53 protein-coding genes (2 of these 53 cut by a window edge) are annotated in these 57,671 nt (G+C 46.2%); 35 read left to right on the top strand and 18 right to left on the bottom strand.

The features are described 5' to 3' along the window. Positions 1-471, top strand: partial view of a sensor histidine kinase gene (locus H8K32_RS15040; RefSeq protein ID WP_222613132.1) — the 3' end only. It extends 3,624 nt beyond the left edge of the window; 471 of the gene's 4,095 nt are visible here — the last part of the coding sequence; the start codon falls outside the window, past its left edge; the stop codon is at positions 469-471. A 33-nt stretch (positions 472-504) separates the two neighbouring features. Here H8K32_RS15040 and H8K32_RS15035 read toward each other — a convergent pair whose 3' ends face one another. Further along, entirely contained in the window at positions 505-1,455 is a 951-nt protein-coding gene (locus tag H8K32_RS15035) for a LysR family transcriptional regulator (protein ID WP_186913359.1), read from the bottom strand. 97 nt (positions 1,456-1,552) lie between these two features. Between H8K32_RS15035 and H8K32_RS15030 the strand changes: the two genes are divergently transcribed. The 12 genes from H8K32_RS15030 (at position 1,553) to H8K32_RS14975 (ending at position 19,685) form a co-directional block, all read left to right on the top strand. Then, positions 1,553-3,196 (top strand): NADH-quinone oxidoreductase subunit L, encoded by a 1,644-nt coding sequence (locus H8K32_RS15030; RefSeq protein WP_186913358.1) that lies wholly within the window; start codon positions 1,553-1,555, stop codon positions 3,194-3,196. Next, entirely contained in the window at positions 3,193-5,733 is a 2,541-nt protein-coding gene (locus H8K32_RS15025) for a YbcC family protein (protein ID WP_222613131.1), read from the top strand. The genes H8K32_RS15030 and H8K32_RS15025 overlap by 4 nt, the downstream gene beginning before the upstream one ends. Beyond that, the gene (locus H8K32_RS15020) at positions 5,730-6,545 is read left to right on the top strand and encodes a DUF6671 family protein (RefSeq protein ID WP_186913356.1); all 816 of its coding nucleotides are present in this window, start codon (positions 5,730-5,732) and stop codon (positions 6,543-6,545) included. The genes H8K32_RS15025 and H8K32_RS15020 overlap by 4 nt, the downstream gene beginning before the upstream one ends. Before the next feature lie 587 nt (positions 6,546-7,132). Continuing rightward, positions 7,133-8,122: an SMC-Scp complex subunit ScpB gene (scpB, locus tag H8K32_RS15015; protein ID WP_186913355.1), complete on the top strand. Its 990-nt coding sequence runs from the start codon at positions 7,133-7,135 to the stop codon at positions 8,120-8,122. Then, complete coding sequence (locus tag H8K32_RS15010) at positions 8,112-9,809, top strand: pseudouridine synthase (protein WP_246447385.1); 1,698 nt, start codon at positions 8,112-8,114, stop codon at positions 9,807-9,809. Before scpB ends, H8K32_RS15010 begins: the two co-directional genes overlap by 11 nt. A gap of 209 nt (positions 9,810-10,018) precedes the next feature. Beyond that, complete coding sequence (rimP, locus tag H8K32_RS15005; protein WP_186913353.1) at positions 10,019-10,504, top strand: ribosome maturation factor RimP; 486 nt, start codon at positions 10,019-10,021, stop codon at positions 10,502-10,504. Continuing rightward, positions 10,501-12,060: a transcription termination factor NusA gene (nusA, locus tag H8K32_RS15000; RefSeq protein ID WP_186913352.1), complete on the top strand. Its 1,560-nt coding sequence runs from the start codon at positions 10,501-10,503 to the stop codon at positions 12,058-12,060. The genes rimP and nusA overlap by 4 nt, the downstream gene beginning before the upstream one ends. Positions 12,061-12,107: 47 nt before the next feature. Next, positions 12,108-14,966, top strand: coding sequence for a translation initiation factor IF-2 (gene infB / locus H8K32_RS14995; RefSeq protein ID WP_186913351.1), 2,859 nt, complete (start codon positions 12,108-12,110; stop codon positions 14,964-14,966). Positions 14,967-15,045: 79 nt separating this feature from the next. Next, on the top strand, positions 15,046-15,471 hold the full coding sequence (gene rbfA / locus H8K32_RS14990; protein ID WP_186913350.1) for a 30S ribosome-binding factor RbfA: 426 nt from the start codon (positions 15,046-15,048) through the stop codon (positions 15,469-15,471). Between the two features lie 31 nt (positions 15,472-15,502). Beyond that, positions 15,503-16,432, top strand: coding sequence for a tRNA pseudouridine(55) synthase TruB (truB, locus tag H8K32_RS14985; RefSeq protein ID WP_186913349.1), 930 nt, complete (start codon positions 15,503-15,505; stop codon positions 16,430-16,432). A 364-nt stretch (positions 16,433-16,796) separates the two neighbouring features. Then, on the top strand, positions 16,797-18,632 hold the full coding sequence (gene typA / locus H8K32_RS14980; protein WP_186913348.1) for a translational GTPase TypA: 1,836 nt from the start codon (positions 16,797-16,799) through the stop codon (positions 18,630-18,632). Between the two features lie 180 nt (positions 18,633-18,812). Then, positions 18,813-19,685 (top strand): DMT family transporter, encoded by an 873-nt coding sequence (locus H8K32_RS14975; protein ID WP_186913347.1) that lies wholly within the window; start codon positions 18,813-18,815, stop codon positions 19,683-19,685. A gap of 12 nt (positions 19,686-19,697) precedes the next feature. On the opposite strand, the gene H8K32_RS14970 is transcribed toward H8K32_RS14975, so the two are convergent. Next, complete coding sequence (locus H8K32_RS14970) at positions 19,698-20,939, bottom strand: GRAS family protein (protein WP_186913346.1); 1,242 nt, start codon at positions 20,937-20,939, stop codon at positions 19,698-19,700. 370 nt (positions 20,940-21,309) lie between these two features. On the opposite strand from H8K32_RS14970, the gene trhP reads away from it, so the two are divergent. Next, positions 21,310-22,674, top strand: a complete 1,365-nt coding sequence (gene trhP / locus H8K32_RS14965) for a prephenate-dependent tRNA uridine(34) hydroxylase TrhP (RefSeq protein WP_186913345.1) — start codon at positions 21,310-21,312, stop codon at positions 22,672-22,674. A gap of 125 nt (positions 22,675-22,799) precedes the next feature. Continuing rightward, positions 22,800-23,114: a DUF1294 domain-containing protein gene (locus tag H8K32_RS14960; RefSeq protein WP_222613130.1), complete on the top strand. Its 315-nt coding sequence runs from the start codon at positions 22,800-22,802 to the stop codon at positions 23,112-23,114. A gap of 208 nt (positions 23,115-23,322) precedes the next feature. On the opposite strand, the gene H8K32_RS14955 is transcribed toward H8K32_RS14960, so the two are convergent. The 5 genes from H8K32_RS14955 to H8K32_RS14935 form a co-directional block, all read right to left on the bottom strand. Next, a complete protein-coding gene (locus H8K32_RS14955; protein WP_186913344.1) occupies positions 23,323-24,036 on the bottom strand; it encodes an ABC transporter ATP-binding protein in 714 nt (237 codons plus the stop codon). Continuing rightward, positions 24,033-24,794: an ABC transporter ATP-binding protein gene (locus H8K32_RS14950; RefSeq protein WP_186913343.1), complete on the bottom strand. Its 762-nt coding sequence runs from the start codon at positions 24,792-24,794 to the stop codon at positions 24,033-24,035. The genes H8K32_RS14955 and H8K32_RS14950 overlap by 4 nt, the downstream gene beginning before the upstream one ends. Next, on the bottom strand, positions 24,795-25,673 hold the full coding sequence (locus tag H8K32_RS14945) for a branched-chain amino acid ABC transporter permease (RefSeq protein WP_186913342.1): 879 nt from the start codon (positions 25,671-25,673) through the stop codon (positions 24,795-24,797). It abuts the gene before it with no gap. Positions 25,674-25,676: 3 nt separating this feature from the next. Next, complete coding sequence (locus tag H8K32_RS14940; protein ID WP_186913404.1) at positions 25,677-26,558, bottom strand: branched-chain amino acid ABC transporter permease; 882 nt, start codon at positions 26,556-26,558, stop codon at positions 25,677-25,679. 176 nt (positions 26,559-26,734) lie between these two features. Then, positions 26,735-27,883: an ABC transporter substrate-binding protein gene (locus tag H8K32_RS14935; protein ID WP_186913341.1), complete on the bottom strand. Its 1,149-nt coding sequence runs from the start codon at positions 27,881-27,883 to the stop codon at positions 26,735-26,737. Positions 27,884-28,266: 383 nt separating this feature from the next. Between H8K32_RS14935 and H8K32_RS14930 the strand changes: the two genes are divergently transcribed. Beyond that, entirely contained in the window at positions 28,267-31,299 is a 3,033-nt protein-coding gene (locus H8K32_RS14930; protein ID WP_186913340.1) for a diguanylate cyclase, read from the top strand. An 89-nt stretch (positions 31,300-31,388) separates the two neighbouring features. Here the strand turns inward: H8K32_RS14930 and argH are convergent, their stop codons facing one another. Together argH and H8K32_RS14920 are read right to left on the bottom strand one after the other, a co-directional pair. Next, positions 31,389-32,786: an argininosuccinate lyase gene (argH, locus tag H8K32_RS14925; protein WP_186913339.1), complete on the bottom strand. Its 1,398-nt coding sequence runs from the start codon at positions 32,784-32,786 to the stop codon at positions 31,389-31,391. Between the two features lie 221 nt (positions 32,787-33,007). Beyond that, entirely contained in the window at positions 33,008-33,235 is a 228-nt protein-coding gene (locus H8K32_RS14920; protein ID WP_186913338.1) for a hypothetical protein, read from the bottom strand. A gap of 707 nt (positions 33,236-33,942) precedes the next feature. Between H8K32_RS14920 and H8K32_RS14915 the strand changes: the two genes are divergently transcribed. The 13 genes from H8K32_RS14915 (at position 33,943) to H8K32_RS14855 (ending at position 47,582) form a co-directional block, all read left to right on the top strand. Next, complete coding sequence (locus H8K32_RS14915; protein WP_186913337.1) at positions 33,943-34,398, top strand: hypothetical protein; 456 nt, start codon at positions 33,943-33,945, stop codon at positions 34,396-34,398. 94 nt (positions 34,399-34,492) lie between these two features. Continuing rightward, positions 34,493-34,897 carry a hypothetical protein gene (locus H8K32_RS14910; RefSeq protein ID WP_186913336.1) on the top strand — a complete coding sequence of 135 codons (405 nt, stop codon included), beginning with the start codon at positions 34,493-34,495 and terminating at the stop codon, positions 34,895-34,897. 90 nt (positions 34,898-34,987) lie between these two features. Beyond that, entirely contained in the window at positions 34,988-35,539 is a 552-nt protein-coding gene (locus tag H8K32_RS14905) for a hypothetical protein (RefSeq protein ID WP_186913335.1), read from the top strand. 43 nt (positions 35,540-35,582) lie between these two features. Beyond that, entirely contained in the window at positions 35,583-36,104 is a 522-nt protein-coding gene (locus tag H8K32_RS14900; RefSeq protein ID WP_186913334.1) for a hypothetical protein, read from the top strand. Between the two features lie 583 nt (positions 36,105-36,687). Further along, positions 36,688-37,761, top strand: a complete 1,074-nt coding sequence (locus H8K32_RS14895; RefSeq protein WP_186913333.1) for a hypothetical protein — start codon at positions 36,688-36,690, stop codon at positions 37,759-37,761. Positions 37,762-37,927: 166 nt separating this feature from the next. After that, positions 37,928-38,596 (top strand): response regulator, encoded by a 669-nt coding sequence (locus H8K32_RS14890; protein ID WP_186913332.1) that lies wholly within the window; start codon positions 37,928-37,930, stop codon positions 38,594-38,596. Positions 38,597-38,738: 142 nt separating this feature from the next. Next, a complete protein-coding gene (locus tag H8K32_RS14885; protein ID WP_186913331.1) occupies positions 38,739-39,611 on the top strand; it encodes an ADP-polyphosphate phosphotransferase in 873 nt (290 codons plus the stop codon). A gap of 239 nt (positions 39,612-39,850) precedes the next feature. Beyond that, positions 39,851-41,494, top strand: coding sequence for a glucose-6-phosphate isomerase (gene pgi / locus H8K32_RS14880; protein WP_186913330.1), 1,644 nt, complete (start codon positions 39,851-39,853; stop codon positions 41,492-41,494). A 1-nt stretch (position 41,495) separates the two neighbouring features. Continuing rightward, a complete protein-coding gene (locus H8K32_RS14875; RefSeq protein WP_186913329.1) occupies positions 41,496-43,136 on the top strand; it encodes a phosphohexomutase domain-containing protein in 1,641 nt (546 codons plus the stop codon). A 125-nt stretch (positions 43,137-43,261) separates the two neighbouring features. Next, positions 43,262-45,655: a phosphoketolase family protein gene (locus H8K32_RS14870; RefSeq protein ID WP_186913328.1), complete on the top strand. Its 2,394-nt coding sequence runs from the start codon at positions 43,262-43,264 to the stop codon at positions 45,653-45,655. A gap of 31 nt (positions 45,656-45,686) precedes the next feature. Beyond that, positions 45,687-45,869: a hypothetical protein gene (locus H8K32_RS14865; protein ID WP_186913327.1), complete on the top strand. Its 183-nt coding sequence runs from the start codon at positions 45,687-45,689 to the stop codon at positions 45,867-45,869. A gap of 31 nt (positions 45,870-45,900) precedes the next feature. After that, positions 45,901-46,980, top strand: a complete 1,080-nt coding sequence (locus H8K32_RS14860; protein ID WP_246447383.1) for a class I fructose-bisphosphate aldolase — start codon at positions 45,901-45,903, stop codon at positions 46,978-46,980. Beyond that, positions 46,977-47,582, top strand: coding sequence for a histidine phosphatase family protein (locus tag H8K32_RS14855; RefSeq protein WP_186913326.1), 606 nt, complete (start codon positions 46,977-46,979; stop codon positions 47,580-47,582). The genes H8K32_RS14860 and H8K32_RS14855 overlap by 4 nt, the downstream gene beginning before the upstream one ends. A 75-nt stretch (positions 47,583-47,657) precedes the next feature. Here H8K32_RS14855 and H8K32_RS14850 read toward each other — a convergent pair whose 3' ends face one another. After that, positions 47,658-47,927, bottom strand: a complete 270-nt coding sequence (locus tag H8K32_RS14850) for a hypothetical protein (protein WP_186913325.1) — start codon at positions 47,925-47,927, stop codon at positions 47,658-47,660. 85 nt (positions 47,928-48,012) lie between these two features. Further along, positions 48,013-48,666 carry a BON domain-containing protein gene (locus H8K32_RS14845; RefSeq protein WP_186913324.1) on the bottom strand — a complete coding sequence of 218 codons (654 nt, stop codon included), beginning with the start codon at positions 48,664-48,666 and terminating at the stop codon, positions 48,013-48,015. A gap of 197 nt (positions 48,667-48,863) precedes the next feature. Between H8K32_RS14845 and H8K32_RS14840 the strand changes: the two genes are divergently transcribed. The 3 genes from H8K32_RS14840 (at position 48,864) to H8K32_RS14830 (ending at position 51,085) form a co-directional block, all read left to right on the top strand. Continuing rightward, on the top strand, positions 48,864-49,541 hold the full coding sequence (locus H8K32_RS14840) for a PRC-barrel domain-containing protein (RefSeq protein WP_186913323.1): 678 nt from the start codon (positions 48,864-48,866) through the stop codon (positions 49,539-49,541). Positions 49,542-49,615: 74 nt separating this feature from the next. Next, positions 49,616-50,443, top strand: a complete 828-nt coding sequence (locus H8K32_RS14835; RefSeq protein ID WP_186913322.1) for a universal stress protein — start codon at positions 49,616-49,618, stop codon at positions 50,441-50,443. Positions 50,444-50,557: 114 nt separating this feature from the next. Then, positions 50,558-51,085, top strand: coding sequence for a ferritin-like domain-containing protein (locus H8K32_RS14830; protein ID WP_186913321.1), 528 nt, complete (start codon positions 50,558-50,560; stop codon positions 51,083-51,085). A gap of 73 nt (positions 51,086-51,158) precedes the next feature. Here H8K32_RS14830 and H8K32_RS14825 read toward each other — a convergent pair whose 3' ends face one another. The 4 genes from H8K32_RS14825 to H8K32_RS14810 form a co-directional block, all read right to left on the bottom strand. Continuing rightward, a complete protein-coding gene (locus tag H8K32_RS14825) occupies positions 51,159-51,497 on the bottom strand; it encodes a hypothetical protein (protein WP_186913320.1) in 339 nt (112 codons plus the stop codon). A 20-nt stretch (positions 51,498-51,517) separates the two neighbouring features. After that, on the bottom strand, positions 51,518-51,670 hold the full coding sequence (locus tag H8K32_RS14820; RefSeq protein ID WP_186913319.1) for a DUF3309 family protein: 153 nt from the start codon (positions 51,668-51,670) through the stop codon (positions 51,518-51,520). Further along, positions 51,667-51,984: a WXG100 family type VII secretion target gene (locus H8K32_RS14815; protein WP_186913318.1), complete on the bottom strand. Its 318-nt coding sequence runs from the start codon at positions 51,982-51,984 to the stop codon at positions 51,667-51,669. The genes H8K32_RS14820 and H8K32_RS14815 overlap by 4 nt, the downstream gene beginning before the upstream one ends. Positions 51,985-52,048: 64 nt before the next feature. After that, positions 52,049-52,477, bottom strand: coding sequence for a hypothetical protein (locus H8K32_RS14810; RefSeq protein WP_186913317.1), 429 nt, complete (start codon positions 52,475-52,477; stop codon positions 52,049-52,051). Between the two features lie 484 nt (positions 52,478-52,961). Between H8K32_RS14810 and H8K32_RS14805 the strand changes: the two genes are divergently transcribed. The 3 genes from H8K32_RS14805 to H8K32_RS14795 all read left to right on the top strand — a co-directional run bounded on the left by H8K32_RS14805 (position 52,962) and on the right by H8K32_RS14795 (position 55,847). Next, positions 52,962-53,561, top strand: coding sequence for a sterol desaturase family protein (locus H8K32_RS14805; RefSeq protein WP_186913316.1), 600 nt, complete (start codon positions 52,962-52,964; stop codon positions 53,559-53,561). 86 nt (positions 53,562-53,647) lie between these two features. Continuing rightward, positions 53,648-54,847 (top strand): DUF3300 domain-containing protein, encoded by a 1,200-nt coding sequence (locus H8K32_RS14800; protein ID WP_186913315.1) that lies wholly within the window; start codon positions 53,648-53,650, stop codon positions 54,845-54,847. A gap of 25 nt (positions 54,848-54,872) precedes the next feature. Beyond that, positions 54,873-55,847, top strand: a complete 975-nt coding sequence (locus H8K32_RS14795; RefSeq protein WP_186913314.1) for a DUF2950 domain-containing protein — start codon at positions 54,873-54,875, stop codon at positions 55,845-55,847. 92 nt (positions 55,848-55,939) lie between these two features. Here H8K32_RS14795 and H8K32_RS14790 read toward each other — a convergent pair whose 3' ends face one another. The 3 genes from H8K32_RS14790 to nifJ all read right to left on the bottom strand — a co-directional run. Further along, positions 55,940-56,989 (bottom strand): OmpA family protein, encoded by a 1,050-nt coding sequence (locus H8K32_RS14790; RefSeq protein WP_186913313.1) that lies wholly within the window; start codon positions 56,987-56,989, stop codon positions 55,940-55,942. A 281-nt stretch (positions 56,990-57,270) separates the two neighbouring features. After that, on the bottom strand, positions 57,271-57,486 hold the full coding sequence (locus tag H8K32_RS14785) for a glycine zipper 2TM domain-containing protein (protein WP_186913312.1): 216 nt from the start codon (positions 57,484-57,486) through the stop codon (positions 57,271-57,273). 65 nt (positions 57,487-57,551) lie between these two features. Continuing rightward, positions 57,552-57,671: the end of a pyruvate:ferredoxin (flavodoxin) oxidoreductase gene (nifJ, locus tag H8K32_RS14780; RefSeq protein ID WP_222613128.1), read on the bottom strand. It continues 3,471 nt past the right edge of the window; 120 of the gene's 3,591 nt are visible here — the last part of the coding sequence; its start codon lies off the right edge, out of view — the gene reads right to left on this strand; it ends in the stop codon at positions 57,552-57,554.

The raw sequence follows: 57,671 nt of genomic DNA, 5'->3' as shown, positions 1-57,671 counted from the left end.
AATCTCGAATTAACGGTGAAAGAAATATTGACCACGATGAATAATCAAATTCGTCTGTCTGGTCATACTATTACTGCCGATATTCCTTCTGATATCGTCATGGATAGCTATCCTGGTCCTTTAGGTCAAGTTTTGATTAATTTACTTCAAAATGCGATCGTCCATGGGTTCGATGGAGTAAAAAATGGATCGATGCACATTTTAGCCAGAGTAAACGATCAACAGCACGTCGTCATTCAATTTAAAGACAATGGTCTCGGAATTCCGGAAAAAAATATTAAACATATCTTTGAACCATTTTTTACCACGAAACTAGGTCAGGGTGGTTCTGGATTGGGACTTAGTGTTACATACAATATTGTCAGTTCGATTCTCAACGGAAAAATCAGTGTGGAAAGTCATCCTGGCTTGGGCTCCACGTTTACCTTGGTTTTACCATTGAGTGCCAACAGCTCTGGCAGTGTTATTTGATGGTAAGGAGGGCACGCAACTGTGGTCTCCGTTTTAATTGAAATTTTCCGCCAGATTCGCGATATTAGGCGCAACCCATTGCGGTTCTACGCATTCTTGTAAATGTTCTGCCATAAACTGGATTAATTGCATGGCAGCGTGTGGCAGGCGACGGTCTTTTCTGCTGACCAGATACCAGTGACTTTCTAGTGGGAAGTTATGTACAGGCAGTACTGCCAGTTTTTCTTGTCCTTCGTATAAAGTATGAGCAGAAATAACTGACAAACCAAGGCCAGAAGCGGTGCTCAGGCGTATCGCCTCATTGCTTTCTATTTGCATGGTGTCGCCCAGCTCTATACCCTGACTACTAAGCCAGGATTCAAACATCATTCTGGTTGCTGATCCGGGTTCGCGAATCAGGAAGCGTTCGTTTCTGATCTCGGCAAATTCCAGACTTTCACGGCTGACTGCCCAGTGGTCGAACGGGGCGATAATTTGTAGCGGATTTTTAAGTATGCGGGTTGCTTGTACCGCATTACCGCTCGGCGGATGGCTGAAAACGTATAAATCATCCTCTTGCTTAGAAAAACGCTCCAGAATGTGTGCACGGTTGCCGATGTTTAAGGTGACGCCGATATGTGGGAATAGCTTGTAAAAAGCACCAAGTATCCTTGGTAGTACATATTTGGCAGTGGTTACAATACCAATATTGATATGTCCTGAGCTGCCGCCACGTGCTTGCTCCAGAAAGCCGTTAAAGTCATCAAAGCGCACCAGAACGTCGCAGGCTGCCCGGTATAGCTCCTCGCCGACATGGGTTAGTTCCATTTTTCCATCGCGATTAGCGAACAATGGCTCACCAACGGCTTCCCGCAATTTTTTTAGTTGGAGTGACACGGTGGGTTGGGTCAGATGTAAGGCTCTGGCTGCAGCTGAAATGTTGCCAATTCGGGCAACCTGTACATACACTTGTAATAGCCTGAAGCTCAAATGGCGGATGTTCATAGATGATTATCAATGCAATTCGTTGACATAATTTATTAGTCAATATACCGAAATGTTGGGACAATAGCTATCACGTACATCACCTGGAGTGCTTTTTATGCCGGATATTTCCACTGTTTTTCCTACTGCTGGTCCCTCATTGCAGGCGATGTTGGCGCTGTTGATACTTCTGTTGCCCGGGAGTTTATTGCTTGCAGCGTGGATGGCAAACCGTGGGTCGCAGCATTTGGCGCGGGCCTGGTCATTTGCAGAGGGAGGGGCTTTGCTGGCGATGTTGACCGCTTTGCTTTCCGCGATTGAGGTTGGGCTTAATGGTTCTGGTAGCGCAAGTTTTTCTGATTGGTGTCCTTCCGTCAGATTGGATGCTTTAAGCGTCATGATGTTATTACTGACCGCTTTTCTTGGTTGGGTCATTTTACGTTACTCACGTAATTACCTTGCCGGAGACAAGGGTCTTGCGCATTATCTGATCTGGTTATGCCTGACACTCGCTACAGTCTGGCTATTGGTTATCTTCAATAATTTGCTCTTGGTCTGTCTGGCGTGGAGTGCCAGCAGTCTGGCTTTGCATCAACTATTAATTTTTTACAAAGATCGGCCTGCTGCGTTAATGGCAGCACATAAGAAATTCTTTATCAGTCGGGCTGCCGATGTGCTGACGCTGGTCGCAACTTTGTTGCTTTATGTTCGTTTCGATACCTTGGAGTTGGATCGAATAGCAATTGCTTTGGTCAATGTTCACGAGGCCGATACCAACATAGAAATTGCCGCTTACTTGTTTGTGATCAGTGCGATTCTGAAATGCGCACAGCTCCCGTTGCACGGTTGGTTGCTGCAAGTGATGGAAGCACCAACGCCGGTATCTGCTTTGCTGCATGCAGGAATTGTGAATATCGGCGGATTTATTTTATTACGTGTCTCTGGTTTGCTTGAATTGGTACCGGCGGCACAACTGCTGTTGGTGATGGTTGGTAGTATTACCGCGACCTTGGCGGCGTTGGTAATGATGACGCGTATCAGTGTCAAGGTAATGTTGGCGTGGTCGACTTGTGCACAAATGGGCTTTATGCTGTTAGAGATTGGTTTGGGCGCATACTCCTTGGCCTTGCTGCATCTTTTGGCGCATTCTTTATATAAGGCTTATGCGTTTTTGGCAGCAGGTGAAACGGTATCGCGACAACGCATGTTGCATATTGCTCCGGCGACACATCCACTGAATTTTGCACAGCTTTGCCTGGCGTTTGCCGGACTTGGGTTGGCGTTGATGTTATCTGGCTGGTTGACCGGTTTGGATCCGCGTCATGATGCTGTCATCTGGTTGCTCGGTGGTGTGCTGGCGAGCGGACTGCTGCCATTGGTTAGTTCGCCGTCAGAGAATCGTGGCTGGTATCAGGTGATACTGTTGACGATTTACGCATTTGGCCTCTCTTTACTGTACGGCATCTGGCACTTTATTTTTGGTCGATTATTGCCAGCGTCAACGATGCCCCCTTCCATTTTTAGTATTATTTTTGCGGCGATTTGTTTGTTTGGCTTGTTAATTGTGCAGCAGATTGTTCTTGGCTCTCCTCGTGGTGCGCTGTCTCGCTGGCTCCACCCGCGGGCATTTGCCGGCTTTCATCTCGATGAAATGGTGACTTACCTGACGCTCCGTATCTGGCCTGCACGATTGACCGATAGTAAAAGAAATCGTCCCCTTAACGTTGCTGGCTCTCGTTTTAATAATAAGGAAAAATTATGATGTCTGCCGTTCCGTCAACTTTGCCGGTCGCGCCGGTCGCACCCGCAGCGCCGATTATTCCTAATGCATCGTGGCGCCAAGCTTCTGTCGAAGATCAGCAAGTTGCATTGGCACAAGCGATTCAGGTGGCGTGCAATCGGGTTGCACCAACATGGCCGCTAGACAGATTGATTGCCGTCAATCCTTGGTGGGGCTTTGTCGATCAATCTGTACAAAAAGTCTCTGACATGATGTCGCATTTGTGCGGCACACGTCTGACCATGCCTGCCGAATGGTATTTGGCTGAATTTAAGAGCAAACGTATTTCTGAAGCTGCGCTCGCAAAGGCAATAAAACAGCATGGCTTAACACTGGACATCGCGAGTTTCATTCAAGCTTGTTCTGCTAGTTCAAGTGAATCTGCCCGTTTTATGTTGTTGACAGATGCATTAGATGCGCAGCGTGATTTGGCGCACCAGCCAGCATGTCGCGATGTAGTGACGCACGCAATTGGGCAGCATTGTGCCTCATGGTTTGATGAGGGGCAGGCTCGATGGAAATTGACACACGCCACATCCCTATATGTGGCGTGGCGTGAAATTGCTTCTTATGACAATGGCCCATCCTTATTTACAGGCATTGATGGTATCGCCGACCGTATAGCAGCTTTGCCAGACACGCATGAAAAATTGATAGAAGTCGTCTGCGAAAAGTTAAGAATCAAACCAGAAGAATACGAAACTTACTTTACTGCTTTATTGTTGAGTATTAATGGCTGGGCAGCGTGGTGCGCTTATTTGAATTGGCAAGCGGGCTTGCAAGGAAAAACAGATAACCATTTGCAGCAATTGTTGGCGATACGGCTGGCGTGGGAATGGGTGCTTGCCGATAGCAGTCAGAATGAAGATGTGGTGGATGCTTGGCATGCCGGGCGCGGTTTGCCGGTGAAGGAGTCTGGCAATTCCTACGATTGGATATGGCAAGATGCATTGGAATTAACATGGCAAGCACAGGTGAATCAAGGTCTTGCACTGCAGGTTAAATCAACACCTGAATCTACAAAATCTGCGCGACCAGCAATGCAAGCGGTGTTTTGTATTGATGTGCGCTCAGAACGTATGCGTCGTGCGTTGGAAGCAAGTGACCCATCGATACGCACGCACGGTTTTGCGGGTTTTTTTGGTTTGCCGATCGAATACTTGCCGTTTGCTGGTCATGAGGCACGCCCACAATTGCCGGGCTTATTAGCGCCAAAAATGCGAGTCGTATCGGTCTCAAGTGATCGTGAAAAAACTCAAAATTTATTTGCACAACGTCGCTTGCGGCTAGGTGTGGCGCAGGCATGGGAACGTTTCCGTACCACCGCAAGCAGTGGCTTTGGTTTTGTTGAAACGACAGGCTTGAGTTATGCATGGAAGCTCGTTAAATCCAGTCTGCATAGTACAAAAGAGAAAGCCGCCGACACCGCAGCTTTAAGCGCGTCAGAGCGTGATCGCCTGGTTCCGGTTCTTGAAAACATCGGCGTGGATGAATCGATCGATCTGGTCGCGGGGATATTGCGTGCCATGTCGATGACATCTGACTTTGCGCCAGTGATTTTGTTAGTCGGACACGGCAGTCAGACTGCAAACAATCCGCATGCTGCAGGTCTTGATTGTGGAGCGTGTTGCGGTCAGACTGGTGAGGTGAATGCCCGGGTTCTGGCTCATTTGTTGAATCGCGTTGATATTCGTTATGGTCTGCGCGCAAAAGGCATCGATGTTCCTGAGGATACCCTGTTCGTCGCTGGGTTGCATAATACGACCACGGATGAAATTCGTTTGTTTGACGTGCAGGATGATGTGAAGAAAATTGCTGAGCTGGAGCAGGTACGCGCCTGGCTAGCACAAGCCGGGCAGCGCATACGCGAAGAGCGCGCTCCAACCATGGGTATGCCAGCGTCTAAACCGGAAGCATTGATGGAATCGATGCGCGAGAGAGCAGGCGACTGGTCGCAAGTTCGCCCTGAATGGGGTCTGGCAAATAACGCCGCTTTCATCGCCGCACCACGTCAGCGTACGCAGCATATGAATTTGCACGGCAGAAGTTTTCTGCATGATTATAACCATGCAGAAGATGCTGGTAACGCAGTCCTTGAGCAGATATTAACCGCGCCAGTGTTGGTGGCGCATTGGATTAACATGCAATATTTTGCATCGACCGTAGATAACCGTCGATGGGGTAGCGGCAATAAGGTTTTGCATAATGTCGTCGGCGGTCATATTGGGGTATTTGAAGGTAACGGTGGCGATCTGCGCATAGGCTTGCCGCTGCAATCTTTGCACGACGGGGATGACTGGGTGCATACGCCTTTGCGTCTTTCAGTGTGGATGGAAGCGCCGCGCGACATCATTTCTGGCATCGTACATAAGCATGAAAAATTATGGCAGTTGGTTGATGGCGGCTGGTTGCATTTGTTTAGTATTGATCCTGAATGCGGTGAGGTTTATCGTTACGTGAAGAGTACTGAAAATGGCGACGCTGCTCATCAATGGGTATTGGAGTCTGCGCAAGTATGAGTAATTTGTATCCCACGGCACTACTGACTTGTCATGGAAAGCAGGTGGCCCTCGAGGAGCCACTTGCGCAAGCTGGTTATGCTGTATTTACAGTGAGCGATTTTAATACTGATAGCTTGGGCACTTTTACTGGTGAAATCGCGCGTGAAGGCACTATGCTGGAAGCCGCCAGGCGTAAAGCGCAGCTCGCGTGTAGTCTTAGTGGTGCCAGATTTGGCATCGGCAGCGAAGGAAGTTTTGGCGGTGACCCATGGTTTGGCATTACCGGTTGGGGGCGAGAAGTTCTGGTTTGGTATGATGCTGAAGAGCAACTTGAAATCAGTGCTTTTGTACAAGGTCCAGAAACAAATTACGCAAATAAATGTGTGAGTGATCTGGAGGAGGCACTGACATTTGCCGCTGCCATCGGCTTTCCGCAGCACGGAATAGTGGTGGGGCAGCCGGATGGCATCATCTATGATAAGTCGTGTTCAGATATGCAGGCTTTGAGTATTTGTGTAAGTAAGGCGCTGGAATACGGGGCGGTGGATTTGGCTACCGATATGCGTGCGCATCGCAATCCTAAGCGTATGCAGATGATTGCGCGTTGTGCACAAGATTTGGCGACCAGACTTGCTACCCATTGTCCACAATGTCAGGCGCCGGGATTTGGCGCACACGCGCCGGTCTTGGGCGCACTGTGTGAGGAGTGTCATATGCCTACGCAGCAAGCACGAGCAGTGGTGTTTAAATGTGTTGCTTGTGGGTTTGAATCTGAAAAGCATTTACGTTCCGAAGTCACTGCAAATTACTGCGATTACTGCAATCCTTAAGTTATAAAAGTATGATTTTTGGTTTTTCTGGGTGTTGTCATGTGATCAGCGGTCTTTTGGATTTTAAAAAAATAATAATGGCTTTGTTTTGGAAGTGGGGCTGATTCAGGCGTATAACTTTGACTGGGGAGTGGTTAAAACGGGTATAATGGAACAACCGAAAGTTTAGAAGTGATTGATTTCATTGATGTTATTGTGATTTTAGATTTCACTTCTGTTTTTGGTGGTTGGTTTGTTGAGCTAAATTTATTTAATAAATAGTTAATAAATAGTTAATAAATAGTTAATAATAGCTGTTTGAAAGTTCAAAAAAATCACCTGAAGCGTAGCTTTTTTTGCATGTAGACAATTTATTTTTGATTGCTACGCCGATTCTGGACTACAATCTAGTGTCTACTGAATTGATGGGTAGGGCGTAAAGCAGTTGTTGCGCTTCCAAAACTCCCTGATCTGCCCGCTTGACGGGCGTTGTAAGCAAAATGGCTTACAACAAAACTAAATACATAAAAGCGTGGGCTACAGCTGGGTACATCTCCGGTGTGGTTCTGTGTATGGCACCAATTAAACCCGTGTAATCTATTACTTGCATGAATACTGCTGAGGCAAAGCGAGTCCTCGAAACAGCCTTGTTATGCGCGCCTGAGCCGCTGACAGTCAACAACATGAAAAAACTGTTTCAGGATGCCGACGACGATGGAGATGTCGTTGGCGCAGATACCATCAAAATGATGCTGGAAGATCTGCGTCTTGATTGGTCAGATAAAGGAATTGAATTAGTAGGCTTGTCAACAGGATGGCGTTTTCAAAGCCGTCCTGAAATGCGCGCCTATATCGATCGTCTGAATCCTGAAAAGCCGCCAAAATACTCGCGTGCAACCCTGGAAACGCTGGCGATTATTGCCTATCGTCAACCTGTGACTCGTGGCGATATTGAAGAGATTCGTGGCGTAACGGTGTCTTCACAGATGGTGAAGACGTTGGAAGACCGTGGTTGGATAGAAACTATAGGACATCGCGATGTTCCCGGGCGTCCGGCATTATTTGCCACGACCAAGCAGTTTTTGAGTGATATGGGTCTTGCTTCACTTGATCAATTGCCGCCGCTACAGCAAGTAAGTAAAGGCGATGATCAGAACTCGGATCCGCAACCTGATCTTGAGGCACAACTCGCTGGATTCGGTAGTAATGTGCCCGATCTGGTTGATATGGTTGTTGTTGCTGGTGAAATGGCTGAGGATATTGGTTCCGTCGAAGACTCGGTTGACGCGGTTGCCAATGAATTGAATGTGCCTGATGTAGTGAATGTTGGTTTAGCTATTGAAGCGTTTGATGACGCGGTTGCAAGCGAAGGTAGTATTGTAGCCATCAGTGATGATATTGATGTCGATGAACCAGATCACGTAATTGCGCTTGAAGTGAGTGCCGAATCGGGTGTTGATGTTGCGGTATCTAATGAATTAGAAATTTTAAGTAGTCAGGCTGCCGGGATATCGGTGCCAGATAATGAACTGGATGCTGATCAGCAGCAACCTCACATAGAATCAAATGAATTGAAGAATGAATCCCATGAATCCTGATGATGTAAAAGCCGATAAAAATCCTGGTGGCGAAGCTTCGGCCTCAGGTGCTGAAGAATCCAAGCCAAATAGCCGCGGTCCGCGCGGCGTTCGTGGCCCGCGTAATATGCGCCGCTCCCCACGTCCTAAAGCGGCTGGTGCAGAAGGCTCGGCTTCCGCAGAAAGCAGTGTGCAGTCTGCTGACTCCGTGGTTGATGGTGAGCGCAGTGAGCGCGCTCCTCGCGTTGCCAATCCAAATCGTTCCCGTAAGCCGCGTGTTGAAGGTGAGCAAGCGGCTCCGCGCGGCGAGCGTGCTCCGAGAGTTGATCGCGGTGAGCGCCCGGAGCGTGGTGAGCGTACTGAACGCTCCGAGCGTCCAGTGCGTCCAGTGCGTGAAGCTGGTCAAGCTGGTCGTGGGCCAAATCGCGGTAATGGTAAGCGTTCTTCGCAAGCCAATGTGGCGCGCCGTGAGGTAAATAATCCGGATGACGTGTTTTCATTCGTGACTTCTGAAGCCTTTGATGCTGGCTTTGCTGATGCTGACGAGCCAAAAGGTCGTGGTCGCAATGCCAAACCAGTCCGTCGTGATTTGACTGCTGACGATGATGCGCCAAAATTGCACAAAGTGCTGGCTGAGGCGGGTCTCGGCTCACGTCGCGACATGGAGGATTTAATTGTTGCTGGTCGCGTTTCTGTAAATGGTGAGCCGGCGCATATCGGCCAACGTATTTTGCCGACTGATCAGGTACGCATTAACGGTAAGCCCATCATGCGCAAAGTCAGCAAAAAGCCGCCGCGCGTGTTGATTTACCATAAGCCAGCTGGCGAGATTGTTAGTACCAGTGACCCTGAAGGTCGCACCTCGGTATTTGATAGTTTGCCAACTATGAAGCTCGGTAAATGGCTGGCAGTTGGTCGCCTCGATTACAACACAGAAGGTTTGCTGATGTTTACGACATCCGGTGATCTGGCAAATCGCTTAATGCATCCGCGTTATGGTATCGAGCGTGAATATGCCGTTCGTACTTTGGGCGAGTTGGAAGAGGGGATGCGTCAGCGGCTGTTGGCGGGTGTTGAGCTCGAAGATGGTCTGGCGCAATTCTCAAAAATTTCCGACGGTGGCGGCGAGGGTGTTAATAAGTGGTATCGCGTGATTATCGGTGAAGGCCGTAATCGTGAGGTTCGTCGTATGTTTGAAGCGGTTGGTCTGACCGTGTCCCGTTTGATTCGTACGCGTTATGGCGCAATGACATTGCCTGCTAATCTGAAACGTGGTCGCTGGGAAGAATTGGAAGAAGATGCGGTTCGCAGCTTACTGAAATTAAGTGGCCTGGAAAAAACTGCCAGCGACAAGCCAGTAGCTGCTAAAGGTGGTAAGCCGTTTGGCAATAAGGCTGCTGCTTCCAGTCCTTACGCGCAGAAACAGCCGAATTTCCCTATGTCCAGTGGGCGCGGTGAGTCCCGTGGTGAATTTGGTGCTGGTCGTGGTGGTAATGCGAATGGCAATAAAACCGCTGCGTATGGTGGCGGTGCTGGCAATAGTAATGGTGGTGCAGCTGGTAAAAAGCGCCCGCGCCAGCCGGATCCTTTGCAAACTGCATTGGGATTTCCTGATGCTGGGCAGCAACGTCGTGGTCCGACAGCTAGAGGTAGTGGTCAGGCGATAGGTCAGGGTATTGCAGCTCGCCGCCGTTCTCGCGGCGCTTGATTTGACGGATGAATTGTGGTTGTTTTGCCCTGTTTCTGATTGCGACAGGGTAAATAATCGTTTATAATCTGGTAGTTAGTAGTTTATGCCTGATGAAATTAAAATCCGGGCGCAAAGAAAAGATGGGCTTAGCCCATTTTTTTTTGGTTTTACCATTTGCGTACCTTGACTATAATTTTTCTGGGCTTGTGTGTTTATCGGAGAATAGTTTGGTTTTGTTGGATTTGATAGAGAAAACCGTCAACGGTACCGGATATGATCTGGTTGACTTTGAGCAGGCTGAACGCGGCCTGTTCAGGGTATATATCGACTTTTTGCCGGCTGACCTTGAAAAAGGCAATATTGCAGTCGAAGATTGTGAAAAAGTCAGTCACCAATTGTCACACGTGTTGACGGTTGAAAATGTTAATTACGAACGTCTGGAAGTTTCTTCCCCGGGCCTTGATCGCCCTTTGAAGAAAGTGGCTGATTACGTCCGTTTTGTCGGTTGTGAGGTTACCGTCAAATTGCGTATGCCTATGCCAGGCACGCCAAACCGTAAAACATTTACCGGTGTATTGCACGAGCCTGAAGGCGAAAACCTGAAGCTGGAATTTGAAGTAAAAGATGGGTCGGCCATGCTGGAGTTTACGCTCGCCGACGTGGATAAGGCACGTCTGGTGCCACAAGTGGATTTTAGGAGTCGCAAAGCATGAGTCGTGATTTGTTGTTATTGGTGGATGTGCTGGCACGCGAAAAAAACGTCGATGAAGAAGTCGTTTTCGGTGCCTTGGAACATGCTTTGGGACAAGCGACAAAAAAACGCTTCCCGGGTGAAGTGGATATCCGTGTAGAGATTGATCGTGATACTGGTGAATTCCGCTCTTTCCGTCGTTGGCACGTGGTGCCTGATGAGGCGGGTTTGCAATTGCCAGATCAAGAGATTTTGCATTTTGAAGCTGTGGAAGATGACCCGGAAATTCAAATCGATGATTACATCGAAGAAGAAATTGAATCCGTTGATTTTGGCCGCCGTTTCGCCCAAGACACAAAACAAGTCGTTCTGCAGCGTATTCGCGATGCCGAGCGTGAACAGATTCTGGCTGATTTCCTGGAGCGTGGTGACTCGCTCGTAACCGGTACGATCAAGCGCATGGAGCGCGGTGATGCCGTGGTTGAGTCCGGTAAAATCGAAGCTCGTTTGCCACGTGATCAGATGATCCCGAAAGAAAACTTGCGTGTTGGTGATCGTGTTCGTGCCTATATTTTGCGTATTGATCGCAATGCCCGTGGCCCACAAGTGATCTTGTCTCGTACGGCACCAGAATTCATTATGAAATTGTTCGAGCTGGAAGTGCCAGAAATCGAGCAAGGTACTTTGGTCATCAAGTCTGCTGCACGTGACGCTGGTGTGCGCGCCAAGATTGCGGTTCACACAAACGACAAGCGTATCGATCCTATCGGTACTTGCGTTGGTATGCGTGGTTCCCGCGTTCAGGCTGTGACTGGCGAATTGGGTGGTGAACGTGTTGATATCGTTTTGTGGTCTGAAGATCCTGCGCAATTCGTGATCGGTGCTCTGGCTCCTGCTAATGTTTCTTCCATCATGGTGGATGAAGAGAAGCATGGCATGGACGTGGTGGTTGATGAGGAAAACTTGGCAATCGCGATTGGTCGTAGTGGTCAAAACGTGCGTCTCGCAGCTGAGTTGACTGGCTGGCAAATCAACATCATGACTGCTGAAGAATCTGCGAACAAAGCTGAGCAAGAAACAGCGGGTATCCGCGCATTGTTCATGGAAAAACTCGACGTTGACCAGGAAGTAGCTGAAATTCTGGTTGATGAAGGTTTCTCTAGTCTGGAAGAAATTGCTTACGTACCTATCAGTGAAATGCTGGAAATCGAAGCATTCGATGAAGATACCGTAACAGAGTTGCGTAACCGTGCACGCGACGCCCTTTTGACAGAAGCCATTGCTTCCGAAGAAGGTTTAGAAGGCATGGATGATAATTTGTTGAACCTCGAAGGTATGACCCGCGTTACCGCCGGTAAACTGGGCTTGGCTGGTATTAAAACACTGGCAGCTTTCGCTGGTCTGGCTTACGACGAATTTGGCGCGATTTTGGCATTGTCTGCCGACCGTTCACGCCATTTGATTAAAGAAGCATTTGAAGATGTGACCGATGATGAGATGAAACTCATCGACGCTAAATATGATGATCAGGCCAAGGCTTTGTTAGCTACCGCCTGGAAACTCGTAGAAGCAAAGTAATTCACGGGTTTCAAATTCATAACGCGCACATAGAAAAAGAGGACTGAATGGCGAGTAACAACGTTGCCCAATTTGCCACCGAGCTGAAAATGTCAGCGGATTTGCTGCTCACGCAATTGCGTGCGGCAGGTGTCGATAAAAATTCGACGTCAGATTCGTTGACAAAAGAAGACAAGGATAGACTGCTGGAACACTTACGTCGTTCCCATGGATCTGCTGTCGACAATGAAAAAAAGAAAATCACGCTGACTCGTAAAGAGACAACGGAGATCAAACAGGCGGATGCTACGGGCAAATCTCGCACCATTCAGGTCGAAGTTCGTAAGAAACGTACTTTCGTTAAACGTGACGAAGTGGTTGCTGACGATGCTGCGGCACGTACTCCTGTGGCAGAAGTAGAAGAAGTTGAGTTGAATGAAGAGGACGCTCGCCGCGAGGCCGAGTTGATCGCTCGTCAGGAAGCAGAATTACGCGAAAAACAAGAACACCTTGCTAAGCTGGAAGCTGAAAAAGAAGCTCAGGCAAAAGCAATGCGTGAAGCGGCAGAAGCTGAGGCGGCACGCGTCGCAGCTGAGCGCTTGAAAGCGGAACAAGCTGCAGCAGCCGCTGCCGCAGCAAAAACTGTAGAAGTGAAACCTTCTCAGTCAGATGAAGAGAAGAAACGTTTGGAAGCAGAAGAAGCAAAGAAAAAAACTGCCTTAGAATCTAAAGAGGCAGCAGATCGTGCCGCAGCAACCGAGAAGGCCAGAAAAGCCGTCGCGGATGAAGTTGCGCAGATCAAAGAAATGATGAATGCAGCGCGCAGACCAGCTAAGGCGCCAGTGCCTGCACCTGTGGCAGCACCAAAAGCTGAAGGTACTTTGCATAAGCCAGCTGATAAAAAAGCTGGTGAGAAGAAACCGGCTACAACAGGTGCAGCTACGACTGAGAAAAAAGACGACAAAAAACCAGCCACGACTGATAAAAAAGCGATTAAATCCGCTAACGTCTCTTCGACCTGGTCGGACGAATCGAAAAAGCGCAGCGGTGGCTTGAAAACCCGCGGTGATACTTCTGGTGGTCGCGATGGTTGGAAAGGTGGTCCTAAAGGCCGTCGTAATAATCATCATGATGATCGTGAATCCAACTTCCAGGTACCGGTCGAAGCCATCGTGAAAGATGTGTTCGTTCCTGAAACACTGACTGTCGCTGAGTTAGCGCATAAAATGTCAGTCAAGGCATCGGAAGTGATTAAGCATTTGATGAAATTGGGTCAGATGTGTACGATCAACCAGGTTCTTGATCAAGAAACAGCAATGATTCTGGTTGAGGAAATGGGCCATAAAGCATTTGCTGCGAAATTGGATGATCCTGAAGCAGCATTGACTGACGTTGCTGAACACGCAGAATACGAAACCTTCCCACGTGCCCCTGTGGTTACGGTGATGGGCCACGTCGATCACGGTAAAACATCCTTGCTCGATTACATCCGTCGCGCCAAGGTCGCTTCTGGTGAAGCGGGTGGTATTACTCAGCATATCGGTGCATACCACGTCGAAACACCACGCGGTATGATTACCTTCCTCGATACACCAGGTCACGAAGCCTTTACGGCAATGCGTGCACGTGGTGCGAAGGCAACGGATATCGTCATTCTGGTGGTGGCAGCTGATGACGGCGTAATGCCGCAAACTAAAGAAGCGATTGCGCATGCAAAAGCAGCTGGTGTACCGTTGGTTGTCGCGATCAATAAGATCGATAAACCAGGTGGCAATGCTGATCGCGTGACACAAGAATTGATCGCTGAAAGCGTCGTTCCTGAAGAGTACGGTGGCGATTCACCGTTCGTGCAAGTATCTGCAAAAACAGGTCAAGGTATCGATTCTTTATTGGAAAACGTCTTGTTGCAAGCCGAAGTTCTTGAGTTGCGTGCACCAAAAGATGCGCCGGCTAAAGGCTTGGTTGTTGAGGCGCGTCTGGATAAAGGTCGCGGTACTGTGGCAACGATTCTGGTTCAGTCCGGTACGTTGAAACGCGGCGACGTAGTGTTGGCTGGTTCTTCTTATGGTCGTGTTCGTGCGATGTTGGATGAGAACGGTCAGAATATTGCGCAAGCTGGCCCATCGATTCCGGTCGAGATTCAAGGTTTGACTGAAGTGCCAGCGGCTGGTGAAGAAGTCATGGTGATGGTTGATGAGCGCAAAGCACGTGAAATCGCTTTGTTCCGTCAAGGTAAGTTCCGTGACGTGAAGTTGGCGAAACAGCAAGCAGCTAAACTTGAAAACATGTTTGAAAACATGGGTGAAGGCGAAGTTAAAAACTTGCCTATCATTGTCAAAACCGACGTTCAAGGTTCGCAAGAAGCGCTGGTTCAATCTTTGCAGAAATTGTCCAACTCCGAAGTGCGCGTACAAGTGGTTCATGCAGCGGTCGGTGGTATTTCTGAAAATGACGTCAATCTGGCAGTTGCTTCCAAAGCGGTTATCATTGGCTTTAACACACGTGCAGATGCTTCTGCACGTAAGTTGGCTGAATCCAACGGCGTGGATATTCGCTACTACAACATCATTTACGACGCAGTAGATGAAGTGAAAGCAGCATTGTCCGGTATGTTGGCGCCAGAAAAACGCGAACAGATCATTGGTATGGTTGAAGTTCGTCAAGTATTCCTGGTCAGCAAAGTTGGCGCGATCGCAGGTTGCCTGGTTACAGATGGTATGGTTAAACGTACATCGTCAGTTCGTTTGCTGCGTAATAACGTAGTGACATGGACTGGTGAGCTGGACTCTCTGAAGCGTTACAAAGACGATGCAAAAGAAGTCAAGGCCGGTATGGAATGTGGCTTGTCTCTGAAAGGTTACAACGACATCCAGGTGGGCGATTCGCTCGAAATATTTGAAGTTCAAGAGATAGCACGTACGCTCTAATTACTTCAAACCCCGGACTTGTTCCGGGGTTCTGTTTTATGGCGCTGAAGGCGTTGAAGGTAGAGTAAGAAAAGAATTTATGGCAAAACATAGTAAAAATATTCCTGGTCGTGGTTTGCGGGTTGCAGATCAGATTCAGAAGGATTTGGCAGAAATTATCTGGTCCGAATTAAAAGATCCACGCGTTGGCATGATCACCTTGACTGAGGTTCAGTTGACGCCTGATTACGCTCACGCAAAAATCTATTTCACAACCTTGGTTGACGATCCAGTTGCCGTGAAGGCGACCAACGATGCTTTGTCCAAAGCAGCTGGCTTTTTGCGGGCAAAATTAGGTTTGCGTTTGCATATTCATACGTTGCCGCAATTGCACTTCATACACGATACGTCGACCATTCGCGGCCTCGCTATGTCGAAATTAATCGATGAGGCGAATGCAACACGCGCTAAGGATGATGCTACTGATGCGGCCCATGATGGCGCTAAAGACGACGAACAAGAATGATCACTGACCGGCTTTGTTGCCGGTCTTGCCTATGACTACCCAGATAAAAAAACGTCCCCGTGTTCCTGTGCACGGCGTATTGCTATTGGATAAACCAGTTGGTTTTTCCAGTAATGATGCGTTGATTAAAGCTAAACGCTTTTTGAATGCCATGAAAGCCGGGCATACCGGAACCCTCGATCCATTTGCGACTGGATTGTTGCCTTTGTGTTTTGGTGAGGCAACCAAGTTTTCTCAAGATTTGCTGGAGGCGGATAAAACTTACACGACCGTCGTGCATCTGGGTGTTACTACTACGACTGGTGATACTGAAGGTGACGTCTTGGAACAAAAGCCTGTCGATGTGACTGTATCCGCCATCGAGCAGGTATTGAAGCAATTTACGGGGCCGATTCAGCAAGTACCTCCTATGTATTCGGCGCTTAAGCGTGATGGTAAGCCCTTATACGAATATGCGCGAGCCGGTGTGACATTGGAGCGCGAAGCCCGTGACGTTACCATCCATGAATTGGAGTTGCTGGACTATCAAGCGCCGTTATTGACACTGAAGGTAAAGTGTAGCAAGGGAACTTATGTTCGGGTGCTGGGTGAGGATATTGGTGCAGTGCTAGGTTGTGGTGCGCATTTAAAGGAATTGCGTCGGATACAGGTCGGACATCTGGTGTTAGAAAAATCGATTACGCTGGAATCCTTGGAGTCTATGCCTGAGTCAGAGCGCTTGGCTTTGCTTGATCCGGTCGATGCTTTGTTGTCGAGTTTTCCGCCTGTACGCTTAAGCGATGAGTTGGCAACCCGTTTTTTGCACGGACAACGATTGGCGCTGGGTAAGGAAGCAGTATTGCTGCCTGAACAAGCAGGGCGGGTGCGCGTCTACCGTGATTCTGATGGGCAATTATTGGGATCTGCGCAGTTGCAAGAGTTTCAAATTCTGGCGCCAGAAAGATTAATTAATACCCAATAAATACAAGTGTAGTTTTAAAAATGTACTAAGCTGGGCAGTCTGAGTCTAGCAAAAAAGAAGTGCTCCGCTAGCAGTTGGTCAGACCATATTTGTGTGTCGCGCCGCTGTTTAGAGGTGAATATTGCCAATCTGAATCATTAGAACTTTTTTGGCTGTCATCGCTTTGTAGTAACTCCTTGAAATAATAAGGCTTACGCAAAATTATTCCCATGATGTATTGCTAAATGTACCAGTTGAGTTAGTTTTGGTCATTAAGCGTAGTCGGAATGGTTTGTTTGAACGCTAATTAGCCCTTGTTTTCTGCTTTTGCGTTGCAGCATGTTATAATCTTAGGTTATCCGATTTACCCCAAACGAACGTTATCATGTCCACTACAAAACGCGCTATTCGCAACATCGCCATTATCGCTCACGTCGATCACGGCAAAACCACATTGGTTGATCAATTATTGCGTCAATCCGGCACTTTCCGTGACAACCAACAGGTTGATTCCCGCGTGATGGATTCCAACGATATTGAAAAAGAACGTGGTATCACGATTCTTTCCAAAAACTGTGCAGTTGAATACAAAGGCACACACATCAATATCGTTGATACCCCAGGCCATGCTGACTTCGGTGGTGAAGTAGAACGTGTCTTGTCCATGGTTGACAGTGTTTTACTGTTGGTTGATGCGCAAGAAGGTCCAATGCCGCAAACACGTTTTGTAACACGTAAAGCATTGGCGCTAGGTTTGAAACCGATCGTTGTTGTCAACAAGATCGATCGCGAAAACGCTGATCCACAAAAAGCAGTTAACGCAACTTTCGAATTGTTCGACAAGCTTGGCGCAACTGATGAGCAATTAGATTTTCCTATTATTTACGCATCCGGTTTCAAAGGCTACGCTGGCCTGGAAGATACAGTGCGCGACGGTACAATGGAACCGTTGTTTGACGCGATTCTGAAACACGTTCCTGCGCGTGAAGATGATCCAGATGGTCCTTTGCAATTGCAAATCACTTCCCTGGAATACTCTTCTTACGTTGGTAAAATCGGCGTTGGTCGTATCCTGCGCGGTCGCGTAAAAGGATTGCAAGACGTTGTTTGGATGAATGGTCCAGAAGACAAGCCAACGAAAGCACGTATCAATCAAGTATTGACGTTCAAAGGTTTGGATCGCGTACAGGTTGACGAAGCATTGGCTGGTGATATCGTTTTGATCAACGGCATTGAAGAAATCAGTATCGGTACGACCATCTGTGCGCCCGACGCGCCAGAAGGTTTACCAATGTTGAAAGTGGATGAGCCAACATTGACCATGAACTTCATGGTTAACAGCTCCCCATTGGCTGGTCGCGAAGGTAAATTCGTCACAACACGTCAAATCCGTGACCGTCTGGAACGCGAACTGAAATCCAACATGGCGTTGCGTGTTGTTCAGGCTGAAGGTGATGATTCCACATACGAAGTTTCTGGCCGTGGTGAGTTGCATCTGACAATTTTGATCGAAAACATGCGTCGTGAAGGTTTTGAATTGGCTGTTTCCCGTCCGCGCGTTGTGTTTAAAATGGTTGACGGTGTACGTCATGAGCCATACGAAAACCTGACTGTTGACGTTGAAGAAGCGAACCAGGGCGGCGTGATGGAAGAGTTGGGTCGCCGTCGTGGTGATCTGCAAAACATGGAACCGGACGGCAAAGGTCGTGTACGTTTGGAATACCGTATTCCAGCGCGTGGCCTGATCGGTTTCCAGGGCGAATTCATGACATTGACTCGCGGTACAGGTTTGATGAGTCACGTGTTTGATGAATACGCACCAGTGGACAATACACGTGGTGAAATGGCAGGTCGTCGTAATGGTGTATTGATTTCTCAGGATGATGGCGCAGCGGTTGCATACGCGATCTGGAAACTGCAAGATCGCGGTCGTATGTTCGTGGTGCATAATGACCCAGTGTACGAAGGCATGATCATCGGTATCCATTCCCGTGATAACGATTTGGTTGTTAACCCAATCAAAGGTAAGCAATTAACTAACGTTCGTTCTTCTGGTACAGATGAAGCGGTACGTTTGGTGCCACCAATTCAGATGTCTCTGGAATACGCTGTTGAATTCATTGAGGATGACGAATTGGTAGAAATTACACCGAAGAGCATTCGTCTGCGCAAACGTTATTTGAAAGAACACGAGCGTAAGAAAGCATCGCGCGAAGCATAATAGCTCGCTTGAACATGCGCTAAAGCGCATGTCGATCAACCCGTTTCGCTCTTACCTTTGGTGGGGCTTAACGGGTTTTTTATTTTCTGGCTTGCTTTTTTCGATCGTCTTTTTTGCAGGGAGCTGTTGACTGTTCAATTGCAAACCGTAGAAGTCAGAAAATTTTATCCTGGAATCAATATGCAAAAAAAACTCAGTCATCGTCATGCTGTGATCCTGATGATATGTGCCGCCAGTTTGTGGAGTATTGCTGGTGTTTTTACACGCCATCTGGAGGTGGCACGTGGCTTTGAAGTGACGTTTTGGCGTAGTTTGTTTGCGGCGATTTTTGTTGTCGGTGCAATGCTGCGCCAATACGGTCGCGGCTTTATTCCACGTTTGCGTTTGTTGGGTAAGTTGGGTTTTATTTCCGGCTGTATGTGGGCGACTATGTATAGCTGCTTTATGATCTCAATTACGATGACGACAGTGGCTAATACCTCCATCATGGAGAGTCTGGCGCCATTGTTTACCGCATTGTTGGCTTGGTTGATATTGCGTGAAAAAATTCCACTACGTACTTGGTGGGCGATAGTGGCGGCAGTGTTGGGTATGTCGTGGATGTTTGTTGGTAGCTTGTCGGAGATTGACAACAGAGGATTGCTGGGGATGTTTATTGCGCTTGGAATCCCTGTTGCATCATCAATCAATATGATCGTGCTTAAAAAAGGTGGTCACACGGTCGATTTAATTCCTGCTGTTTTGATGGGCGGTGCGATTTCGGCCATGGTGATGTTGCCGATGGCATTTCCATTTCAGGCATCTTTGCACGACATTTTTATTTTAGCGATTTTGGGATTCTTTCAGTTGGGATTGCCATGCATGTTGATGGTACGTGCCTCGGAGAGCTTGAGCGCGCCAGAGATCGCTTTGTTGTCTTTGTTGGAGGTCTTGCTGGCACCCATTTGGGCATGGATAGGTGCAGGGGAGGTGCCAGCACAGGCGACGATAGTTGGTGGTGCCGTGGTATTAATTTCTCTCGTTTTAAATGAGGTATTCGTCGCAAGGGATTAAATATGCGTTTCCTTACTGCTTCGTTGGCTGCCAACATGATGCGGCTAGTAAGGGAACTTTATACACGTTTAAGCACAGGGCTTCAGGACTCTGGTGCATTTCAAATGGTGCCGTTATTGGTAGGATATTTTTTAATGTTCGACTGGTTCTCTGAAAGACGTTTTCTAAGTGGGTAAAATCTGCTTGGTGCAAACGTTTAGACCAAACTTCTTTTCGTTCATGTCGTTCTACCCTATCCGCACCGTCAGTAGTCAGAATATTAATGAGTTCTCTGCCAAAAAATTCATTTTCTAATATCACTCTTTCTTTTAGGTTGCGTGGGAATAGGTGGTCAAACGCATTGAAGATATGCATGTAATGTTGGAATGCCTCATAGCAGCGTTCTTTAAATGGAAGATTGTTGTGATTTGAATCAGGCTCTACCATGGTTAATAGATGCGGATTTAGTTGACGCAGCCGTGTTAGTAAGCAATCGCGGGAGCGTGTAGGATGAATAATTGCATCGTCTGTTGCTGTATGATGCAAGGATAGTACAGCATTAATTACCAAAAATTCACCTTGATGGCGTTCAATATCATTAAACGAAATTTCTTCAGCTTTACCGAGAACTGGCATAAACGTAAATTCTATTCCGAGTTCTTTTGCTTCCTCTGATAATCGTTTTTCAACGGCATGTAAAGCTTGTTCTGTTGAGGGAAGATCTATGCCTGTAAGTCGGATTTTTTTCGGCAAAAAACTCGTGCCTTTTAATAGCGAGAACAATGTAGACCATTGATAGCCCGAGCCAATTCCAATATCAATGATGTGTAGCGTCGCGTACTGAGCTGACTGCGAAAGGATGGCGAGATTGATCGCATTATAGGCAAATTGAATAAAAGGCGTTGCAGTCGCGAGCAGATCGTATGCTTTGATCATTGATATAGATTTGGTTTGATCAGAGTATAAATTTCCGGCGCAGAGTGTGGTCGTTTTTTCCGTATACTCGGCGTGCGAGTAGCAACCGCTTTTAATGCCTTTCATTAGTATCCGGCTTAATCGATGAAGTGGTGGGCCGTTAGCGGCAACGATAGCGAGTACATCGCTTGCCATCTGATGAGCATCATCTGTTTTTCCTGCGTTAAATAAATTTGCACCAATGATCGTCTTCGCGTAAATGATTTCATTTCGCAGCCGTTCAGTGTTCTCTTTTATAGAATTTTTGGCTTGTTGATTAATGCAGTACTCTGCTGATTCCTTGGTAATGTTCATTTGCATATACTTGTCTCTTCCTGTTCTAATTTTCTGTCAATGGCATGAGGCTCAATCCCATGTCTATCGAAAAAATTTCTAAGACAATATGTTGTAAATACTTAGGATGAATGGTGGGATCTGCGGGCAAAGTATAGGAGGAATAATTTTTATATGTTGAAAAGTAACATTGAGTTTCGTAAATTTCAATTCGAAATAGTTAGGCATTAAAGCTAGTAATAACAGTGTTAATTTGGCAATTATTTCTCTGCAGGTTTCGCATTTTTATTTTGCGTTGATGTAAGTTTGATTTAGATTAAACATCGATTAAAAAAAATTGAGAAAGCCAGGGCGTGGAATTAAAATCGGAAACATTTTATTTTCAGATTGCATCATCATGCTCAAAGCCCCAGAACTCCTCTTGCCAGCTGGTTCGCTGGAAAAAATGCACGCTGCTTTTGATTTCGGCGCAGATGCCGTCTATGCTGGTCAGCCGCGCTACAGCCTGCGTGCGCGTAACAATGAATTTTCAACTCTGGATGTATTGCAGCAGGGTATAGACGGTGCGCATGCGCGCGGTAAATTATTCTTCGTTGCCAGCAATATTTTTCCGCATAATTCCAAGCTCAAAACGTATCTGCGCGATATGGAGCCTGTGATTGCCATGAAGCCAGACGCACTGATCATGGCTGACCCTGGTCTGATTATGATGGTGCGCGAAAAGTGGCCAGAAGTGCCAGTGCATTTGTCAGTGCAGGCCAATGCGGTGAACTGGGCTGACGTCAAATTCTGGAAAAAAATGGGGCTGACGCGCGTTATTTTGTCACGTGAATTATCACTCGATGAGATTGAAGAAATTCGTCAAGAATGTCCTGATATGGAACTTGAAGTATTCGTCCATGGTGCATTGTGTATTGCTTACTCAGGTCGCTGCTTATTGTCGGGTTATTTCAATCATCGTGATCCGAATCAAGGTACTTGCACGAATTCCTGTCGCTGGGATTACAAGGTAGAAAATGCTTCCGAAAACGAAACCGGCGATTTGGCGCGTATTCCGGTAGAGACAATACAGTTCAACTATCAAAAAGCTTTAGAAGACGCCAATCAATCGTTTTCGGCGATGGGCGATATGCCACGCCATCCTTTGGCGGACCGTCCATATCTGATTGAAGAGTCAACCAAGCCAGGTCAGTTCATGCCTATCCTCGAAGATGAGCATGGCACTTACATTATGAATTCAAAAGATTTGCGTGCGGTTGAGCACGTCGAGCGTCTGGCAAAAATTGGTGTCGATTCATTGAAGGTAGAAGGGCGTACCAAGTCGTTGTACTACGTTGCGCGTACTGCGCAGGTGTATCGTCGCGCGATTGATGATGCGGTTGCGGGACGTCCATTTAATCCGCAATTGTTGGGTGAATTGAATGGTCTTGCGAATCGCGGTTATACCGATGGGTTTTATCAGCGCCACCACACGCAAGATCACCAGAATTATATGGAAGGCGTGTCACAAGCACATCGTAGCCAATATGTGGGGCAAGTGTTGAGTTTGGCCGATGGTTGGGCGGAAGTAGAGGTGAAAAACCGTTTTGCCGTTGGTGATCAGATCGAGATTATCTCGCCCGCTGGTAATGAAATCGTGACTTTGTCTGAGATGCGCAATACGGACAATCAGGCAATCAATATCATTGGCGGTGCCGGACACAAGGTGCGTATTCCACTGGACGCTAAATACGAAAAAGCCTTAATCGCCAAAATGTTGTAATTTGCATTTGCTGACAAACAGGGATCCATGCAGTTTGGCATATACTCCCCCTTATTTTAAGAAAATTAACTCCATTACCTATCAAAGATAATGGGATTAAAAATATACAAGGGGGAGTAATTTTTTTGTCCGTTTATTTTTTTACTTATGCCGGCAGTATCTTCATCGCTTACTACGCACTATTGAGTAGTGTGACGTTTATTTTTTATCTGGTCGATAAGCAAGCTGCCCGGAGGCATCGCTATCGCATCCCTGAGCGGCGCTTGCTGGTCTTGAGTTTGCTCGGTGGCTGGCCCGGTGCGATGCTCGCCCATCGCTATTTGCGCCATAAATCGTCCAAGCTGATATTTTTACGCTGGTTCTCAGTCATGGTGTTGATGCATTGGATTCTTCTGCTCACCTTGTTATGGCTTTATTTCTTTGGACGTACGGGCCTTTGATGAATCAAAATAGATAAAGAAGGTGATGCAGCACAGATTGCTGCCGCGAACCTTATAAAAGCTTGTTGTAAGCAGAAATACACGCAATCGCCAAGTTACATACGTTCTATACGACTGACATTTATCCAAGGCCATGCTGGTTTCGTATCGCGTCAAACATGACAGTTTGTCCCTGAGATAGACTTTATGTACCTGCTTTCACTTTGAATCAAGTTCCTAAATAAGCGGCAATCACCTTGGGATTGTTGAGCAAATTCGCGCCAGTGTCTTCCAGAACCATCTCACCGTTCTCTAGTACATAAGCGCGCTCGGCGATTTTCAAAGCTTGTTTGACGTTTTGTTCTACGAGTAAAATTGTTAAGCCGGTCTGATTGATTTCTTTGATAATCCTGAATATTTCCCGTACCATTAATGGCGCTAACCCCATCGAAGGTTCATCGAGTAATAATATTTTAGGACGTGCCATCAGGGCGCGGCCGATTGCCAGCATTTGTTGTTCGCCCCCGGATAAATTGCCTGCCAGGCCGTTCGCGCGATTTTTTAACACCGGAAAAAGTGAGAACACCCAATCCAGATCTGCAGCGACATGCGCTTTGTCTTTACGTGTATAAGACCCGAGATCCAGGTTTTCTTGCACGGTTAATGTGCCAAGAATGGCGCGGCCTTCTGCTACTTGCACCAGTCCTTTTTGAACAATGTGATGCGGCGCCAGCGTCAGCAGGTCTTGGTCGTCAAATTCTATGCTGCCTGAGCCCGCCTTAATTAATCCGGAAATCGCCAATAAGCTCGTGCTTTTTCCTGCGCCGTTGGCGCCGACCAGAGCGGTAATTTGACCTGCATGCAATTCCAGATTGATGCCTTTGAGCGCATGCACATGGCCATAGGCGACATGGAGTTTTCTGATAGTTAGAATTGGCTTCATACTTCCTCCTCCTTGCCGAGGTAGGCCTCAATAACTTGGGGATTGTGCCTGACTTCTTGTGGGCTACCCTGGGCAATGATTTTGCCGAAATTCAGCACTGCAATCTGATCACAGAGTTCCATCACAAAGCGCATGTCGTGTTCTATCATGAAGATGGAAAAGCCACGATCACGGATGTTTTTGATTTCCTCCATGAGTTCGATTTTTTCTGCCGGATTCATGCCTGCTACCGGCTCATCGAGTAGCAATAGTTTAGGTTCGGTTGCCAAAGCGCGAGCCAATTCCAGTTTGCGTTGTTCGCCGTAAGATAAATTATCTGCCAGCATCTGTGCTTTGTGATCGAGTCTGACCCAAGAGAGTAGTTCCAACGCTCTTTGTTTTGCGCTGGCTTCTGCGTGTTTAAATGAGTTGAGTTTGAATAACATGCTGAGTGGGCTGTAACCGAGATGCCGATGCATGCCAACCACCACATTTTCCAGTAGACTCATTTCTTTGAAGATACGAATATTTTGAAATGTACGGGCGATGCCTAGCTGCGTGATGTTATGGGCTGCGACCGCATGTAAGTTTTGACCATTAAAGCGTATTTCACCGGCTGATGGGTTGATTAAGCCGGTAATCAGGTTAACGATCGTGGTCTTGCCCGCACCATTTGGACCAATCAGACCAAAAATACTCCCTTGCTTCACACTAAAGCTGACATCTTGTAATACTTGCAGGCCACCGAAATGTTTGCTGACGGATGCTAATTCCAACATTTATTGCACCTTTACTGAAGAGTTAGTGTCAAGCCGCCGACGCCAGGTGCGCAGTTTGGTCGTGTCACAAATTCCTTTGGGCAGGTACAAAATGACGATAATTAAAATCAATCCATTAGCCACCAGACGGAAGTCTTTTAACCAGCTCATTAACTCTGGCAAGACGCTTAAAGTAAAGCTGCCTAGCAAGGGGCCAAGTAGATTGCTTGTGCCGCCAAACACAGCCATAGTCAGAATGTCGACTGCGCTTTCAAAGCCGTAGTTCGCAGGGCCGATAGTGAAGGTGTAGTGGGCGTTGAGTCCACCGGCAACGCCGGCAATCACTGCGCCCAGCACAAACGCTAACAGTTTGTAGCGAGCGACGTTGATGCCCATCAGGCGGGCGGCGATTTCATCTTCTTTAATCGCTTCAAATGCCCGTCCAATTTTCGAGCGGCGCACTCTTGCCAGCGTGAATAGCGTGACGCCAAGGAGCAGCACAATATGCCACCATTCGGTTTTTTGTGGAATCCCATTTAAGCCCATGGGGCCACCGGTGATGTCTAAATTTAAGACAATGACCCGTACCACTTCACCAAATCCTAGCGTCGCCATCGCCAGATAAACACCGGACAAGCGTAGCGTAGGCATGCCAATCGCCAGTGCAACCAATGCTGGTGTCATCGCAGACGCAAGCAAGGCTATTGGAAATGACAGGTTGGTTTGCATGCTGATCATTGCTGCCGCATAGGCGCCGATGCCCATGAACGCTGCATTCGCCAATGAAAGTAAGCCGCAAGATAGCGTCAGATAAATCGAGAGTGCCAGCATAGCGTTGATGCCGATGCCAAAAATCACAGAGCTGTAAATCGCCCAAAAACCATTCCACCATTCGAGCATGATTTACGCCTTTCTTTCTAGAATTTTGCCAAACATGCCCGCCGGACGCACTAGCAAGATCAAAAACAATAAGCCAAATGCAATCGCATCACGGAAGTCGCTGGATAGATACGCGACGCTCATGACTTCAGCAAAGCCAAGAAATAAGCCGCCAAGCATTGCGCCACGGATGTCTCCCATGCCACCCAGAATGATCACTGCAATACCCTTATGTAGCATAGGTTGCCCCATAAAAGGTGAAATGGCATTGAATGATAAGCCGACCAAAACGCCAGCCGCACCGCCTAACGCAGCAGCGGCAAATGAGGTAAAGAAAAATAGTGCTTCCACATTGATGCCTAGCAAATATGCGGCTTTGGGTGATTCGGCGATGGCGCGCAGCGCACGACCTAACTGGGTTTTGCGCATGACTGTCAACAACACCAGCATTAGAGCAAATGAAATCAAGACGATGGCTAATTGCACCGCGGTCAGATGCAGGTTGCCGAGACTGAAGCTATCTTCTGGTATGGTGCCCAAAGGGAAGCGTTGATTTTCTGCGCCAAAAATTCCTTGGGAGATATTGGTCAGCATGATGGCGACGCCGATGGTCGCGATCATTGGTGCAAGGTGTGGTGCATTGCGCTTGCGTAGTGGACGTAACACCAGAAAATCAGCGATAACACCGAGCGTGCCACATGCCAACATCGCCAACAACATGGCAAGCCACAAGGACATCTGAAAGTGATTGACCAGAAGTAAGGCGATGTAGCTGCCTAACATAAAGATTGCGCCGTGCGACAGGTTGATGACGCCAAGCACCCCAAAAATCAGCGTAAATCCTAAGGCGAAGAGGGCGTAGACACTGCCGAGTGTCAACGCATTGACAAGTTGTTGTGCAAACATGGCGATCCAGATATTGCTTGGTCCTGTCATGCATTCAGCATAAAGCGGAGGCAGTTCAGGTATAGGTGAAAAAAATAAAAAGCATTCAATTTAAACTGCAGATCTACATCTCAAGAGCAATCTGCAATAGGTGAAAGACCAGCAGAGGTAATACTTCTGCCAGTCGTTTGAGCGAATTATTTTAAGAGTACAAATTTTCCACCTTTGGCAATATTCACGATGGCGTCTTGCTGAGCATCGTAGCCAGTTTCTTTGCCATCTTTTGATGCTGCACGACGGAAGGAGAATTTTCCGGTGGCACCTTCAAACTTAATGCCAGGCAATGCATCACGTAGCGCTATCCTGTCTTTACTCAGGTCACCACTCAACTTAATTTTTTGAATGCCTTCGGCCACAATTTGCAAGGCATCGTAGGCTTGCGCGGCAAATTGATCGGGATCTGTACCATATTTGGCCTTGTAATCAGCCATGAATTGCTTGTTCGCCGTTGAAGGATTTTCCGCAGACCACGGACTTCCCATTAAGGTATTATCGGCAGCATCTTTGGCGATATCAAACAGTTTTGGAGAGTTAAAACCATTGCCGCCTATAAATGGTTGTCTCATTCCCAAAGAACGTGTTTGTAGAATGATGTTGGCTGCTTCTTCTGCCAGACAAGAGCATACAATCGCGTCGGGTGTTGAGGACTTGATCTTTGTTAATTGCGCTTTAAAATCAACATCGCCTTTGGCATAGGTTTCGGTGTCAGTGACGGTAATTTTTTGGTCTGACAGCGCAGTTTTAAAGACATCGTAACCACTCTTCGTGAAGGCATCGTCATTGCCATAAATAACCGCTACTTTTTTGATATTGAATTGTTTGATAGCAGCTTTGGTTGTGGCTGGTAATACATCAGCTTCCATAACGGAATTGCGGAAAGTGAATGGTCCCAGATTAGTGATGCCATCGGCCGTATTACTGGTGCCAAACACGACTGTTTTGCTGGCGTTAGCGATCGGGTCTGCTGCAAAAGCAGAATTGGATAAGGTTGGGCCAAATACCATTAATACTTTGCTTTGAAAAATCAGTTTTTTGAACGCATTAATTGCTTCTTCTTTTTTTCCTTGTTCATCTTCAATGACGAGCGCGATCTTGTCACCATTGATGCCACCCTTTGCATTGATTTTATCTGCCGCGAGATTAAAACCATTTTTGATCGCGCTGCCATATTTTGCGGCCGGACCCGATAATGCTTCTGCGACGCCAATTTTGATTTCCGCAGCTTGTGTGAGCGTTGCTGATCCGATTAAAGCGCTTGCTATGACCAATTTGAGTTGCTGTGACATCAATATCTCCTGGAATTTTTTTATGAAAAACCTTGAAGCAGCAGGCTGCAAAAGTTTTAATTAATTAAATCTTAATTTGCCAAAGATTGTATTGCTTGTATTAGTTGACGGCAATAAAAAATCACATCCAAGCTTATCATTGATCTTTGAGTACGCATAAATGTTTGCTGTGTAAAAGTAACAATGATGCAGTAAAAGCATAATTCCCCACTTGTTTTAAAAAGCGCTTAAAGATACGATGTTTGTGCGACTCAGAGGTACTGTCGAAGGGCTTAAGGATAGAACTGCCAGGCTCAAGAACTTATATTGATGTAGACCTAGGAAGCCGCATGAGGATGATGTTAAGAAGCATATCGTATGCTTGTCTTTTTTTTCTTATATTTGTGCCCCCGTTTTCACAGTTTGCCGGCGCTGTAGATGGCAAACTGACAGAGTTCTCTTTTGCGGAACCGTATTTTGAGAACGTTGGTGATGCAGAGTTACTAGATTCAACCATCACGTCTCTGGTGCAAGACCCCAAAGGCTGGCTTTGGGTCGGTACGCAACATGGCTTAGTGCGTTATGACGGCTACCGTTTCCGTAAATTTGTACATGACGATAACAACCCCTCGTCTTTGCCAGGAGATTATGTCACCGCCTTGATGTCTGCTCAGGATGGCAAACTTTGGGTTGGTACACTCAGCAATGGTCTTGCCATCTTTGACCCTAAGACTGAACGCTTTAATCACATGGGCGGAGGCGCTACTGATACAGTTTTGCGGCCAGGCGCCGCTGCCACCTCGAATGTTGGCGGCAGAATCTGGGCCATCATTGCCGAGGCAAGTGGTGGCGTATGGGTCGGCGCAAATGAAGGCCTCGATTATTGGTCAGCGGGCAACACACATGGGATTCAACATTTCCGTCATGACCGTGCGCAAGCCGATAGTCTGGCAGATGACCGTGTGCGCAGTCTGCTTATCGATCACGAAGGTAGTTTGTGGGTCGGAGGTGCCAGCGGCTTACAGCGACGGAAAGCAGGAAGCGGCCATTTTGAGCGGATCGCATCTGATCCTGATGATCCAGCTTCCTTAGCAAACCAGAAAATAATGACAATATTTGAAGCTGCCGATGGCAAGCTTTGGCTTGGCACCATTGCCAGTGGTGCAGCATGGTTAGATCCCGGTACCTACAAATTACATTGGGTGGTCGATCAGTTCAAGCTGGATCGCACGACACATGGTTGGATATCAAAGATCCTCGAACCGCAGTCCGGTCGCATCTGGTTGGCAACCTTTGGTGGGGGGATCGATGTTGTGCAGTCTTCGAATGGTAAATTGATTCAGCATATACGCCATGATGCGACTAATGCTAGTAGCCTTGCTCTCAATCATATAGGTGCAATGTTAGTTGATGCTTCAGGCTTGTTGTGGGCTGGTACCTGGGGTGGTGGATTGCAAAAATTTTTGCCATCGAATCAAAGCTTTTATCTGCTCAAACATAGTGCTGAACGCAATCAGGGGCTGTCGAGTCCTGATGTGCATAGTGTGCTTGAGTTACGTGATGGGCGAATTTTAGTCGGTAGCGATGGTAATGGCATCGACATTATAGATAGATACGCAGGCCTCGTTGGGGGTTATCGACCATTCCCGGGGCAGCCAGGAAAATTGCACGACGGGACAATCACGTCTCTGGCGCAGACCCAAGATGGAGCATTGTGGGCTGGTACCCAACAAGCAGGTACTTTCAGACTTGAACTTGGATCTAAGCAATGGCAGTCTTATCCCACCAATTCTGGAATGCCAGACGTCATCAATAAATTTTTGGTCGCGAAGAATGGTGCGTTGTGGGTTGGAACAGCAGGTGGGTTATCACGATGGATGCCACAACAGCAGCGTTTTGAGGCTGCCATTCGAGTGGGTGGTGCCAGTATGAATGCCGCTGTTTATAACCTCGCTGAAGACGCTCAAGGTCGAATTTGGGCTGGTAGTGATGCCGGTTTGTGGGCATGGGATCCTGATCTGCGCGGTTTGATTGGAATTTTTCATGAAAATCAGAGGGCGGACAGCCTGGCAAGCAATCTGGTTCAGGGCTTGCTGGTTGATCATTCGGGACGGTTGTGGGTGGCAACTGCTGATGGTATGGAGAGGCTGAGTAGCTGGGATGGGAAGCGTGCTACGTTTGAGCATATTAGCGCCATGTTAGGTAAGCCAGGTAAGTCATTCGGCGAAAATCTTGTAGAAGATAAGATGGGACGGATCTGGACTGATAGTTGTGTCATTGATCCTAAGACTATGCATGCCGTTGAGCTGGGTAAAGCGGATGGCTACGATATAGGCTCCAGTTGGACTGGATCATTTGGTAGTACCCATGACGGGTTGATTTTAAGTGGCGGCACACAGGGTGTTGCAATCATTGATACGGAAAAATTCTCTCCGTGGAATTTTGAACCTCAGGTTCAAGCCAGCGAATTGACGATAGACGGTAAATCGTTTCCTTTGGGCTTGTTGGACCCAACACTTATTTTGGAGCCTGATCAGCGAAATTTCAGCATAGGCTTTGCCGCGCTTGATTTTTCAGCGCCACAAAAGAGCCGTTATTCGTATTTTCTGAAAGGTTATGACGCAGAATGGACTCATGTAAATGCCGATCACTTGAGTGCCAACTATGGGAATCTATGGCCGGGAAAATACACCTTAGTTGTTCGTGCCAGTAATCGTTTAGGTGTCTGGAGCTCACACGAATTACATATTCCTATCCTTGTTTTACCTGCCTATTGGCAAACTTGGTGGTTCGGGTTGTTGACGTTGATGAGCCTGATGGCGGCAATTTGGGTGGGTTATCGTTGGCGTTTGCAAAAGGTGCAGCGTCGCTCAACCGAAACTAAACGCTTGCTGGAAAAACTGGTTCTGGATCGAACCGCGGAACTTGACGAAAAGAATAAGCAGCTGGAAATGTTATCGGTGACTGATAGGCTAACTGGCTTATACAATCGTCTGAAACTTGATCTTACGCTGGAAGCCGAATACGGTCGCTATATTCGTAGCGGTAAAGTTTTTTCAGTGATTCTGATGGATGTTGATCACTTTAAAACGGTCAATGATACCTACGGCCATCAGGTTGGCGATATGGTGTTGGAAGCGATTGCGGAAATATTAAAGGCTGGCGTTCGTGATCATGATGTTATTGGACGTTGGGGCGGTGAAGAATTTTTGGTGGTGTGCCCAGATACTGACTTAGCAGAGGCGCTCGCGGTTGCTGAGAGATTGCGTTTAGGTGTCGCGACGCATCATTTTGCGGTTGTGAAAAATAAGACATCCAGTTTTGGTGTGGCGACAATACGTTCAAAAGAAATGATCAGTTCACTGGTCGCGCGTGCTGATACCGCACTTTATTGCGCAAAGCAGAATGGTCGTGACAGAGTGGAGTTTGAGCGCTGAAACTATGTCGATAAGTGATGTTTTGCACTTAATGTGGCAGGTAATTCACGGCTTAAATAAACAGTGAATTACCTGAATGTATTACTACATCAGAAAGCTAAATTCTTACGTGCGCGGATAATTGCTGCGCGTACCTGATTTGGTGCGGTGCCGCCGATATGATCCCGTGCAGCGACGGAGCCTTCTAAGGTCAGGACTTCAAAAATATCCTCACCGATCAATGCTGAGTAGGTTTGCAATTCAGCGAGCGACATGTCGCTGAGGTCGCAGCCTTTTTCTACGCAAGTTTTAACAGCATGGGCGACGGCTTCATGAGCGTCGCGGAAAGGCAAGCCCTTTTTCACCAGATAATCGGCTAAATCCGTCGCTGTCGCATAGCCCTGCAAAGCGGCAGCACGCATAGCATCTGGTTTGACACTGATACCGGTCGCCATATCAGCAAAAATGCGCAATGTATCGATAATCGTGTCTACAGTGTCAAACAAAGGTTCTTTGTCCTCCTGATTGTCTTTGTTATAGGCCAGTGGCTGACCTTTCATCAACGTCAGCAAAGCGATCAGGTGACCATTGACGCGACCAGTTTTACCACGTGCCAGTTCTGGCACATCAGGATTTTTCTTTTGTGGCATGATCGATGAACCAGTGCAGAAACGATCGGCAATATCAATAAAGCCTACGCGTGGACTCATCCAGATCACCAGCTCTTCAGACATGCGTGAAATGTGGGTCATGATCAGTGCAGCGGCAGCACAGAATTCAATCGCAAAATCACGATCAGATACAGCATCCAGCGAGTTGTAGCAAACCTCATCAAACCCCAGGGTGCGAGCAACGCGCTCGCGATCGATAGGGAAGGTAGTACCAGCCAATGCCGCAGCACCCAAAGGCAAGCGATTGACCCGTTTGCGGCAATCCTGCATGCGCTCAGTATCACGACCAAACATTTCTACGTAAGCAAGAATATGATGACCAAAAGTAATCGGCTGGGCGACTTGCATATGCGTAAAACCAGGCAAGATCGTTTCAGCATTTTTCTCTGCAAGATCAATCAGTGCTGCACGTAAGCCACGCAGCAGTTCAATGATATTGTCGATAGCGTTGCGCATATACAAGCGAATATCGGTCGCGACCTGATCATTGCGTGAGCGGCCAGTGTGCAGTCGCTTACCAGCATCGCCCACCAATTCTGTCAGACGTTTTTCGATGTTCAGATGCACGTCTTCTAAATCTAGCAGCCATTCAAACTTGCCCGATTCAATTTCTCCCTGAATTTGTGCCATACCGCGTTGTATATCTGCGTAATCCTGGGTAGTGATGATATTTTGCGCGCTTAACATTTCTGCATGTGCCAGTGAGCCTTGGATATCAACGCTGGCCATACGATTGTCAAAAAACACCGAGGCGGTATAACGTTTTACCAGGTCAGAAACAGGTTCGGAGAAGCGGGCAGACCAGGCTTCACTTTTTTTGTTGAATTGAGATGTCATATTAGATGGGCTACCGTAGAGGCTGCAGTTGGCGATAAATTTGACTGATTATAAAACACTGCGCCATTTTTTCCTGATTTTTAGCCTTGATATATCAGGTTTGTGTTTTGGGGTCCCGAATGATGCTATTTATGCCTCGGCATTGATTGGATACTCAATGCTGATTTGTATAGCGAGATACTGTAATGCATGTGATGGATGAGAGCGGCAAGTAACAATGATCAGCGCCAGATTGGAAGTCCTGTCAAATCTGTATTTTCATCATTGACCCAGGCTGGCAGGCCGCTGATATCGGTGGGTCCGAGTTCTTCCAGTAAATTCAATTGAACTTGTTTCGCGACTTTGCTGCGTTTTGGTGGAGTAACAACTTTACGGATTTCGGGCTCTTCTGGCGCTGGCTTGGCAAAGCCTGGTAATTCCATCGTAGCGTTATCTTTGTTATCTTTCATCAGACAGCATCTAATATCAGTTTCGGTACAAATTCGGACTGGCTGGTTGACGATTTCCATTTTGGGGCCAATGCTGTTTAAACGCTAGCAGGCTTTGTTTGTTGGCGCTCTGCGAAGTTGCTATGTAAAAAAATGCGTTCGCAGAGATGGAATTAATCCAAATTCAATCGTCTTTCAGACAGGCAAAGGGCTTAAATGCCGTTCAAATCAAAACATTTAAGCAATTTAAGGTGCGCGATTATACCGGAATCACTTCTTGCGCACGCACTAAATTCTCAGTGAAATTTAGTATGCGTCAGAACATCTTGTTCAATGATTGAGTGTTGACATCGTCTTTTCATGCTTTGATTCCAGCCTTACTGCTAGTCATATATGCGCCAGCCAAAAGAAATCATTTTTTGTTTATTGTGATTATCTTTGTCACTGAACTACTGCTTTGAAATGTAAATCAGTGGTCCAATGTTGCCAACATGTAGCTATTGATATTGATCGTTTGCATCATGTTTCGGTTGAGGTGAGATCAAATTGTTTGACCTCTGATTGCGCAGAAGCGTCTTCAATGTGTTGTTGTCCATAGAATAGTCAGACGAAAAATCTAAAGCACGAATATAGCCTGTTTACCTATTCTTTTTATCAATTGACATAGTTGAAATATCGCCTATTATTTTTGTAGCGAGTATTATTTGCGCAATTTTTTTGGGGCGATCATGAATATCAGGGTAGCAAATTTACTTGCGGCAACATCGTACTCACCGGTCACGCCTCAAAAGACCAAAAATAGTGTTGATAACCAGCCTCAAAGCAGCTCTGCTAGCTCAGTATCTATCTCCCCACAAGCGCAAAACCTGCTCAGTGCATCGCAAGTAAATAGCGTCTCTAGCCAAAACGCCATCTACGACTTCACCAATATAACGCCTGAAAACATGGCATCGACAATGAATGGGCTGATTAAGTCGGGAAAATTGTCATTTGACGACTCATCGGCGTTGGTCACGATGATACCAACCGCCTTATCTAAGGTGAATTACGACGGTCAAGCACCGCAAGCGACTACGCAGCCGACGAATTTTATTGCCCTTTTGCAGGAGGGAGTGAATGCTGCAAACGCGAGAGGTGATGCCAGTAGCGCAAAATTTTTCACGAATGCCTTAGACGCTTTGTAGAAATTACAGGCTACGCCGATACAGACTTAAAGCCGCCTCAATAATGCAACTGCTTACATTGATTTACTTCGACAAATAATAGAGAGAGTTCGTCATGTTAATTTCAAGCAGCTTTAGTTTATCCGTAACGCCAACGGCAACTAAATCAACTAACAGTGTTGGAAGTCAGCCCCAGTCGTTTGTTATTGCGGATGAACTCACACCTGCGGATAAAAGTCTTATTGTCGCGTCCTCTGGAAGTTTAGACCCAGTTTCTTCCACTGGAGAGCATTTAGGGAACCCATTTGCCACTCGTATCGCTTTAGACCGTGCAGGCGGTTCGTTGACCGGTGAAGTCGATAAGTCGTATATCAACACTATCATCAATCAGCAAAAAGCTATCCCATCTGAGGCAGCAGGCAGGGATGCCATTATTCCCTTTTCGATTCTCGACAAAGCACTGGCCTACCTCGATCAGAAAAACGCGACTAGCGGTACCAATATCAATACAACAGCGTAACAAAAAACGATGTTTGGATTTGATTTTCTCGAAGCAAAGCCAATGCGGCATGTGACAATTTGCGAGTGACGAAATTAAGGGGCGTTTAACATGCAAGTAACTAACACGAACTTAAGGACAAGTAGCTTTTTGGGTGTCGGGGGCGCTGGATCAACTTCAAAAGCAACTAGTAGCAATATCGTGAACACACAAAGCCCAGTTGGTTCAACTAGTAGCACGGTCGTCACCTTATCGAGTCAAGCAACTGTAGATACTGCGTCACTTCCTCTTTATCAACAGCAAATTATTGCGAATTTGCAAAATAATCCTAATCAGTCTAATGCAATCAATTATGTCTATGAAAATGCAACGACGTCAGATGGAGAACTAGTTGATATATCAAAGTCAAAATTTGAACCGAACGGCACGCTATCGGGAGTGACTTACACTGCAAATGGTCTTCCAGTGACGGCTGAAAGTACCGCGAAATTTGCAGCACTTGCAAGCCAGGTGCTTCAGCAAAAAAACGCAATTTTTGAACAAGGAAAGGCGCAGGGGCTCTCCGCCGCGAATATTTATACCAATATTCAGCAATACATGGCATCGCAGCCCAGTTGGTATTTGCAACAGGCAAATTGGTATGGCAGCACCTCGAAATCCTGAGTGTGTTCCAAAATCTATTTTCCCCAAATGACTGGAGGTAATAATGAACATACAAATTGGAAGCTTGTCAGTCGCATCGAGTTACCCGCCTAGTGTAAAAGCGAATAGATCAAGCAATGTCGCAACCGCAGTAGCACAGACGATTGCTCAGGATTCAGTCAGCATCTCGCCATCTGCACAGCAAGCCTTAGCTGCATCACAAAGTAGTTCGTCAACAACTAGTAGCTTATACAACTTTACTAATATGACGCCAGCACAAATGCAAGGTATCGCAAAGCAGTGGTGTGCTGAGGGAAAAATCGATCCCGTTCAACTATTCAATCTGCAATTTGCTGGTATGCCTCTTGGAAAGGTGGGGTCGAATGGTGAATGTATTCTGTTAACGCAGGCAGAAAGAGCTAGTTATGAGCGCCAGCCAATCAACTACGTAGATTTAGCCAAGAGTCAGGTCGCTGCGCTTCAAAGTCAGGCAGGTGACCCTAAGTCGGTTTATAAAGAGTGGAAGGGCATACTGGAAATTTTACAAGGACAGTCAGATAACGTTGCTGTGCCAATGCCGAGCTAACGTTTAGCCATCGATGCCTTTATTCATCGATAGGGAGGTCTGGTCGATGCTGGCACAATAAGTATGCACCGCAATAATGGTAGGTGTTGGGTCAAGGATAAATATATCTCTTCAATCAGTTCTCGCGATTGGGTAATGCATTCGCTTGATTACCTTGCGTAGCACGTCATATCATTATATGAATCACAAATTTGGTCGAACCGGTAGTTTAACAGCGACTGCTTATTCCATTAGAACCCTTGCCGCTGAGGGTACTTCGGCTCCTGCATTGCTTCTTTTTGAGCCAGTCGCTTATTGTATTTCGAGACAAATTCGTTCGTAGTCCAAGATTTTATCCGCACCCCCAGTGGCTTGATTTTGGGTGATCGTCAACATCTTTGTACAACAAAAACGCCTTCCCCATAACTCATTTTCTTTAGTTGCGGTTAGGAAATTATCTCATTTCTTCTGAGTAATTACCTGACATCGAGAATGCACTTCGCTTTTATATTGAGTCATTCCTTGCGGCAACAAATCAGGTCTTGCATATTTGTATTGTGTCGCTTCAGGAATTCGTCACATTCCTCACTTAGGACTCAATACCATGCTCCAATTTAGAAAAATTACCTCTTCAGTCGCTGCGATCGTTGTTTCGACTGGATTGTTTTTTCAGTCATCTCCTGCTTTATCTCAAGCAGCACCGAGCATCAATGTCGTACAGGAAATAAAAAATCTTCAGATCACATCTGGTCCGTATGCCAATGCATATTTGATTGCACCAGCTGGCCGAATAAATTGGTATTTCAGTAATTTAGGCTTGTTGCCAATCGTACAGTACTTATCGCCTGCTGATTTGCAAACTTACGTTTTATCGTATCTGAATTTATACCTGCATAATCTGACCGCTAACTCCACGATTATGGATGTCAACTTCGTACCTGGAACAAATAATTTCGTGTTAGTGCCATCTGATTCTGACGATTCCTACGCGGCGACCTTCTTATCGCTGGCAGTCAAATATGTGCGCGTTAGTCAGGATATGGCGTGGTGGAAAGTGAACGAAGCCGCATTAAAAAATATTGCTTACCGCAATCTCGCCGTCATGGAAAAACCATCGGATGGACTGACCGCAACATTTCAGCCACCAAGAAATCAATCGAATTCGTTAGGATATTTGATGGATAACGCCGAAAGCTATCGTGGTCTCCGTGATTTTGCAGGTTTGTTACGTGATCTTGGGGAACCTGTAGACGCGAATTACTATGACCTGGTGGCGACAGGTATTGTCGGAGGTATTAGTAATTACTTGTACGACACTGCGCATGCGGGATTTAAAACTAGCGATGGCGATGCGCAAGCAACCACGGCGTTCTACGCGGGAACAACTTGTCAGGTTTTTCCGCAGGCATTTGGATTAAGTGAGTTGTCTTCGTATTACGACAAGGCGTGGACTTATCTGAATTTGTACACGCCTAACTGGCAATCTGGTCAATATGATCCGTTCCCGTGGGCCGTACTAGGGTACGTCGCTGCCTTGCGCAATCAAACGGCGATGGCAGTGACGCAACAGCATATGATAGAAAGTAAATTCATTACTAATCGAGGCCTGATTACGATGAATGAGCTAGGTTTTTATCAACGCACCAAAAGTCTCTTAGCTGGTAAACCTGCAATCTGATTATTTGCGGTTTTACTTGTCGCGATAGGCCAGCAAGCTTGTCTATCGCGGATTTTTCGATTTTTCTTACCTCATCGTTCGATAACGTACAGAATAAGGGAGCGGTGCCGATTATTTTAATGCGGGCGGCGACTATCTCCGGTGGCTTTAAAAAAACGGTTTCTTCATGACCATTAGTGTGCTTTTGCTCGATGATGAAACACTGATGCGTGCTGGTATTCGGTGCCTGATAGAGCAGATGGATGATGTTGTCGTTGTGGCTGAAGTTGCAAGCCAATCAGAAGCAATTACATTGTTAGATAGAACGTTACCAACGGTGATGGCCATCGATGTCAACACTGGGATGCAGACGGGTATCTCGATGATTCAATATTTCAAACATGCTTATCCAGATCTTGGTATCGTTGTCCTGACGATGGATGACTCTGAAGAATTGATGTCAGAGGCACTGCAAGCTGGTGCTTCTGCCTATCTGCTAAAAACGGTCACAAAAGCTGAACTCGAAACCGCGCTGAGAGCCGTAGCAAACAAAGAAACCTATTTGAATCCTGATATGTCGATGAAAATGCTGAAACGCTTTCAGTTTCCAACACTGAGATTACCTCATCAAGCACAGATTTTGACGCCCAGACAAATGCAGATCATTGCGATGATAGGCAACAGAAAAGGAAATAAGCAGATTGCCTATGAGCTTGGGCTCAGCCCTAAGACAGTGGCTGCACATCGCTCAAAGATCATGGAAATCATCGGCGAAAAAGATACCGTTGGTATTGTGCTCTTCGCACGTAAATATGGATTACTCAATTCAGATAAGACCAGAAAAATGCTAATTTGAGCATGATGTACGCTGATTAATGATGTCGTATATCCTCGTGCGTGAGCGCACAGACAATTCATGAGCAGACATGCATGGTTCGTATTGATCACTTACTCAGGAATTTTTTTCATCTTTCGTGATCTTGAAAGCTGGGTTCACTATGCTCAAAATTAATTCGAAAGCATTTCAGGTATTGCCAGGAGAAAAGATTGATTTACAAAAGCGCGCCACCTTAAGTTCGCCTGTCTATAAGTCGATTGCAGAGTATCAGGACATTCTCAAACAACACATCTCTGAGTTAAGTACACAGCAGCAGTTGTTGTATGCGAGTAATCAACACGCAGTGCTTTTGATTTTTCAAGCGATGGATGCCGCAGGTAAAGATGGTGTTATTAAACATGTGATGTCGGGCATCAATCCTCAAGGTTGTCAGGTGTTTAGCTATCAACACCCCAGTGAAGCTGAATTGCAACATGATTTTTTATGGCGTACCACGCGCAATCTCCCTGAACGGGGCCGTATAGGGATTTTTAATCGTTCTTATTACGAAGAGGTATTGATTGTCCGCGTTCATCCGGAAATACTTGATAGCGAGGGTTTGATTGATCAGCAATCAAAGTCTGACAATATCTGGATAAACAGATATCGATCTATTGCTGATCTGGAACGGCATTTACACATTAACGGTACGCGTATTATCAAACTCTTTCTCCATATATCGAAAGAAGAGCAACGTAAGCGATTTCTGCAACGCATCGATGCTGCCGATAAAAACTGGAAATTGAGCTACGCGGATATGAAAGAACGTGAGTTTTGGAAAGACTACATGTACGCCTATCAGGAATGCATGAGCGCCACCAGTACGCCAGAATCACCGTGGTATATCGTTCCCGCTGACGATAAAGAGAACGCCAGATTAATTGTCTCACGCATTATTCTCGATACCTTCATTGGGCTCGATATGCACTATCCAAAGTCAACGCCAAAGCAGAAGCGCGAATTTCAGGCGATGCGTAAGCGATTGATGAAATAAATTTTTCTACATACTCCTTCCTTCGATCCTTTCTCGATTGCGTCATTTTTACTCTCGGTGTCTTAGCGTACGGATTTTAGTTTGGCTGCGTCAGACAATTGGTCATGCAAAGGAAGTGCGAATCTAAAAAAATCCTCCTTGAATCTGATAATCTAAAGAAAAATCTCAAAAGGAACGTTGATGCCCGCCTACTATCATGCAACGCCTGATTGCAGAGTAATAGCTGTCCGAATGTTGCCATGTTAAACCAACGCCTCGTAAATCGACGTAGCGCGTGGCGCGCACTCAGAACCCATTATCGGAAAATAGAGCGATCTACTATATCGCAATTATTTTCTGATGATCCACAACGCGCAGAACATATGTCGCTGACGCAGGGTGATCTTTACCTCGACTATTCCAAAAATAGACTCACGATGGAGACCATCGATTTGTTAGTGGAGCTGGCAAAAGAATGCGGTCTGCCGGAAAAAATACGCGCGATGTTTGAAGGCAAGAAAATTAATCATAGCGAACATCGTGCTGCTTTGCATACTGCATTACGTTTGCCAATTGGTGAAAGCGTGTACCTTGATCAAAAAAATCTGATGCCGGAAATCCAGCAAGGTTTAATGCAAATGCGCTTATTGTCCGATCAGATCAGGGGAGGGCGCATGGCTGGTTATACCGGACGAAAGATTAAAAATATCATCAATATCGGCATTGGTGGCTCGGATCTGGGGCCAGTAATGGCTTTTGAAGCATTACGCTTTTATAGCGACAGGGCTTTGTGCTTTCGTTTTATTTCAAATGTCGATAGCAGCGATTTTATAGAGGCGACGCGTGATCTGAATCCAGAGGAAAGTTTATTTATCGTCTGTTCTAAGAGTTTTACAACGACGGAGACCTTGAGTAATGCACTTCTGGCGAAGAGCTGGTTACTGGAAAAGTTAACCCATCCGGAAGCGGTAGGGCAGCATTTTATTGCGGTCTCTGGCAATGAACATGGCGTCGCTGAATTTGGAATTGACATTTCAAAGATGTTGATTGTCTGGGATTGGGTGGGAGGTCGTTATTCCATTGATTCAGCGGTGGGCTTGTCGACCATGATTGCAATAGGTGCAGAACGCTTTTACGAATTGCTATACGGGATGCATGAGATGGATGATCATTTTTTGCACGTAGCATTGAAGCAAAATATGCCGGTGTTATTGGGACTGATTGCGATCTGGAATAATAATTTTTTAAAGATCAATAGTGTTGCGGTAATACCTTACTCCCATTATTTGCGACGGTTTCCGGCTTATTTGCAACAGCTGACGATGGAGAGTAATGGTAAACATGTCGACGTCAATGGTAAAGCGCTGACCTTTAACACCTGCCCGGTATATTGGGGGGAACCGGGAACGAATGGACAACATTCGTTTTATCAATTCCTGCATCAGGGAACGGCGCTGGTAGCTAGTGATTTTATTGGTTTTTGCAAACCCTTACATGAACAAATTACACAACACAACATCTTGATGGCGAATTGTTTTGCCCAGGCTGAAGCACTTGCCTATGGCCAAAGTGCAGAGCAATTACGGCATGCGCAGGTTCCTGCCGACCTTGTTTTACATCAGGTGTGTAGTGGTAACCGTCCTAGTAACACGATCTTAGCAAAGACATTAACACCAGGAAGTCTGGGGCAATTAATTGCTTTATACGAGCACAGTGTTTTCACACAGGGTGCCATATGGAATATCAACTCGTTTGATCAGTGGGGTGTCGAGTTAGGAAAGCAAATGGCAAAAGAAATGACGCAAGAGCTTCAAGAAAGTCTGAATCAAGCGATTCCTGATTCATTACATAACGGCTCAACCCGTAAGCTGATGCAGTATTACTGTGCTCACCGGGATAGCTGAAATGTGGATCCACCCCTTAGCCGGAAAACCAGTTCCAACCAGCATGCTCGTTAACATACCGCGTTTGGTGGCAGCTTACTATACTGAGCGGCCGGATGTTTCGGTTGCCGCACAAGCTGTTATTTTTGGCACTTCAGGACATCGAGGTAGTTCTTTGACTTCGAGCTTTAATGAATGGCATCTGCTGGCGATTGCTCAGGCCATTTGTGATTACCGCGCTGAACATGGGATTCATGGCCCTTTATATTTAGGGATAGACACCCATGCTTTGTCTATCCCGGCACAAGACAGCGTCTTGCAGGTCTTGGTCGCCAACGGCGTCACCGTCCTTATTGCTCCTGATCAGGAATACACTCCGACACCAGCAATTTCTTTAGCGATATTGGCGTTTAATCATGGTCGTCAGTCTGGCTTTGCCGATGGCATTGTTATTAGCCCCTCACATAATCCTCCAGAATTCGGCGGCTTAAAATATAACACTTGCCAGGGAGATGGCGCTGATATACGAGCAACAAATTGGATAGAGAATAAGGCAAATGAATTTTTACGCCTGGATCTGCACGGCATTAAAAGAGTCTCAATCGCGCAAACCCGACAAACTAATTTTATTCACTATTATGATTTTCTTGGGCATTACGTAGATTCCTTGTGCGAGGTGTTAGACATTAATATGTTGCGGCATGCTGCGTTACATATCGGCGTTGATCCTATGGGTGGTGCGGGGGTCCATTACTGGGAGCGAATCGCTGAGCAATATGCGCTTGATCTGGACATCATCGATAAACAGGTCGACGAGCGATTTGCATTTATGACTTTGGATTGGGATGGCAAAATCAGGCTTGATCCTGCTTCGGGTTATGCAATGCAGCGATTGATACAACGTAAAGCTGATTTTGACGTTGCATTTGGCTGCGATACTGACCATGACCGTCACGGCATCGTCACGCCAGAGTGTGGCTTGATGCCACCGAATCATTTTCTGGTGGTTGCGATTGACTATCTGTTTCAACATCGCCCTGCATGGAACAAGCACGCGGGAGTTGGAAAAAATGTTGTTTGTACCCAGCTTATCGATCGCGTTTCAACAGCTTTGAACAGAGATGTCTATGAAACTCCCGTAGGGTTTAAATGGTTTGGTGGCGTGCTCTATCAGGGTGCTCTTGGCTTTGCTGGGGAAGAGAGTGCTGGTGCAACTTTGCTTCGGCGCGATGGCAGCGTGTGGACCACCGATAAAGATGGCATCGTCATGGGCCTGCTTGCAGCAGAAATTTTAGCCGCCACCGGAATAAGTCCGGGGACGCATTATCAAGTATTAAGCGACAGTTTTGGACATCCTGATGCAGGCAGAGTCGAAGGTAATGCCGATGCGCAGCAAAGAGCAATACTGTCGACTTTGCACTTTAGTCAGTTGAAAAAAAGCGAATTTGGTGGTGAACAAGTACTGCGTTCGACGAATGAAGCGCAGGGAAATCATCAGGCCATCAATGGTCTCAAAGTCATCACGGAAAACGCCTGGTTTGTAATTCGCCCATCCGGAACAGAAGACTTGTACAAAATTTACGCTGAAAGTTTCTTAGGTAAGCCACATCTGGAAAGTTTGTTGAAAGAAGTGCAGTCATTGGTCATTCACTTGATTTCATAGAATCTGTGTCTCCCTTGCTTTTTTAATATTTTTCAAACTCACTAAGAACGCTAGCGCACAGAATAAGGTACGGCAAGCAGGTATACCTGAAGGCACTGAAACCCGCAAACTAAAGGGAATATGCCATGAGTAGAGTCAGCCTGTCCCCGGAAATGTTGTACAACATTGATGCTTATTGGCGCGCGGCAAACTACTTATCAGTCGGGCAGATTTATCTGTACGCCAATCCTTTACTAAGACGGCCTCTAGTACTGGCGGATATCAAACGTATGCTGCTGGGGCATTGGGGAACAACCCCAGGGCAGAATTTTATCTACGTACATCTAAATCGCATCATCAAAAAATACGATTTGGATATGATTTATATTGCCGGACCCGGTCATGGTGGGCCGGCAGTCGTTGCCAATACCTATCTGGAAGGTACCTATAGCGAGATCTATCCAGAGATCAGCCAGGATGAAGCTGGATTACAAAAACTATTTTTACAGTTCTCTTTTCCTGGCGGCATTCCCAGTCATGCATCCCCTGAATGCCCGGGTTCAATACATGAGGGCGGGGAATTGGGTTATTCACTAAGTCATGCGTTTGGCGCTGTGTTTGATCATCCAGAATTGATTGTTGCTTGTGTCGTTGGTGATGGAGAAGCAGAGACCGGACCTTTGGCAACGGCCTGGCATTCAAATAAATTTTTAAATCTGGTACACGATGGGGTCGTGCTACCGATATTGCACTTGAATGGCTATAAAATTTCCAATCCAAGCATATTAGCGAGGATACCGCGTGCAGAGCTGGAGCAACTTTTGCAAGGTTATGGCTGGACGCCGTATTTTGTTGAAGGGGATGATCCAGCTTTCATGCATGAAACTATGGCTACTGCGCTCGATAGCGTGATCGAGAAGATTCAGGCAATACAGTACGAGGCACGCACCATGGGGGAGTTGCATCGACCAAGTTGGCCTATGATCGTATTATGCTCGCCAAAGGGTTGGACCGGTCCTCAAGTCGTTGATGATCTACAAATTGAAGGTACGTTTCGTGCCCATCAGGTGCCCTTGATTGTCTCTGAGAGCACACCTGCTACTCATCTGGCGATGCTGGAAAGCTGGATGTTAAGTTACCGGCCGGATGAACTATTTGATGCAACTGGAAAACTATTTCCTGCTTTGGCGGCCTTAGCACCTGAAGGGCAGCGTCGTATGGGGGCTAACCCTCATGCAAATGGAGGCGTTTTGTTGCGCGATTTGCTGCTGCCTGATTTTCGTGCTTATGCTGAAACTTTACAGCAGCGCGGAATGCTTGGAATCGGGGACATGCATGTTCTGGGCAGGTTTTTACGTGATATCGTTGTTGCAAACAAGGCACGACGCAATTTCAGAATATTTGGTCCGGATGAAACCCTCTCAAATGGTCTAAAGTCAGTGTTTGAAGTCACTTCGAGACAATGGAATGCAAAGATAGCAGTGAATGACGAATTTCTTGCGCAAGATGGTATGGTGTTGGACAGTATGCTCAGTGAGCATCAATGTGAAGGCTGGTTGGAGGGCTATTTACTGACTGGCCGCCACGGTGTCTTTACTTGCTACGAAGCGTTTATACACATCATCGACAGCATGTTTAATCAACATGCGAAGTGGCTCAAAGTTGCCGCGCAATTACCGTGGCGTGCCAAAATCGCTTCCCTTAACATCGTTTTAACTTCACATGTCTGGCGCCAGGATCACAATGGATTTACTCATCAGGATCCGGGCTTTATCGATTATGTGTTGAATAAAAAAGCCTCAATTATCCGTGTGTATTTACCGCCAGACGCGAATTGTCTGCTGTCGGTGATGGATCATTGCCTTCGCAGTCGCCACTATGTCAACGTCGTGATTGCGGGAAAGCATCCGGCACCGCAATGGCTAAGTATGGAAGCGGCGGTCACCCATTGCGCGCAAGGCATCGGCATCTGGGATTGGGCGAGCAACGATCGAGGCGAGATGCCAGATGTGGTGATGGCTTGTTGTGGCGATGTACCAACGTTGGAAACCTTGGCAGCGATTTCAATTTTACGTGAACATTTGCCTGATTTAAAAATACGATGTATCAATATTGTTGATTTGGCGCGATTGCAGCCTGCAACAGAACATCCTCATGGATTGTCGGATACGGATTTCGACGATCTATTTACGACGCATCAACCAGTTGTTTTTGCTTTTCATTCTTATCCATGGTTGATTCATAGGCTCACCTACGACCGTATTAACCAAAGAAATATCCATGTCCATGGCTATCAGGAGGAAGGCACGATCACTACGCAGTTTGACATGACCGTGTTAAACGAGCTTGATCGCTTTCACCTGGTCATGGATGTCATCGACCATCTTCCACAGGCAAATGACAAAACCCGGCAGCTTAAACAGCTAGTAGAAGAAAAGTTGATCAAACATGGAAAATATATCCGGCTATATGGTGAGGATATGCCTGAGATTAGCAATTGGCATTGGAACCCAACACCACGACATTCTGCAACGGAGTAAACAATGAGCCAAATGGAAGATAGAGAGCTACTTGCACGAAAAAAAAGAGATTGCCCTCGATATGACGGCGGTGCTGGAAAAATATCGTGCCATCTTTAGTTGGGATATTCCTGAAGTCAATATTGCAGCCGTTGATCAGGTGGTTTTGAAAGAAATGGCGCTTGCACTGAAACAACTATCGCAGTCATCACAAGCACCTGAGAATAATAAATAAAAGGTTAAGTATGGATATGCTGATAAAAAAAATGACGAATACGATTAAAACACTGTTTGCGGAGGAGCGAGGCATACTCGCCATGGATGAAAGTAATCCCACTTGCAATCAACGGTTTATTGAGCTTGGTATCCCTGTAACTGAAGAAAATCGCCGTGCGTGGCGAGAGCTAATATTAACCACTCCCGATTTGCATCACGCGATAGGCGGGGTCATCCTCTTTGATGAAACAGTCTACCAACAACAGCATCATGGCGCGTCATTCTTGCAGTTATTGCGTGAAAATAATATTCTCTTTGGGATTAAAGTCGACAAAGGGATGCAATCATTGGCACTGCATCCTCTCGAACAAATGACGAGTGGCTTGGATGGATTAAGAGCGAGATTGAATACCTACGCAGGGCTTGGTGCGGTCTTTACAAAATGGCGTGCTGCCGTCTCGATCACAGCATCACTGCCTACGCTAGCATGTATAGAAGCCAATGCGGATGCCTTGGCAAGGTTTGCTGCACTATCTCAAGAAGCAGGTTTGGTTCCCATCGTAGAGCCTGAAGTGATGATGACGGGGACACATAATTTGGATCGTTGTCGGGAGGTGACGACACAATTTTTGCGGGCTGTATTCAGACATCTTAATCAGCAAGAGGTCGTAGTGGAAACCATGATCTTAAAGCCAAATATGATCTTACCAGGTGTCGATTGCCCAATACAGGACGATATCGATATCATTGCGAATACGACTATCGCCTGTATGCTTGAGACAGTTCCTGCTGCCGTTCCTGTAATCGCTTTTTTATCTGGCGGTCAGTCGGGTGATCTGGCCTCGGCCAGACTCAATGCGATGAATCTTAGAGATAGCCGTATAGCGAGTACGTCTGATGATTTGAAGAATCTGAAACAGACTTTGCCCTGGCAATTGGCATTTTCTTTTTCACGTGCAATACAGTTCCCCGCATTGCAATTGTGGGGCGGTGTTCATGAACATAAAAAAGCCGTTCAAGATGCTATTTATCGGCGGGTTTGTGACAATCAACGTGCTCGTCGCGGTGTCTACCAGCAACTTCCGGAACCTTCGATTGATCGCGCTATCACCGGGGTACAGAAGCAATGACGGCGGCATTACCATTAAGAATTTTTGTGATCAGGCATGGGCAAACTGCCTGGACTGTCTCGGGGCAATATACGGGAACAACCGATATTCTGCTATCACCCAAAGGAAAATTAGAAGCGCAGTATCTGCGACAATTGCTCCGCAAATATACCTTCACATCGACCTTTTGTAGCCCTCTGCGACGTGCCAGACAAACCTGTACGTTAGCTGGCTTAGCCACGCATGCCATCGTCAGGGAAGATTTGACCGAGTGGAACAATGGATGCGATGAAGGATTGACACCAGCACAGATTCAATTTGCCAGGCCAGGTTGGCGCTTTTTCAGAGATGGTCCTGATGGTGGTGAGTCTTTGGAGCAGATTGAGCATCGTGCTGATCGTTGCCTGGCTGATTTTGCGCGCCTGCAAGGGAATGTCGCAGTATTTTCACACGCCCATTTTTGTCGCGTGTTGGCAGCGAGGTGGATACACTTCCCGGTGTCCGACGCCCAGCACTTTTTACTCGATACTGCCTCGTTTGGGATACTAAGTTATGAACATAACGACCCGGAAACGACTGCTATTACCCTCTGGAATTCCGCTGCGCTGGAAAGGCGGATATAAAAATACTTCACCGATCAAGCTGAAAATGTGATCGGTGAAGTCGTATCAAGTCATCAGACATAACTCACTTACATATCAACGCGCACCTTTAAAATGCTTTTGTCCATCATTTTTATGTCTGCCAGCGACCTCTTCCCGTTCGTTTTTTTCTTGCAATGCTTTGACACCTGCTGGCTGCTGAGAAGCTTGTGTTTTCTTTTCGTCTTTCTTTTTTGAGGTCATCAGGATTTCACGTTTTAGAGATTCAATATCTTGGTCCGATGAATAAATTTTATCTGAGCGTTTCAATAAGCGTGGAATAGACTTGCTGAAATCTGTAGCTTTGTTTGTATTTGATATGATCATAATATTCTCAATATTTTAAAAGAAGTAAGTCGGGGTGTTAAGGCTGTGACCTGCAAATGTATCGTTGGAGATTGTTCTTTGAGAGTTACATGGATATTCTGATTTTGTCTTTTACATGCTTAACGCCCGGTGCATTCCAGGCCGCCTGGCTGGCGAGGTCACGCTCGACCCAGCTATGCGTTGTTCCCGCAAGAGTGACTGTGCTGCCATCAACATGCACTGTGATATTGGCACTTTCTGATTTTGCCAAACGTTTTAACGCAGCTTCTATATCACTCTGTACAACTTGAGCCGCAATTGATGGCTCGAGATTAATGTCATTACTCACACCGGTTACACCCATTAGCCTGCGCACGGCATCTGCAGCCGAATTGCGCTGATATTCCCACTCAACATTGCCAGTTAAAGTAATCCATCCGCCTTCGACCATGACTTTAATACTGTCTTGGGGGACGTATGATGCCCATGCAAGTACATTGGATGCTGTGCGGGCAATATCTGCGTCATCGCGCTTGCTTGAACCTGCTAAATTAACTTCGATTTCTACTGCCAATGCGCCGACACCAACGACGCGCTGAACAGCGCGCTCAGCATTCCATTTCTCGACAAAGCTTCCAACGTGACCGGACAAGGTAACGACCCCGTCTTTGACTTCTACGCCTATGTTATTGGCGGGAAGAGAGGGATCCCAATTGAGTTCTGCAATAACGTCCCGTTTTAACTCCGTGGATGTTTTCACTTTATTTCTCCTGAATTGATTGAAGTTTTATTCTGAAATTTGTTAGTGCTGCTGTATGTACGCTGTCACGCTTTATTGAATATTTCTAATTATGTTAGACGCCGCACAGAACGCAATTTCATGTTCTTTTATAAGTAATCTGCGGTCGTTGCTACAACGACGTGTTGATTTCAATATATAAAAAAGGATGGCTGAAAATGACCAAAATAGCTTCTACCCTGGGATTGCTCCTTATAGGCAATTTAATACTCAGTACACCTGGCTTTGCGCAGGTGGCTGGTTCGACCACCGTTCTTGGCGTGACTGTAATTGAGGCCCGCCAATTGGCACTGGGATGGAGTGTGAAAAAGAGTATTTTTGGCCGCGAAGTCTATAACGATGCCGGCGTTAGCGTAGGCAAAATCGAAGACGTCATCATTTCTCCTGAAAAAAACGTGACCTATTTCATCGTCAATGTTGGCGGGTTTATTGGTATCGGTGGGCATAACATTGCGATTCCGATCTCTCAGATCGTTGAGCAAAGTGGCAAGATCGTCATCCCGGGTGCCACCAAAGAATCTATCAGAAATTTACCGCAATTTGATTACGCGAGCGATACCGCAAAAAGAGATGCATTTGTAAAGAGTGCTGAAAATGATTTGACTATTGCCAGAGAAAAAGCCAATGAATTGCAAAAAAAATCAGCGCTTCTGAGTGGCGAAGCTAAAACAAAAATGGACCAAAAATACGCCTTGTTGCAAGTGGAAATTCAAGTTGTAGAGAAAAAAATGGGTGAAATGAAACGTGCTGGTACCACAAGATGGCAGGAGTTCGAAAATGACCTGAACGTCGATATTTCGCACCTGAAGTTAACACTGGCCAACATAGATCGATAAATTGCACTATTTCATAGCCACTAATTCACAGCCACTAATCATGGCACCAAAGCGCCATTTTGATGAAAGATCGTATGACTTATGCAAACCTGATGGTAAATCTCGAGCTTGGTGCGGATAACCACAATTTAATCCATGTGGCAGGGCAGTTAGCTGAGCGGTTTAATGCGAACGTGATAGGCATCGTCGGTTGCAGTCCAATGCAAATGCCTTACGGTGACGGGTATATCAATGGCGATCTGATGAAAGATGAGCTCGATAGAGCGCAAGCAGAAATGCTTGAGCTTGAAACCGAATTTCGCACATCTTTACAATCGATCGCCGGTTCTCTTAGCTGGCGTTCTTCGGCAATATGTCCGTCCATCGCTGACTACGTGGTTGGAGAAGCATGTATTGCAGATCTCTTGATTGCGAAAGCCGCTGATCATGTGGAGTCAGAATCTACCCGGCACATGAATAATGGTGATGTACTGATGCAACTAGGGCGACCGATGATGCTGATTCCTGCCAGTTGCCGCGAGCTGCATTTACAGACCATGATGATTGCCTGGAAAGACACAATGGAATCCAGGCGGGCAATTTACGATGCTCTACCTATGCTAAAAAAAGCGACAAAAGTCATATTAATGGAAATTGCCGCACTCGACGAACAAGACAATATCAAGTTGCAACACGCTGTTGTTATTGAGTGGCTAGCTCGTCATCAAATTAAAGCAAGCTCTCTGACCATTGTCGCAACGGATGAAGAGGCAGAAAAGTTGAGAGAAATCGCGACAGAAATGAATGTTGACTTACTCGTGGCTGGTGCTTATGGACATAGCCGTATTCGTGAATGGGTCGCTGGTGGGATGACACGCGAAATCTTACAGTCACAGACTTATTGTTCGATGTTGTCTCATTAACCTTGGCTTATTGAGACTCACATTCGCATTTTGAAATACCGGCCTCAATCATTATTTCTCTCCGTAGTAGAAAACCAGAAATTTTTAACAGCTAATTCGCTCTGAAAGTACATCATGCACATCGCTAAAAAATCTGAAATGAATAAACAATCGATTCGTCTCGCTGCATCGAATATCAACGATGGTGCGGTAACGGCTGGTTATAAAGCCGACCGTGAAGACGTTATAAAGATGCTCAACGATGCATTGGCAACTGAGCTGGTATGTATGCTGCGTTATTTACGTCACTATTACACAGCGTCAGGCTTACATAACCGTCCGGTAAAAGCCGAGTTCTTACAACATGCCTTAGATGAACAAGACCACGCACACGAGTTGGCAGAGCGCATCGTTCAATTGAACGGCAAACCTGATTTTAATCCTGAGACTTTATTACTGCGTAGTCATGCCGAATATAATGAGTCGGCGAATATTCATGAAATGATTAAATCCAATTTGGTGGCAGAACGTATCGCCATCGAGACCTATCGTCAGATGATAGAGAATTTGGAAGACACCGATCCGACAACCAAAAATATGTTGATAGGCATCATGACCACGGAAGAAGAACACGCTGACGATATGCGTGATCTGCTTTCTTGACGTATAAAATTGAGAAGTCATCCTGCAGTCGAGGCAGGATGACTTCTCAATCTTAAAAAAATCCAGATATGATTCAGTGCGGGTGATCCGACGTAGTTTTAGCATCAGCCAAATCTTGTTGTAACTGGGATTTAGCGTCTTTTGTACACTGCTTTTTATCCATCGTTGCAACACTTTTGCAATCTGTGATGGACTCTTGATACACAGCATAGGCTTCTTTTTTCAATGTCGCGAAATACGCTTCGGGTGTATTCTTTTCCTGGTACCAGCGCTGCGGGTCACCGCGCTGCTCTATGTCGTTGTCACGTCGTTGTTGGGCGAAACTGGAACACATGAGTGTACTGAGCATCGTAAACAATAAGGTATTGATGAAAATCTTGTTTTTGGTATTTAGTGTGAAGGACGAAATCATATTAGCTCCAATAAAATAGTTTATAGACGGCCGGTAAAGAGCAGAAGAAGTAGAATGACGATGATCAAGCCACTGACACCACTAGGCCCATATCCCCAACTCCTGCTATGCGGCCAGGCTGGAACAGATCCGATCAGGAAAAGAATTAAAAGTACCAGAATGATGAGGCTCATATTGATTTGCCATTTGGTAAGTCATTTTTTTTGAGTTCTTCTTTAAAAAAATTGTAGGAAGCAATAAATGCATGTTGCAATACTTCGATGTGTTCCATCATATTGTCCCAATGATCGGTGCTCGCGGTTTTCATTTCCTCTAATTTAGCGCGCATCTCATTTAATTTTTCATGAAGATTAATCATTTCTTTATCGTAAGCTGAACTCGCCTGTGCTGATTTATCTTTGATGGTTTTTTCCAAATCATCGAGAGTACGATTGAGTTCATCTAATTGGGAATGAATTTTACTAATGGTTGTTTCGCGTTGATCCATGATGATTTCCATTTTTATAGGTGAAGAATTGCTTCGAAGCAGGGATGTGGTCAGAAGAGTAAATTCAAATTTTTGAATATTCCCCGCGCTGGTATTTCCATTGTTGAATGTAATCAAAGTTATCTTGTATTTCGTCTGGATAAAGGCCATGATCAAATGGTATTTGTAGAGATTCCTCAAAATTTCGGACTTTTTTACTGTTGACGAAATAGGCGAGGGAGGTACCAAAGAGGGTTCCAATAAATGCGCCTGAGAATGCGCCGAAACACAATGCCAATATGCTTGAAGATAATATAGGTGCGGATACTGGATTGCCCAATACAGCGTGACAGAGCCAGAACGAGATTGCCCCTATCAGGCTGCCAGAGCAGATCCCATACATGCATCCTTCCATTAAAAGTAAAGGCGAATTGCCGGCAAAGTCTGGCATCGTGTCTAATGAGACCTTGCGTTCTAATTTGCGTCTTAATTGTGGATTGTCGTTGCGTTCCATAGCTGGCGTCCATTCCCCGAAAGCGTGATTGCAGAAATCGATGATTTATTTGCTGCTTGTATAAAAAAGGTCTAAAAAAAACCACAATGCCGGCTTATTGATGTCGAGAATGATTGATCAACTCTTTCATAGCGCCTATCGCGTCGGCAATGCTTCCCTCTAGTTTTTTGCATTGGTATTGCACTTCCTTTTGTTGCTTCTCAAACGGATTCGTTTTCTTATTGACAGCCCTTGATTGAGACAGGAAAGTAAACCTTTCCACCCTGATATTTTCTCCGATCTTATTCACTTAGCTTCTCCGTATTTGCATCTGGTTGGATATTGCATTCAAATTAGGTCATCTCGCTTATCAGGTCTGTACGTTGGCGAACGATCATCGTCTGTCGCTCTTCAGCACTTAACAACTTAGTGCTGAACGTCCAAATATTAATGTGCGTTGACGAACGGAAATTTCTTTAGTCTCAGTCCAAAATACGGACTGGAATTGAAGAAATTATTTCATTTAAAGGTCGATATGTCTTTTTTATCGCTAGAACAAAGTCGGCGTGATATTGCTATAGATTTTCTATTTTATGGATTTAATACGCTATTTTTGACATTGCTGCTTTGTGCAATATGTCCTTCAAATAAATGGCTAATGAGCCTTTTTTTGGTTGCGTTAGGTGTCGTCATTTCGAGTGCGGTAGAGTATTTATCTCATCGCTTCATTTTGCATGGTTTGAAGCCGTTCAGCGTCTGGCATCATCGCCACCATCAACAACCTAAATCGAGTATCGGCACGCCGACAATTGTGAGTGCAGCGCTCATCTTGGTTTTGATTTTTTTGCCAATGTGGCTTTTTACAACTTCCTTTTACGCGATCGCTATCACACTGGGTGTGGTTGTCGGCTATGGGGCTTACATCGTCACACATCATGCTACTCATCATTGGAAGGGACGCAATGGATGGCTGGTAAACAGGAAGCGATGGCATGCCTTGCATCATTGCGTGAATCCTGATTGCTGTTATGGCGTCAGCAGTTCTTTTTGGGATCATTTGTTCGCGACTGGAACGAAGAAGATAAAAGTCGAAAACAAGTACTGAATCATATTTTTGGTTTCGTTACTCTCATCTCAAAATTTTCTTACCTTTATTTCAGCCCAGATTACCTCGCTTAACCGGAGAGCATTATGAAAACGAAATTATGCCAAGTGGGAGGCAGATTTCTTTCTGTCTTCGTGGTTCTTGTAGCAATGTGTTCCGTGCCAGTCTTTGCGCAAAATATATTGACGCAGCAAAAATTAGATCAGTTACTGGCACCGATCGCATTGTATCCAGATGCCTTGCTGAGTCAGGTATTAATGGCCGCAACTTATCCGCTGGAAGTGACTCAGGCAGCCGCATTTGTGCAAAAAAATCCGCAATTGCATGGCGATCAGCTGGCGCAAGCCTCAGGTACAACGCAGTGGGATGTGAGTATCAGATCCCTGCTGCCGTTTCCTTCTGTATTGCTAATGATGGAGCAAAATTTGCCGTGGATGCAGCAACTTGGTGATGCTTTTTTAGGGCAACAGCAAGCGGTGATGGACACAGTCCAGGAGCTACGTAGCAAAGCCAGCCAGGCAGGGCATCTGCGCAGTGATCAGCAAGAGCAGGTTATTGCTGACAACGGCTATATCAGCATAGAACCAGGCACGTCGGATCAAATGTATGTTCCTTATTACAATCCCGACGTCGTGTATGGCAACTGGTGGTGGCCGGATAGTCCGCCAATTTACTGGCAACCGCCCATTGTTTATCGTTCGCCCGGCTATAACAATGAATTGATCAACGGCATGGCGTTTGGGATAGGAATAGGTATTGTTGGTTCCCTGTTTCTGGATGCACGTCCAGATTGGCATCGCCATCACATGATGGTATATCCTGAAGGCCAGCGCGGGCGCGCAGCGGGTGGCGGCAGCCCATGGCGGCACCAACCACAACATAGGCAAGGTGTTGCGTATAGATCCGATGATGTGAGGCAGCAGTTTGCGCCACAAAGATCTTCAACACCAAGTAGTGTAATGAGGGAAAATTTTCGTGGCAGGATTGCACCTGCTGTCGTAGCAGGGCCAGCTGCCGCTCCAATAAGGGGGCGGCCTGAAATAGCGCAGCCTCAGGCGTCTTTTCATCACATGACGAATCAGGCGGCGGCGCCGATCGAGGTTCAACGTTTGTCTGAGGCAAAACCTGTGCATCAATTACAGCGCACTAATATGGGTAACCCAGGTGCGCTTTTCCATCCTATGATGCCATCCGGTTCCAGACAAGAAAACCAGGCACATTCAGCTCGTGGTCAACAAAGCCTGGGACCCGCAGCGCATGCTGGGCCAGCCAGAAGAAATAAATAACGCCATCAGAAAAAGAGAAAAAGCCATGAAAACTCTACTCAACATCGTCCCCGTATCTGTCTTCGTATTGATCAATTTGCCTTTGTCAGTGCAAGCTACGGCAATAAACATCGGCGACCAGGCTATCATTGTGTATAACACTCCAGTTAGCAGAAAACAACTCACTTTTGCTACCCCTGAGGAGGCTGTTACCCAGTTAGTGGATGCATTACGGCAGAATGACCACGTGAGGGTACGAAAGATACTCGGAGAAAAAGCAATCCCGGAAGAATACTCCAGCGACAAGTTATTTAATCAAATGTCCTATGAGAAATTTTTACTCGCCTTTGATGAGAAAAACTCTCTAGATTTGCTGAGTAATGACAGGGCGATCATTATCGTTGGTGCGTTTGATTGGCCATTGCCGTTTCCGTTAGTAAAAAGTGGTACTCAATGGCATTTTGATGATGTGGCTGGTGCTCGCGAATGGAAAAATCGTCGTATCGGTAGCGATGAAATAGCCGCCATACAAGTTTCATTGGCCTATGCGGATGCTCAACGCGAATACGTTTTGATGGACCGAAATAGTGATGGGCTACTTGAATATGCACAAAAAATTGCGAGTACGCCGGGTAAACATGATGGACTGTATTGGGTCTCCGGCGAAAATGAGAGTTTATCGCCGATGGGACAGGCATTTGCCGATGCACATCAAAGTTTGCAGCGACGAATCCCCGCCGATAGTGGCCATGCTTATCACGGCTATTATTTCAAAATCCTCACTGCGCAAGGTAGCTCCGCTCCGGGCGGCGCTTTTAGCTATTTGTCAAAAGATAGAATGATAGGTGGTTTTGCACTCATTGCGTACCCTGAAAAATATGCAATTACCGGTGTCAAAAGTTTTATGATCAGTCATCAAGGCGTGGTCTATAGCAAAGACTTAGGTAGGAGAACACAGGCGTTGATGCCAAAAATCGTCACGTACAACCCGGATGCGAGCTGGACTAAAGAGTCTGATTAGAAAATTTTGGGTAATTAGTTGAATAAAAAAGAGCGGCCAATCGTAGCAATGGCCGCTTTTTTCATTCAATGATTAAAGCTTGGAAGGCGAGCTTATTGCACCCGTTTTTCGATGATGATTTGATCCACTTCGACACGGCGGTTAGGCTCCAGACATTCGATTAATTTTGCTTTTGATTTTTCAGAACATTGAACGATAGGATTGCTTTCACCTTTACCGATGGCACTCATTCTATTGCCAGCAACGCCTTTGCCCTCTAAATATGTCTTCACCGCATTTGCACGCTGTTCAGACAGCTTCTGGTTGTATTTTTGGGTTCCGATGCGATCGGTATAACCAGTAATGACGACGTTATCAATTTGGGTATTGGTGTTGAGTGCATCAGCAATGCCATCTAGTTTTGGTTGGTTATCAGCCAGACGAGCGCTATCAAAGCCAAATAGTTCTGTTGCTGACAGGTTGATTTTTTCAAATCGGGCTGGCGGCGGTGGGACAGGTATTGTGACTATTGGCGGCGTCGCAGTGACGTTGGGTGGTGGCGGTGCTGGTGGTGCCTGCGGCACTGGACGGCTTGGCGTCTTATCAAACGCATAGACTAATGCGAACGATAAAAAGCTGTTACTTGCTTGTTTGAAGCCAAAATCGGCTCCGCGCAAGTAAGCATGTACTTTGCGCCAGTCAGCTTGCAAGCTGAATTGATCGCTTAATACATATTGCACGCCAACACCGAGATTGGCATTTGGTGAGTAGCGGTCAGCGATTCCATTGGAAGAATTCATGCGATCTCGTTCAGCACCGATACCCATGACGATAAATGGTCGTAGTGCTTCGCGAGAGAATAAATACAGACCATCGATGCTATACGCGTTTTGGTAAAAGCGTTGATAACTGTTTTTGCTTTGTGTGAAGGTGGTGCCAAGTTGTATATCAATATTGTCGGAAACAGGTTTACCTATTCTGAGACCGGCACCGTAAGACGTTGAGCCCGGCCCAAAGCCATCATCGATATCAGCGGCGTGTAAGCTAGGCGCAATATACCAGGACGGATTATAGTCCTCAGCGACGGCGCCAGAGGTTAAAACCCCGGCACCAATGCTAAAGAGCGCAGTCAGCGCAATATTTATTTTTTTACGGGATTGCATAATAGCTTTCGAAGAAATAAAAAGACAAAAGGAAGAGACCAGCTGAATTGCTTCTGCGGTAAGTTCCTGCTTTTAATAAGTGATGAACACAGGGTGGTGCAACGCACCCCCTGTATGTCATCACAACATTCTTCATCGCACAGATTGCTAAGAATTTGTCGATATGTAGTGATGAAAATAAATGTATGACTAAGCTTAGTTTTTTGTTAGTTTTTGTTCGGTACGCTATCAGACAATGGTGTAGAAAAACCACATGAAATTGCGGTAATGGAAAGCGTGATTTATTTCTTAATTTCATTACCAATCACACCACCGACAACGGCACCGCCAACGGTACCAACGCCGCTACCGCCGGTAAGGACTGCGCCAGCAACCGCCCCTGCACCAGCACCGATGCTGGTATTTTTTTGTTGTGTAGTCATACCCGCGCAAGCACTCAAGCTAATGATTGTGATGGTCAATAGTACGCTAGTAGAAATGGTAGGAAGATATTTCATGATGAACTCCAGGAAAAGATAAAAAAATGAATACTAAAAAGGGACGTGATCGTAGATGTTAAGCATCAAGTGGCTGACCACGATGGTGTTCGTGAAGGTGCTTTGCCACTAAAATGTTGCCCACCTAATTCGGATAAAGTTTGATATTCCAGATATTTTTTCAATACATCTTGCTGCGCTTGTTC

This window comes from Cognatundibacterium jejuense (genome assembly GCF_014284255.1).
In the GTDB taxonomy this organism is placed as follows: domain Bacteria; phylum Pseudomonadota; class Gammaproteobacteria; order Burkholderiales; family Burkholderiaceae_D; genus Undibacterium; species Undibacterium jejuense.
This window is presented reverse-complemented; position numbering and strand designations above follow the sequence as displayed.

Bases quoted from the DNA above. Each gene is read 5' to 3' on its own strand.
- argH (WP_186913339.1), bottom strand. From the start codon at position 32,786: ATGACATCTCAATTCAACAAAAAAAGTGAAGCCTGGTCTGCCCGCTTC.
- H8K32_RS14830 (WP_186913321.1), top strand. From the start codon at position 50,558: ATGCACATCGCTAAAAAATCTGAAATGAATAAACAATCGATTCGTCTC.
- H8K32_RS15020 (WP_186913356.1), top strand. From the start codon at position 5,730: ATGAGTAATTTGTATCCCACGGCACTACTGACTTGTCATGGAAAGCAG.
- nusA (WP_186913352.1), top strand. From the start codon at position 10,501: ATGAGTCGTGATTTGTTGTTATTGGTGGATGTGCTGGCACGCGAAAAA.
- H8K32_RS14970 (WP_186913346.1), bottom strand. From the start codon at position 20,939: ATGCAAATGAACATTACCAAGGAATCAGCAGAGTACTGCATTAATCAA.
- H8K32_RS14825 (WP_186913320.1), bottom strand. From the start codon at position 51,497: ATGATTTCGTCCTTCACACTAAATACCAAAAACAAGATTTTCATCAAT.
- H8K32_RS14905 (WP_186913335.1), top strand. From the start codon at position 34,988: ATGCAAGTAACTAACACGAACTTAAGGACAAGTAGCTTTTTGGGTGTC.
- H8K32_RS14885 (WP_186913331.1), top strand. From the start codon at position 38,739: ATGCTCAAAATTAATTCGAAAGCATTTCAGGTATTGCCAGGAGAAAAG.
- H8K32_RS14890 (WP_186913332.1), top strand. From the start codon at position 37,928: ATGACCATTAGTGTGCTTTTGCTCGATGATGAAACACTGATGCGTGCT.
- H8K32_RS14945 (WP_186913342.1), bottom strand. From the start codon at position 25,673: ATGCTCGAATGGTGGAATGGTTTTTGGGCGATTTACAGCTCTGTGATT.
- H8K32_RS14975 (WP_186913347.1), top strand. From the start codon at position 18,813: ATGCAAAAAAAACTCAGTCATCGTCATGCTGTGATCCTGATGATATGT.
- H8K32_RS14940 (WP_186913404.1), bottom strand. From the start codon at position 26,558: ATGTTTGCACAACAACTTGTCAATGCGTTGACACTCGGCAGTGTCTAC.
- H8K32_RS14855 (WP_186913326.1), top strand. From the start codon at position 46,977: ATGACGGCGGCATTACCATTAAGAATTTTTGTGATCAGGCATGGGCAA.
- rbfA (WP_186913350.1), top strand. From the start codon at position 15,046: ATGGCAAAACATAGTAAAAATATTCCTGGTCGTGGTTTGCGGGTTGCA.
- H8K32_RS15035 (WP_186913359.1), bottom strand. From the start codon at position 1,455: ATGAACATCCGCCATTTGAGCTTCAGGCTATTACAAGTGTATGTACAG.
- H8K32_RS14915 (WP_186913337.1), top strand. From the start codon at position 33,943: ATGAATATCAGGGTAGCAAATTTACTTGCGGCAACATCGTACTCACCG.
- H8K32_RS14870 (WP_186913328.1), top strand. From the start codon at position 43,262: ATGAGTAGAGTCAGCCTGTCCCCGGAAATGTTGTACAACATTGATGCT.
- H8K32_RS14950 (WP_186913343.1), bottom strand. From the start codon at position 24,794: ATGTTGGAATTAGCATCCGTCAGCAAACATTTCGGTGGCCTGCAAGTA.
- H8K32_RS14810 (WP_186913317.1), bottom strand. From the start codon at position 52,477: ATGGAACGCAACGACAATCCACAATTAAGACGCAAATTAGAACGCAAG.
- H8K32_RS14840 (WP_186913323.1), top strand. From the start codon at position 48,864: ATGACCAAAATAGCTTCTACCCTGGGATTGCTCCTTATAGGCAATTTA.
- typA (WP_186913348.1), top strand. From the start codon at position 16,797: ATGTCCACTACAAAACGCGCTATTCGCAACATCGCCATTATCGCTCAC.
- H8K32_RS14785 (WP_186913312.1), bottom strand. From the start codon at position 57,486: ATGAAATATCTTCCTACCATTTCTACTAGCGTACTATTGACCATCACA.
- trhP (WP_186913345.1), top strand. From the start codon at position 21,310: ATGCTCAAAGCCCCAGAACTCCTCTTGCCAGCTGGTTCGCTGGAAAAA.
- H8K32_RS15030 (WP_186913358.1), top strand. From the start codon at position 1,553: ATGCCGGATATTTCCACTGTTTTTCCTACTGCTGGTCCCTCATTGCAG.
- H8K32_RS14790 (WP_186913313.1), bottom strand. From the start codon at position 56,989: ATGCAATCCCGTAAAAAAATAAATATTGCGCTGACTGCGCTCTTTAGC.
- scpB (WP_186913355.1), top strand. From the start codon at position 7,133: ATGAATACTGCTGAGGCAAAGCGAGTCCTCGAAACAGCCTTGTTATGC.
- pgi (WP_186913330.1), top strand. From the start codon at position 39,851: ATGTTAAACCAACGCCTCGTAAATCGACGTAGCGCGTGGCGCGCACTC.
- H8K32_RS15010 (WP_246447385.1), top strand. From the start codon at position 8,112: ATGAATCCTGATGATGTAAAAGCCGATAAAAATCCTGGTGGCGAAGCT.
- H8K32_RS14820 (WP_186913319.1), bottom strand. From the start codon at position 51,670: ATGAGCCTCATCATTCTGGTACTTTTAATTCTTTTCCTGATCGGATCT.
- H8K32_RS14920 (WP_186913338.1), bottom strand. From the start codon at position 33,235: ATGAAAGATAACAAAGATAACGCTACGATGGAATTACCAGGCTTTGCC.
- H8K32_RS14935 (WP_186913341.1), bottom strand. From the start codon at position 27,883: ATGTCACAGCAACTCAAATTGGTCATAGCAAGCGCTTTAATCGGATCA.
- H8K32_RS15025 (WP_222613131.1), top strand. From the start codon at position 3,193: ATGATGTCTGCCGTTCCGTCAACTTTGCCGGTCGCGCCGGTCGCACCC.
- truB (WP_186913349.1), top strand. From the start codon at position 15,503: ATGACTACCCAGATAAAAAAACGTCCCCGTGTTCCTGTGCACGGCGTA.
- H8K32_RS14955 (WP_186913344.1), bottom strand. From the start codon at position 24,036: ATGAAGCCAATTCTAACTATCAGAAAACTCCATGTCGCCTATGGCCAT.
- H8K32_RS14815 (WP_186913318.1), bottom strand. From the start codon at position 51,984: ATGGATCAACGCGAAACAACCATTAGTAAAATTCATTCCCAATTAGAT.
- H8K32_RS14875 (WP_186913329.1), top strand. From the start codon at position 41,496: ATGTGGATCCACCCCTTAGCCGGAAAACCAGTTCCAACCAGCATGCTC.
- H8K32_RS14850 (WP_186913325.1), bottom strand. From the start codon at position 47,927: ATGATCATATCAAATACAAACAAAGCTACAGATTTCAGCAAGTCTATT.
- H8K32_RS14800 (WP_186913315.1), top strand. From the start codon at position 53,648: ATGAAAACGAAATTATGCCAAGTGGGAGGCAGATTTCTTTCTGTCTTC.
- H8K32_RS14795 (WP_186913314.1), top strand. From the start codon at position 54,873: ATGAAAACTCTACTCAACATCGTCCCCGTATCTGTCTTCGTATTGATC.
- infB (WP_186913351.1), top strand. From the start codon at position 12,108: ATGGCGAGTAACAACGTTGCCCAATTTGCCACCGAGCTGAAAATGTCA.
- H8K32_RS14860 (WP_246447383.1), top strand. From the start codon at position 45,901: ATGACGAATACGATTAAAACACTGTTTGCGGAGGAGCGAGGCATACTC.
- H8K32_RS14910 (WP_186913336.1), top strand. From the start codon at position 34,493: ATGTTAATTTCAAGCAGCTTTAGTTTATCCGTAACGCCAACGGCAACT.
- H8K32_RS14835 (WP_186913322.1), top strand. From the start codon at position 49,616: ATGACTTATGCAAACCTGATGGTAAATCTCGAGCTTGGTGCGGATAAC.
- H8K32_RS14895 (WP_186913333.1), top strand. From the start codon at position 36,688: ATGCTCCAATTTAGAAAAATTACCTCTTCAGTCGCTGCGATCGTTGTT.
- H8K32_RS14900 (WP_186913334.1), top strand. From the start codon at position 35,583: ATGAACATACAAATTGGAAGCTTGTCAGTCGCATCGAGTTACCCGCCT.